This window comes from Blastococcus sp. TF02-09 (assembly GCF_003319105.1).
GTDB lineage: Bacteria > Actinomycetota > Actinomycetes > Mycobacteriales > Geodermatophilaceae > Blastococcus.
The window spans coordinates 1-57,671 of sequence record NZ_QOHH01000008.1 but is presented as its reverse complement, the minus strand read 5'-3'; the positions used below and the strand labels follow the sequence as shown (position 1 = coordinate 57,671).

The 57,671-nt window shown below is 73.3% G+C and carries 49 protein-coding genes (1 of these 49 running past the window's edge); 14 read left to right on the top strand and 35 right to left on the bottom strand.

Annotated elements, in window-relative coordinates; all coding sequences use genetic code 11:
- From DQ239_RS13210 to DQ239_RS13200, 3 genes are all read left to right on the top strand, one after another.
- Nucleotides 1-514: the 3' portion of an exodeoxyribonuclease III gene (locus DQ239_RS13210; protein WP_113834883.1), read on the top strand. Its footprint begins 296 nt before the window's first position; the window shows 514 of its 810 coding nt (coding positions 297-810); the start codon falls outside the window, past its left edge; the stop codon is at nt 512-514.
- 124 nt (nt 515-638) lie between these two features.
- On the top strand, nt 639-1,382 hold the full coding sequence (yaaA, locus tag DQ239_RS13205) for a peroxide stress protein YaaA (RefSeq protein WP_113834882.1): 744 nt from the start codon (nt 639-641) through the stop codon (nt 1,380-1,382).
- 125 nt (nt 1,383-1,507) lie between these two features.
- The gene (locus tag DQ239_RS13200; RefSeq protein ID WP_113834881.1) at nt 1,508-4,039 is read left to right on the top strand and encodes a SpoIIE family protein phosphatase; all 2,532 of its coding nucleotides are present in this window, start codon (nt 1,508-1,510) and stop codon (nt 4,037-4,039) included.
- 103 nt (nt 4,040-4,142) lie between these two features.
- Here DQ239_RS13200 and DQ239_RS13195 read toward each other — a convergent pair whose 3' ends face one another.
- The 3 genes from DQ239_RS13195 to DQ239_RS13185 form a co-directional block, all read right to left on the bottom strand.
- A complete protein-coding gene (locus DQ239_RS13195) occupies nt 4,143-5,816 on the bottom strand; it encodes a DEAD/DEAH box helicase (protein ID WP_113834880.1) in 1,674 nt (557 codons plus the stop codon).
- 194 nt (nt 5,817-6,010) lie between these two features.
- Nucleotides 6,011-10,981, bottom strand: coding sequence for an NAD-glutamate dehydrogenase (locus tag DQ239_RS13190; RefSeq protein ID WP_113834879.1), 4,971 nt, complete (start codon nt 10,979-10,981; stop codon nt 6,011-6,013).
- 54 nt (nt 10,982-11,035) lie between these two features.
- On the bottom strand, nt 11,036-11,407 hold the full coding sequence (locus tag DQ239_RS13185; protein WP_113834878.1) for a phage holin family protein: 372 nt from the start codon (nt 11,405-11,407) through the stop codon (nt 11,036-11,038).
- A gap of 174 nt (nt 11,408-11,581) precedes the next feature.
- On the opposite strand from DQ239_RS13185, the gene DQ239_RS13180 reads away from it, so the two are divergent.
- From DQ239_RS13180 to DQ239_RS13170, 3 genes are all read left to right on the top strand, one after another.
- Nucleotides 11,582-12,775 (top strand): ATP-binding protein, encoded by a 1,194-nt coding sequence (locus tag DQ239_RS13180; RefSeq protein ID WP_113835039.1) that lies wholly within the window; start codon nt 11,582-11,584, stop codon nt 12,773-12,775.
- Between the two features lie 91 nt (nt 12,776-12,866).
- Entirely contained in the window at nt 12,867-13,616 is a 750-nt protein-coding gene (locus tag DQ239_RS13175) for a ZIP family zinc transporter (protein ID WP_113834877.1), read from the top strand.
- A 71-nt stretch (nt 13,617-13,687) separates the two neighbouring features.
- On the top strand, nt 13,688-14,149 hold the full coding sequence (locus tag DQ239_RS13170; protein ID WP_113834876.1) for an ATP-binding protein: 462 nt from the start codon (nt 13,688-13,690) through the stop codon (nt 14,147-14,149).
- 85 nt (nt 14,150-14,234) lie between these two features.
- Here the strand turns inward: DQ239_RS13170 and DQ239_RS13165 are convergent, their stop codons facing one another.
- The 13 genes from DQ239_RS13165 to DQ239_RS13105 form a co-directional block, all read right to left on the bottom strand.
- Nucleotides 14,235-14,726, bottom strand: coding sequence for a hypothetical protein (locus DQ239_RS13165; protein ID WP_113834875.1), 492 nt, complete (start codon nt 14,724-14,726; stop codon nt 14,235-14,237).
- On the bottom strand, nt 14,723-15,085 hold the full coding sequence (locus tag DQ239_RS13160) for a response regulator (protein ID WP_113834874.1): 363 nt from the start codon (nt 15,083-15,085) through the stop codon (nt 14,723-14,725). Before DQ239_RS13160 ends, DQ239_RS13165 begins: the two co-directional genes overlap by 4 nt.
- A gap of 35 nt (nt 15,086-15,120) precedes the next feature.
- Nucleotides 15,121-15,624: a chemotaxis protein CheX gene (locus tag DQ239_RS13155; RefSeq protein WP_113835038.1), complete on the bottom strand. Its 504-nt coding sequence runs from the start codon at nt 15,622-15,624 to the stop codon at nt 15,121-15,123.
- 5 nt (nt 15,625-15,629) lie between these two features.
- Nucleotides 15,630-16,013, bottom strand: coding sequence for a response regulator (locus tag DQ239_RS13150; RefSeq protein ID WP_113835037.1), 384 nt, complete (start codon nt 16,011-16,013; stop codon nt 15,630-15,632).
- Nucleotides 16,013-16,837, bottom strand: a complete 825-nt coding sequence (locus DQ239_RS13145; protein WP_113834873.1) for a protein-glutamate O-methyltransferase CheR — start codon at nt 16,835-16,837, stop codon at nt 16,013-16,015. Before DQ239_RS13145 ends, DQ239_RS13150 begins: the two co-directional genes overlap by 1 nt.
- Entirely contained in the window at nt 16,834-17,958 is a 1,125-nt protein-coding gene (locus DQ239_RS13140; RefSeq protein WP_113834872.1) for a chemotaxis response regulator protein-glutamate methylesterase, read from the bottom strand. Before DQ239_RS13140 ends, DQ239_RS13145 begins: the two co-directional genes overlap by 4 nt.
- 359 nt (nt 17,959-18,317) lie before the next feature.
- Nucleotides 18,318-19,214, bottom strand: coding sequence for a hypothetical protein (locus tag DQ239_RS13135; protein WP_113834871.1), 897 nt, complete (start codon nt 19,212-19,214; stop codon nt 18,318-18,320).
- Between the two features lie 155 nt (nt 19,215-19,369).
- Nucleotides 19,370-19,822: a chemotaxis protein CheW gene (locus tag DQ239_RS13130; protein ID WP_233489177.1), complete on the bottom strand. Its 453-nt coding sequence runs from the start codon at nt 19,820-19,822 to the stop codon at nt 19,370-19,372.
- Between the two features lies 1 nt (nt 19,823).
- Nucleotides 19,824-22,232, bottom strand: a complete 2,409-nt coding sequence (locus DQ239_RS13125) for a chemotaxis protein CheA (RefSeq protein ID WP_113834870.1) — start codon at nt 22,230-22,232, stop codon at nt 19,824-19,826.
- 151 nt (nt 22,233-22,383) lie between these two features.
- On the bottom strand, nt 22,384-23,982 hold the full coding sequence (locus tag DQ239_RS13120) for a methyl-accepting chemotaxis protein (RefSeq protein ID WP_113834869.1): 1,599 nt from the start codon (nt 23,980-23,982) through the stop codon (nt 22,384-22,386).
- Between the two features lie 314 nt (nt 23,983-24,296).
- Complete coding sequence (locus DQ239_RS13115) at nt 24,297-25,856, bottom strand: methyl-accepting chemotaxis protein (protein ID WP_348519331.1); 1,560 nt, start codon at nt 25,854-25,856, stop codon at nt 24,297-24,299.
- 400 nt (nt 25,857-26,256) lie between these two features.
- Entirely contained in the window at nt 26,257-27,864 is a 1,608-nt protein-coding gene (locus DQ239_RS13110; RefSeq protein ID WP_233489174.1) for a methyl-accepting chemotaxis protein, read from the bottom strand.
- A 325-nt stretch (nt 27,865-28,189) separates the two neighbouring features.
- Entirely contained in the window at nt 28,190-29,797 is a 1,608-nt protein-coding gene (locus tag DQ239_RS13105; RefSeq protein ID WP_113835035.1) for a methyl-accepting chemotaxis protein, read from the bottom strand.
- Between the two features lie 389 nt (nt 29,798-30,186).
- Here DQ239_RS13105 and DQ239_RS13100 point away from each other — a divergent pair, with 389 nt between their 5' ends.
- Nucleotides 30,187-31,380 (top strand): PP2C family protein-serine/threonine phosphatase, encoded by a 1,194-nt coding sequence (locus DQ239_RS13100; protein ID WP_233489171.1) that lies wholly within the window; start codon nt 30,187-30,189, stop codon nt 31,378-31,380.
- Nucleotides 31,381-31,627: 247 nt separating this feature from the next.
- On the opposite strand, the gene DQ239_RS13095 is transcribed toward DQ239_RS13100, so the two are convergent.
- The 6 genes from DQ239_RS13095 to crcB all read right to left on the bottom strand — a co-directional run bounded on the left by DQ239_RS13095 (nt 31,628) and on the right by crcB (nt 38,388).
- Nucleotides 31,628-33,253: a methyl-accepting chemotaxis protein gene (locus tag DQ239_RS13095; protein ID WP_233489168.1), complete on the bottom strand. Its 1,626-nt coding sequence runs from the start codon at nt 33,251-33,253 to the stop codon at nt 31,628-31,630.
- 273 nt (nt 33,254-33,526) lie between these two features.
- Entirely contained in the window at nt 33,527-35,131 is a 1,605-nt protein-coding gene (locus DQ239_RS13090) for a methyl-accepting chemotaxis protein (RefSeq protein WP_199582980.1), read from the bottom strand.
- A gap of 313 nt (nt 35,132-35,444) precedes the next feature.
- Nucleotides 35,445-36,188: a trehalose-phosphatase gene (otsB, locus tag DQ239_RS13085; RefSeq protein ID WP_113834865.1), complete on the bottom strand. Its 744-nt coding sequence runs from the start codon at nt 36,186-36,188 to the stop codon at nt 35,445-35,447.
- A gap of 5 nt (nt 36,189-36,193) precedes the next feature.
- On the bottom strand, nt 36,194-37,615 hold the full coding sequence (locus tag DQ239_RS13080; RefSeq protein WP_113834864.1) for a trehalose-6-phosphate synthase: 1,422 nt from the start codon (nt 37,613-37,615) through the stop codon (nt 36,194-36,196).
- A gap of 30 nt (nt 37,616-37,645) precedes the next feature.
- Nucleotides 37,646-38,005 (bottom strand): CrcB family protein, encoded by a 360-nt coding sequence (locus tag DQ239_RS13075; protein WP_113834863.1) that lies wholly within the window; start codon nt 38,003-38,005, stop codon nt 37,646-37,648.
- Complete coding sequence (gene crcB / locus DQ239_RS13070) at nt 38,002-38,388, bottom strand: fluoride efflux transporter CrcB (protein ID WP_233489165.1); 387 nt, start codon at nt 38,386-38,388, stop codon at nt 38,002-38,004. The genes DQ239_RS13075 and crcB overlap by 4 nt, the downstream gene beginning before the upstream one ends.
- 90 nt (nt 38,389-38,478) lie before the next feature.
- Between crcB and DQ239_RS13065 the strand changes: the two genes are divergently transcribed.
- Nucleotides 38,479-39,564 (top strand): CaiB/BaiF CoA-transferase family protein, encoded by a 1,086-nt coding sequence (locus DQ239_RS13065; protein WP_113834862.1) that lies wholly within the window; start codon nt 38,479-38,481, stop codon nt 39,562-39,564.
- A 93-nt stretch (nt 39,565-39,657) separates the two neighbouring features.
- On the opposite strand, the gene ngg is transcribed toward DQ239_RS13065, so the two are convergent.
- From ngg to DQ239_RS13030, 7 genes are all read right to left on the bottom strand, one after another.
- Complete coding sequence (gene ngg, locus DQ239_RS13060; RefSeq protein WP_199582978.1) at nt 39,658-41,412, bottom strand: N-acetylglutaminylglutamine synthetase; 1,755 nt, start codon at nt 41,410-41,412, stop codon at nt 39,658-39,660.
- A gap of 11 nt (nt 41,413-41,423) precedes the next feature.
- On the bottom strand, nt 41,424-43,208 hold the full coding sequence (locus DQ239_RS13055; protein WP_113834860.1) for an N-acetylglutaminylglutamine amidotransferase: 1,785 nt from the start codon (nt 43,206-43,208) through the stop codon (nt 41,424-41,426).
- A 105-nt stretch (nt 43,209-43,313) separates the two neighbouring features.
- Nucleotides 43,314-44,837 carry a S8 family serine peptidase gene (locus tag DQ239_RS13050; protein ID WP_233489164.1) on the bottom strand — a complete coding sequence of 508 codons (1,524 nt, stop codon included), beginning with the start codon at nt 44,835-44,837 and terminating at the stop codon, nt 43,314-43,316.
- Nucleotides 44,838-44,893: 56 nt separating this feature from the next.
- Nucleotides 44,894-45,652: an ATP-binding cassette domain-containing protein gene (locus DQ239_RS13045; RefSeq protein WP_113834859.1), complete on the bottom strand. Its 759-nt coding sequence runs from the start codon at nt 45,650-45,652 to the stop codon at nt 44,894-44,896.
- On the bottom strand, nt 45,649-46,665 hold the full coding sequence (locus tag DQ239_RS13040; RefSeq protein ID WP_113834858.1) for an iron chelate uptake ABC transporter family permease subunit: 1,017 nt from the start codon (nt 46,663-46,665) through the stop codon (nt 45,649-45,651). The genes DQ239_RS13045 and DQ239_RS13040 overlap by 4 nt, the downstream gene beginning before the upstream one ends.
- A complete protein-coding gene (locus tag DQ239_RS13035; RefSeq protein ID WP_199582976.1) occupies nt 46,655-47,677 on the bottom strand; it encodes an iron chelate uptake ABC transporter family permease subunit in 1,023 nt (340 codons plus the stop codon). Before DQ239_RS13035 ends, DQ239_RS13040 begins: the two co-directional genes overlap by 11 nt.
- 37 nt (nt 47,678-47,714) lie before the next feature.
- Nucleotides 47,715-48,734, bottom strand: coding sequence for a siderophore ABC transporter substrate-binding protein (locus DQ239_RS13030; protein WP_199582974.1), 1,020 nt, complete (start codon nt 48,732-48,734; stop codon nt 47,715-47,717).
- Between the two features lie 129 nt (nt 48,735-48,863).
- Between DQ239_RS13030 and DQ239_RS13025 the strand changes: the two genes are divergently transcribed.
- The 3 genes from DQ239_RS13025 to DQ239_RS13015 are packed head-to-tail and all read left to right on the top strand — an operon-like array spanning nt 48,864 to nt 50,674.
- The gene (locus tag DQ239_RS13025; protein ID WP_113834857.1) at nt 48,864-49,856 is read left to right on the top strand and encodes an aldo/keto reductase; all 993 of its coding nucleotides are present in this window, start codon (nt 48,864-48,866) and stop codon (nt 49,854-49,856) included.
- Between the two features lie 25 nt (nt 49,857-49,881).
- Complete coding sequence (locus DQ239_RS13020; protein WP_113834856.1) at nt 49,882-50,244, top strand: hypothetical protein; 363 nt, start codon at nt 49,882-49,884, stop codon at nt 50,242-50,244.
- Entirely contained in the window at nt 50,237-50,674 is a 438-nt protein-coding gene (locus DQ239_RS13015) for a hypothetical protein (protein WP_233489162.1), read from the top strand. The genes DQ239_RS13020 and DQ239_RS13015 overlap by 8 nt, the downstream gene beginning before the upstream one ends.
- A gap of 2 nt (nt 50,675-50,676) precedes the next feature.
- On the opposite strand, the gene DQ239_RS13010 is transcribed toward DQ239_RS13015, so the two are convergent.
- From DQ239_RS13010 to DQ239_RS13000, 3 genes are all read right to left on the bottom strand, one after another.
- The gene (locus DQ239_RS13010; protein WP_113834855.1) at nt 50,677-51,420 is read right to left on the bottom strand and encodes a hypothetical protein; all 744 of its coding nucleotides are present in this window, start codon (nt 51,418-51,420) and stop codon (nt 50,677-50,679) included.
- 89 nt (nt 51,421-51,509) lie between these two features.
- Complete coding sequence (locus tag DQ239_RS13005; protein WP_233489160.1) at nt 51,510-52,025, bottom strand: flavin reductase family protein; 516 nt, start codon at nt 52,023-52,025, stop codon at nt 51,510-51,512.
- Entirely contained in the window at nt 52,022-52,957 is a 936-nt protein-coding gene (locus tag DQ239_RS13000) for a hydroxymethylglutaryl-CoA lyase (RefSeq protein WP_113834854.1), read from the bottom strand. The genes DQ239_RS13005 and DQ239_RS13000 overlap by 4 nt, the downstream gene beginning before the upstream one ends.
- Before the next feature lie 143 nt (nt 52,958-53,100).
- On the opposite strand from DQ239_RS13000, the gene DQ239_RS12995 reads away from it, so the two are divergent.
- The 3 genes from DQ239_RS12995 to DQ239_RS12985 all read left to right on the top strand — a co-directional run bounded on the left by DQ239_RS12995 (nt 53,101) and on the right by DQ239_RS12985 (nt 55,937).
- A complete protein-coding gene (locus tag DQ239_RS12995) occupies nt 53,101-54,009 on the top strand; it encodes a diguanylate cyclase (protein WP_113834853.1) in 909 nt (302 codons plus the stop codon).
- A gap of 90 nt (nt 54,010-54,099) precedes the next feature.
- Nucleotides 54,100-55,089, top strand: coding sequence for an ATP-binding cassette domain-containing protein (locus DQ239_RS12990; protein ID WP_113834852.1), 990 nt, complete (start codon nt 54,100-54,102; stop codon nt 55,087-55,089).
- Nucleotides 55,086-55,937, top strand: a complete 852-nt coding sequence (locus DQ239_RS12985) for an ABC transporter permease (protein ID WP_113834851.1) — start codon at nt 55,086-55,088, stop codon at nt 55,935-55,937. The genes DQ239_RS12990 and DQ239_RS12985 overlap by 4 nt, the downstream gene beginning before the upstream one ends.
- Before the next feature lie 31 nt (nt 55,938-55,968).
- On the opposite strand, the gene DQ239_RS12980 is transcribed toward DQ239_RS12985, so the two are convergent.
- The 3 genes from DQ239_RS12980 to DQ239_RS12970 are packed head-to-tail and all read right to left on the bottom strand — an operon-like array spanning nt 55,969 to nt 57,570.
- The gene (locus DQ239_RS12980; protein ID WP_113834850.1) at nt 55,969-56,376 is read right to left on the bottom strand and encodes a VOC family protein; all 408 of its coding nucleotides are present in this window, start codon (nt 56,374-56,376) and stop codon (nt 55,969-55,971) included.
- Nucleotides 56,373-57,224 (bottom strand): helix-turn-helix domain-containing protein, encoded by an 852-nt coding sequence (locus DQ239_RS12975; RefSeq protein ID WP_113834849.1) that lies wholly within the window; start codon nt 57,222-57,224, stop codon nt 56,373-56,375. Before DQ239_RS12975 ends, DQ239_RS12980 begins: the two co-directional genes overlap by 4 nt.
- A 25-nt stretch (nt 57,225-57,249) precedes the next feature.
- Nucleotides 57,250-57,570, bottom strand: a complete 321-nt coding sequence (locus DQ239_RS12970) for a hypothetical protein (RefSeq protein WP_199582972.1) — start codon at nt 57,568-57,570, stop codon at nt 57,250-57,252.
- Nucleotides 57,571-57,671 lie beyond the last annotated feature (101 nt).

Genomic DNA, 57,671 nt, shown 5'->3' with positions numbered 1-57,671 from the left:
CGCGCTCGGTGCCACGTGCGGCGGCGTGCGGGTGTGGAGCCTCTACGTGCCCAACGGCCGCACGCTCGCCGATCCGCACCTGCAGTACAAGCTGGAGTGGCTGGAGGCCCTCCGGGTGACGGCGGGCGGCTGGCTGGCGGCCGAGCCGGAGGCGCCGATCGCGCTCGTCGGCGACTGGAACATCGCCCCGCAGGACGACGACGTCTGGGACATGTCGGTCTTCGCCCACTCCACCCACGTCTCGCCGCCCGAGCGCGCCGCCTTCCAGGGGGTCGTGGACGCGGGCTTCGCCGACGTGGTGCGACCACTGGCCCCCGGCCCCGGCGTCTACACGTACTGGGACTACACGCAGCTGCGCTTCCCGCGCCGCGAGGGCATGCGGATCGACTTCGTCCTCGGCTCCCCCGCGTTCGCCGGCCGGGTGACCGGCGCGCTGATCGACCGCGAGGAGCGCAAAGGCAAGGGCGCCAGCGACCACGCCCCGGTGATCGTCGACCTCGCCGACCGACCCTGACCCCCGCTTTTCCGCGGAAAAGCGCGCCGCTTTTCCGCGGAAAAGCAGCCGGGCAAGGAGTTCGCCCGGGCGCACGCCTGGCGGCGGGGCTTCCCCGGCCTGTGACGACGTAGCGTGGTCCCTCGTGCTCGTGCTGCTGCCGCCGTCGGAGACCAAGCACCCCGGTGGGGACGGCGAGCCGCTCGACCTCGCCGCGCTGAGCGCTCCCGAGCTCACCGGCGTCCGCACCGAGCTGGCCGAGGCCCTGGTGAAGCTCGCCGACGACGTCCCGGCGGCCCGCGCCGCGCTGGGCGTCTCCGTGGCCCAGGACGACGAGATCGCGCGCAACGCCGCGCTGTGGACCGCGCCCACGCTGCCCGCCGTCGAGCGGTACACCGGCGTGCTCTACGACGCCCTCGACGTCCGCTCGATGACCCGGGCCCGGCGCGCGCGGGCCGACGCGCGCCTCGTCGTCGGCTCGGCGCTCTTCGGCCTGGTGCGCGCGCACGACCGCATCCCGGCCTACCGGCTCTCGGCCGGGTCGGCGCTGCCGGGGCTGCCGACGCTGCGCACGCTCTGGCGGCCGGCGCTGTCCCCCGTGCTCGCGGCGCTGCCCGGACTGGTCGTCGACCTCCGCAGCGGCTCGTACGCGGCGCTGGCCCCGCTGCCCGGCGCCGTCACGGTGCAGGTGCTCAGCGAGCGGCCCGACGGCACGCGGGCCGTCGTGAGCCACTTCAACAAGGCCCACAAGGGCAGGCTGGCGCGCCTGCTGGCCACGACGACCGCCGATCCGGAGGACGTCGTGGGGCTCCGGCGGCTGCTGAGACGGGCGGGGTTGCACGTGGAACATGACGGCGGCACCGCCCTCACACTCGTCGTGCCGACGTGATGTGCGTCGGTTCGGTTGCACGCTACTGACCCGGCGTGACATAACAGACACGACGAGGGACGGGCTCGAACCAGGTGGCCCGACGCCCTGCGCGACCCCCGGCGAGGCCGGGCAGAAGGGCTTCGGTGAACGACTCCGGGAACCGGACGACCGTTGGCGACGACACTGTCGACGACGCGCCGGCCGAGCAGTTGCGCGGCGACCGGGAACGGGTGGAGATCGCCGGCCGGCTGCTGCTGCGCAACCCCTCGGACAGCCTCGACCGGCTGGCCGACCTGGCCGCCCGCCTGCTGGGCGCGAGCACGGGCCAAGTGTCGCTGCTCACCGACGTGCAGGTCGTGGCGGCGCGCGCCGGCGCGCTCGCCGACCCGGTGGGCACGGAGACCCCGCTCGAGAACTCGTTCTGCGCGGTGAGCGCAGCCGCCACCGCTCCGCTCGTCGTGAGCGACGCGCAGGCCGACGCGCGGGTCAGCGCCACCTTCCCCGCTGCCAGCGGGCAGATCGGCTCCTACCTCGGCACCCCGCTCGTCACCACGGAGGGCGAGGTGGTCGGCGTCCTGTGCGTCTACGACGCCGAGCCCAGGGAGTGGTCGGCCGAGGACCTGGCGACCCTGCAGCGGCTGTCCAGTTCGGTCATGACCGAGCTGGAGCTCTCCGCGCTGGTGCGCGAGTACGAGGGCGACCAGCTCCGCTGGGGCCTGGCGACCGACGCCGCGAAGATCGGCACGTTCGACTGGGACCTCACGAGCGGCCGGTTGACTTGGGACGACCGGCTGATCGCCATGTTCGGCTACGACACCGAGGGCTTCGACGAGAGCATCGAGGCCTTCAACGACCGGCTGCACCCCGACGACCTGCCGAGGGTCACCGAGGCGCTGCAGACCTGCATCGACACCGGCGGGAGCTACGAGGCGCTGTACCGCATCGTGCTGCCGACCGGCGAGACCCGGTGGATCGAGGCTCGGGGTCGCGCGCTCCGCGAGCCCGACGGGACGACCACCCGCGTCCTCGGCGCGGCGTTCGACACCACCGACCAGCGGGACGCCGGGATGCGGGTCACCCGCGTGCTCGAGGCGATGCCCGCCGGCTTCTACAGCCTGGACCGCGACTGGCGGTTCACCCACGTCAATGCCGAGGCCAAGCGGCTCCTCGGCCGAGGCCACGAGGAACTGCTCGGCCAGGTGATCTGGGAGGCCTTCCCCGCCACGGTGGGCAGCGTCTTCGAGGAGGGTTACCGCAGCGCCGTGCGGTCCGGCGGGCCGGTGCAGTTCGACGCGTACTACCCCGCCCCGCTCAACGGCTGGTACGAGGTGCGCGCCTGGCCGACGCCCGACGGCCTGTCGGTCTACTTCCTGGAGGTCACCCAGCGGCGGCTCGCCCAGGAGCGGGCCGAGCGGTCGACCCGCCAGCTGGCGATCCTGGCGCAGGTCAGCGCCGAGCTGGCCGGCACCCTGGACACCGCGGTCGCCACTGCCCGGCTGCCGCGGCTGGTCGTTCCCGCGCTGGCCGACTTCTGCATGGTCACGATCATCGGCGAGGACGGCGTCCCCCGGGACGTGGGCAGCTGGCACCCCGACCCGGCCGCCCGGTCGCTGCTCGAGCGCTACCGCGAGGTCCGGCTGGAGGCGATGCCCCTGACCGGACCGATCGCCCGCGCCCTGAACACCGGCAAGGCGGCCACCTTCAGCGGCACGGACGTGGTCGATCTGCTGCCCGACGGCCCGGCCCGCGAGCTGCTGACCCTGCTCGCGCCCGAGACGGAGGTAGCGCTCCCGCTGCGCGCCCGCGGGCGGACGGTGGGCCTGCTGACGCTGTTCTACGCCCCGGGCCACGCCCCGAGCGCGGACGACGTCACCGTCGCGCAGGAGGTGGCCGACCGGGCGGGCCTGGCCCTGGACAACGCCCGGCTCTTCAGCGCCCAGCAGCAGCTGGCCGAGGGCCTGCAGCGCAGCATGCTCACCGACCCGCCGACACCCGACCACGCGGAGATCGCCGTCCGCTACCTACCGGCGGCCGAGGCGGCCCGTGTCGGCGGTGACTGGTACGACGCGTTCCTGCAGGCGTCGGGCACCACGATGCTGGTCATCGGCGACGTCGTCGGCCACGACACCGAGGCGGCCGCCGCGATGGGCCAGCTGCGCTCGCTGCTCCGCGGCATCGCCACCTACAGCGACGCCCCGCCGGTCGAGGTACTGCGTGGCCTCGACGCCTCCATGGCCACCCTCGGGGTGGGCACGTTGGCCACCGCGGCGGTCGCCCGCTTCGAGCAGACGCCGGAGGAGGTGGGGCGCGGGGTCACCCGGATGCGGTGGGCCAACGCCGGGCACCTGCCCCCGCTGGTCGTCAACGCCGACGGCAGCGTCGCCGAGCTGGCCCCGTGGGTCGGCGACCTGATGCTCGGCGTGGACGCCACCGCGGAGCGGCACGAGTCGGTGATCACCCTCGACCGCGGCTCCACCGTGCTGCTCTACACCGACGGTCTGGTCGAGCGCCGCGACGCCGACCTCGACCAGGGCCTGCTGCGGCTGCGGACCGCCCTCACCGAGCTGGCCGGGCTGCCGCTGGACGACCTGCTCGACGAGATCATCGAGCGGCTGGTCCAGGGCCGGCCCGACGACGACGTCGCCCTGGTCGCCGTCCGCCTGTACCCCGAGTAGAAGGACCCCGCGGCCGGCCCAGACGGATCCGGCGCCCGCTCACCAGGCCCCGTCCAGAGGCTCGGCCCGAGCCTGCGAGGGCTGAGGAGGACGGGGTCCTTCTTCAGGGGGTCCTTTGGTTGTCGCGGCGGACGGTCGCCTTGCGGCCCTTGATCATGGTGGCCCGGAGCGAGCTGATGACCTCGTTCGCGGCGGGCTCCGGCACCTCCACCAGCGCGAACCGCTGGTGGATCTCGATCGCGCCGATGTCGCGGCCGGTCAGCCCGGTCTCGCCGGTGATGGCGCCGACCAGGTCGCCCGGGCGGATCCCCGCCTCCCGGCCCAGGCCGACGAACACCCGCGCCGTCGGCCCGCCCGGGGTCCGGCGGGCCGGACGCTCGCCGCGCGCACCGGCCGGGCCCCGGCCGGCGTCGCGGTCGGTGCGGAAGCGGACCTGCGGGATCTCCTCGTCGTCGTCGACGCCCCCGGCCGCCTCGTGGGCGAGCTTGACCGCGGCCAGCGCCACCTCCATGAGGTCGAACTCGTCGGCCAGCGTCTCGACCACGACCCGGAAGCGGTCCAGCTCGTCGCCGAGCAGGCTCTCGCGCAGCGCGGCGCGGGTCAGGTCCAGCCGGCGGGCGCGCAGGTCGGCCACCGTGGGCACGGTCTGCACCGCGATCGTCGCGCCGGCGACCTTCTCGATGGTCTTGAGCTGCCGGTGCTCGCGCGGCTCGGCGAGGGTGATGGCGACGCCCTCGCGCCCGGCCCGGCCCACCCGGCCGATGCGGTGCACGTAGGACTCCGGTGCCGAGGGGACGTCGTAGTTGACGACGTGGGTGAGCTGCTCGATGTCCAGGCCGCGGGCGGCGACGTCGGTGGCGACCAGCAGGTCCGCCGTCCCCGCGCGGAGCCGGCCCATGACCTTGTCGCGCTGCTCCTGGCTCATGCCGCCGTGCAGCGGCTCGGCGCGGTAGCCGCGGCCGTTGAGGGTCTCGGTGAGGGTGTCGACCTCCTCGCGGGTGCGGCAGAAGACGATGGCGGCCGTGGGCGCCTCGATGTCCAGGATGCGGCCGAGGGCGGCCGGCTTCGCCGCGCGGGGGACGACGTAGGCGGTCTGCCGGACCCGCGGCGAGGAGCCGGCCGCGGCCTGCTCGCGCGCGATGGTGATCCGGGCGGGGTCGCGCAGGTGGCGCCGGGCGAGCGCGTCCAGCCGGCGCGGCATGGTGGCCGAGAAGAGGACCGTCTGCCGCTGCTCGGGCGTGGCGTCGAGGATGGCCTCGAGGTCCTCGGCGAAGCCCATGTCGAGCATCTCGTCGGCCTCGTCGAGGATCACCGTGGCGACCTCGTCCAGCCGCAGGCTCCCCCGGTTCAGCAGGTCCAGCGCCCGGCCGGGCGTGGCGACCACGACGTCGACCCCCGCGTCCAGCGAGCGGAGCTGCCGGACGATCGGGGCGCCGCCGTACACCGGCAGCACCCGGGCGCCGAGGTCCTTGCCGTAGCGGTGGAACGCCTCGGAGACCTGCACCGCCAGCTCGCGGGTCGGCACCAGCACCAGCGCGACGGGGGCGCGGTCGCTGCGGTGCGCCTCGAGGCGCTGCAGCACGGGGAGCGAGAAGGCGGCCGTCTTGCCGGTGCCCGTCGCGGCCTGGCCGAGCACGTCGCGGCCCTCCGCCACCAGCGGGATCGCCTCGAGCTGGATGGGGGTGGGCTCCTCGTAGCCAAGGGTGGTCAGCGCCTGGAGGAGCTCGGGGCGGAGGCCCAGGTCGGCGAAGGTGGGACCGTCCGGATCGCTGTTCATCGCCGCCCATCGTCCTCTGCCCACCGGAGCGGTTCCCTCTGGCCCCCTCTACCGCTCTCTAGCAGCAGAGCTAGACGGCCTGAGACGATGCCATGGAGCCGCCCGCCCTCGCCGAACCATGCGATGTCGTGGCCATCGACGGTCGATGGCCCCGAGTTCGCATGGTTAGGCGGAAAGGGCAGCCCCATACCGCCTCAGACGGGGCGGGGAAGGCGGCGCGCCTCGCGACGGCGGCGCAGCCCGCGCAGGGTGCGGACCGCGACCAGCAGCTCGGCCGGCTCCTGGCGGTCACCCCCGGCGATGTCGGCGAGCTGCGCGGCGGCCCTCCCCTGCGCCGCGTCCCAGGTGTCGGCCCAGGTCGCGACCAGCGCGTGCGGGTCCTCGTCGTCCCGGCTGCGCAGGCCGAGCACGTCCTCGGTGAGGGAGGCCTGCTCGAGGGCCAGGTCGTCGCGCAGGGAGGCCCGGGCCATGGACGGCCAGCGCCGGTCGCGCGGCAGGGCGATGACCAGCTCCCGCAGCGGCACCAGGCCGAGCCGCTCGGACAGGCACTGCAGCACGCGGCCGGCCAGCTCCACGGGCGCACCGGTGCGTTCCGCGACGACGGCCAGGTCGAGGGCGGCGGGCATCAGCGGGGCGGCGGCGATCTCGTCGGCCAGCTCGCCGGGCACCCCGGCGTCGCGCAGCCGGCCGGCCCGCGCGGCGTAGGCCTCGGCCTCGGCACCCAGCAACCAGCCCGGCAGCCCGGCGCGGACGGTCGCGGCCGCGGGACCGAACCGGTCCGTCACGGCACCCAGGGGCAGCGGCGGCTCCGCGGTCACGTCCCGCTGACGCAGCAGCCAGCGCGCGCCGCGCTCGGCCAGCCGGGTCGCCTCCCCGCGCAGCTCCACCTGGACGGCGGCGGGCACCCGGTTGTCCAGCGGCCGGACGGCGTCCCACATCCGGTCGACGTCGAAGACCGCGCGCGCGACGGCGTGCGCGCGCACCACGGTCGCCGGCGGCACCCCGCTCTCCTCCGCGAGCCGGTACAGGCCGGTCACCCCGGCGACGTTGACCGCGCGGTTGGTCAGCGCGGTCGCCACGATCTCGCGGCGCAGCGGGTGGGCGGCGACGTCCTCGGGGAAGCGCTCGCGCAGCGCCCGGGGGAAGTAGTCGACCAGCAGCCGGTCCAGCGCGGGGTCGTCGGGCAGCGAGGAGCCCAGCACGGCGGCGTCGGTGTCCAGCTTGGCGTAGGCCAGGAGCACGGAGAGCTCGGGGCTGGTCAGCCCCTGGCCGTCCCGGCGCCGCTCCCCCAGCTGCCGGTCGTCGGGCAGCGCCTCCACCGCCCGCTGCAGCCGACCGGAGCGCTCCAGCGCCCGCAGAAAGCGCTGGTGGGCGTCCAGGAGGCTGCGCGCCGAGGCGGTCTCGGCGGCCAGCCTCGCGTTCTGGGCGTGGTTGTCGGTGAGGACGGCGGCGGCGACCTCCTCGGTCATCTCCTCCAGCAGCGCCGCGCGGTGCTCGGCGTCCAGCGCACCGCGGGCGACCACCCTGTTCAGCGCGATCTTGATGTTGACCTCGTGGTCGGAGGTGTCGACGCCCGCGGAGTTGTCGATGGCGTCGGTGTTCACCCGCCCGCCGGCCAGCGCGTACTCGATCCGGCCGCGCTGGGTCAGCCCGAGGTCGCCGCCCTCGCCCACGACCCGCACCCGCAGCTGGCCGCCGTCCACCCGGACCGCGTCGTTGGCCTTGTCCCCCACGTCGGCGGCGCTCTCGACCGCCGCCTTCACGTAGGTGCCGATGCCGCCGTTGAACAGCAGGTCGGCCGGGGCCAGCAGGATCGCGCGGATCAGCTCCTCCGGGCTCAGCGCGCTGATGCCCTCGGCCAGACCCAGCGCCTCCCGCATCTGCGCGGAGACCGGCACCGACTTCGCCGTCCGCGGCCACACCCCTCCCCCGGCGCTGATCAGCGCGGGGTCGTAGTCCGCCCACGAGGAGCGCGGCAGGTCGAACAGCCGCCGGCGCTCGGCGAACGACGTCGCCGCGTCGGGCGAGGGGTCGACGAAGACGTGCCGGTGGTCGAAGGCCGCCAGCAGCCGGATGTGCTCGGACAGCAGCATGCCGTTGCCGAACACGTCGCCGGACATGTCGCCGACGCCGACGACGGTGAAGTCCTGCCGCTGCACGTCGAGGTCGAGCTCGCGGAAGTGGCGGGTCACCGACTCCCAGGCGCCGCGGGCGGTGATGCCCATGGCCTTGTGGTCGTAGCCGACCGAGCCGCCGGAGGCGAAGGCGTCGCCCAGCCAGTAGCCGCGCTCGACCGCGATCGAGTTGGCCAGGTCCGAGAAGGTCGCCGTCCCCTTGTCGGCGGCGACCACCAGGTAGCTGTCGTCGCCGTCGTGCCGGACGACGCGCTCGGCGGGGACGACGGCGCCGTCGACCAGATTGTCGGTGAGCGACAGCAGCGCGCCGATGAAGATCTTGTAGCAGGCCTGACCCTCGGCCAGCTGCGCCTCGCGGGAGGGGTCGGCGGGCGGCCGATTGACCACGAACCCGCCCTTGGCGCCGGTCGGCACGATGACGGTGTTCTTCACCATCTGCGCCTTGACCAGGCCGAGGACCTCGGTGCGGAGGTCCTCGCGGTGGTCGGACCAGCGCAGCCCACCGCGGGCGACGGCGCCGAAGCGCAGGTGGATGCCCATCACCCGCGGGGAGCTCACCCACACCTCGCGGGCCGGGCGCGGCTCGGGCAGGTCGGGCACCGACGCCGGGTCGAGCTTGAGCGCCAGCACGGGGTGGGGCGGCGCGGACATGGCGTAGTAGGTGGTGCGCTGGGTGGCGAGGATGGCGGCCAGGAGCGAGGACAGCACGCGGTCGGCGTCCAGAGACTCGACCTCGCCGATCGACCGGCGCAGCGAGCCGGCGAGCACGGCCTGCCGCTCGTCGCGGTCCCCCGTGGTCCGCGGGGAGAACCGCGCCTCGAACAGGGCGACCAGCCGCGACACGACGTCGGGATGGGCGGCCAGCGCCGACTCGACGTAGGCCTGGCTGAACGGCAGCCCGGCCTGGCGCAGCCACTGCACGTAGGCCCGCACGACGCCGACCTGCCGCCAGTTCAGCCCGGCCAGCATCACCAGCGCGCCCAGGCCGTCGTCCTCCGCGTCGCCGCGCCACACCGCGCCCAGGGCGTCGGTGAACCGCGCGGGCAGCGAGCGCAGCAGGGGGAGGTCGACCGCGGGGACGGCGACGCCGAAGTCGTAGACCCAGGACCGCGCGCCCCCGATCCGGTCGATCTCGTAGGGCCGCTCGTCGACGACGGAGACGCCCATGTTCTGCAGCAGCGGCAGCACGTCGGACAGCAGCAGCCGCTCCCCCACGCGGTAGACCGTCAGCCGGCGCTCGCCCGGGCCGGCGCCGGACGGCGTCCACAGCCGCAGCGCCAGCTGCCCGGGGGCCAGGCCCTCGAGCCGGGCCAGGTCGTCGACGGCCCGCTCCGCCGGGAAGTCGTCCTGGTAGGCGGCCGGGAAGGCGTCGGCGACGCGGGCGAACAGCTGCTCGCCGTCGGCCCCGTGCCGGGCGACCAGCGCGTCGGCGAGGTCGTCGGTCCAGCTGCGGGCGGCCGCGGCCAGCTCGGCCTGCAGCGCGTCGGGATCCACCGCCGTCGGTCCGGGGCGGCCGGTCCGGCCCGCCGGCAGGCGGACGACGAAGTGCAGCCGGGCCAGCACCGACTCGGTCGACCGGGCGGTGTACTCGATGCTCGTGCCGCCCAGCCGCTCCAGCAGCAGCTGCTGCATGCGGGTGCGTACCTCGGTCGTGTACCGGTCGCGCGGCAGGTAGACCACGGCCGACCAGAACCGGCCGGTCGGGTCCTGGCGCAGGAACAGCCGGGTCTGCCGCCGCTCCTGCAGGTGCAGGACGGCGTCGGCGACCGGCAGCAGCTCGTCGGTGCCGACCTGGAGCAGCTCGTCCCGGGGATAGGTCTCCAGGACCTCGAGCAGCTCCTTGCCGGTGTGGCTGTCGGCGGGCACGCCGGAGCGGGCGATGACCTCCGCGGCCCGCCGCCGCACGAGGGGCACGTCGAGCACGCTGGCCGAGGAGGCCGACGACGGGAACAGACCGACGAAGCGGTGCTGCCGGTACCCGTCGCCGCGCGGCAGCGTCACGGCGACCAGGTCGAGCCAGGCCCGCCGGTGCACCGACGAGCGCGCGTCGGCCTTCGTGACGGTGAGCAGGTGTCGGCCGGGGACCTGCGCGGCCTCCGGGGGCGAGGCGGGCCCGCGCTGGTCGGTGTCGCTGCGCAGCACGCCCAGCCCGCTGCCGGGCACGGGCCGGACGCCCGGGGCCTCCTCCCCCGTGGCGATGTCGACGTCGCGGGCGCCGAGGAGGACGAGGTTGCCGTCGGCCAGCCAGCGCAGCAGCGCCGCCGCCTCCGCCGGGTCGTCGGCGGGATCCGCGCCGGCCGGCGGGGCGGCGTCGCCGGCCTGCGCCTCCAGCGCTCCGGCGAGGTCGAGCAACCGGGCGCGCAGCCGCGGTCCGTCCTCGTCGACGGCGCGGACGTCGTCGAGCACGGTGCGCAGGCCCGTGACCAGGTCGGCGGTCGCCTCGTCGTCCAGCGGCCCGTCGAGCACGACCGCCATCCAGGACTCGGCGAGCGCGTCGGCGCCGCAGCCGTCGGGGTCGCCGCTGTCGCAGAACGCCAGGAGCCGGCCGCGGACGTCGCGGCGCACCACGAGCACCGGATGCACGACGTGCGCGATCCCGACGCCCTGCCGGACCACCTCGGCGGTGACGGAGTCGACCAGGTGCGGCATGTCGTCGGTGGCCAGCCGGATGACGGGGATGCCGGCCTCGGTCCGGTGGACGTCCACCAGCGCGGCGCCCGGGGGCCGGGTGCCGGCGGCGGTCACGTGCCCCAGGACGAGGTCGGCCAGCTCGCGCGGCTCGCGGCCGAGCACCTCGGCGGCGGGCTCGCTCCCGTAGTAGCGCCGCATCAGCGCCGGCAGGTCCTCCGCGGTGCAGCCCGCCGGGTACCGGGCGTCGGGGCCCAGGTCGTCGACGGCGGCCCGCGCCGCCTTCTCCAGGAGGCGGCGCTTCTCGTCGCGGGCCGCTTCCAGGGCGGCGAGCTCGGTCAGCGAGCCGGTCGCGGTGCCGCCGTCCGGAATGCCCGGGACGACGCCGGTGGGGCTCGGCATGCGCGCGACGCTACTGCTCGGGGTGAGCTGGAGCGCGGCGACGCGGCGGTCCGCTCAGTTGTCCAGCACCTGGTCGGCCGCCCACCCGGCGAGCGCGAGGATGAGCCCGCCGAGCACCGCGGTGCCGAAGCCGTCGATGGTGAGCCGGTCGGTGAGGGCGGCGGTCAGGCCGAGCAGCGCGGCGTTCACCACCAGCAGGAACAGGCCCAGGGTGAGCACCACGAACGGCAGCGACAGCAGCCTCAGCACCGGTCCGACGATCGCGTTGACCACGCCGAAGATGAGCCCGATCCACAGGTAGGTGCCGTACTCCCCCAGCGGCCCGTCGGGGTTCGGCACGATGTCCAGGCCCGGGAGCACGTCGAAGTAGGTCAGCGCGTAGAGGACCGCGCCGAGGACGGCCACCTTGAAGGCGAACCTGATCACGCCGCCGACGCTAGCGCCCGGGCGAACCTGACCGGGGGATCTCGGCGTGACTAGGGCCGTCTAGCGCTGGTCCGAGACAGCGCGAGACGGACCTCGACGGCGCGGCGCGACACGCGATAGATCGTTCTACGGATGTCTAGGGCGACCGCTAGACGACGGCATACCGTGCTCGACATGGATCCGGTGCGGAACCCCTACGCCCCCGGCGCCGGCCAGCGCCCGCCCGAGCTCGCCGGCCGGGACACCGAGCTGTCCGCGTTCGACGTGGTGCTCGAGCGGATCGCGCACGGCCGCCCCGAACGCTCGCTGGTGCTGACCGGGCTGCGCGGCGTCGGCAAGACGGTGCTGCTCAACCAGCTGCGCTCGGCGGCCATCTCCCGCGGCTGGGGCACCGGCAAGATCGAGGCCCGCCCCGACCAGTCGCTGCGCCGGCCGGTCTCCTCGGCCCTGCACATGGCGCTGCGCGAGCTCGGCCCCCGGCACGGGGACCAGGAGTCCGTGGCCGAGGTGCTCGGCGTGGTCAAGGCCTTCGCCTCGCGGGTGAACCCGGCCGACGCCAAGGTGCGCGACCGCTGGCAGGCCGGCATCGACGTCCCGGCCGCCGTGGGCCGGGCCGACTCCGGGGACATGGAGATCGACCTGGTCGAGCTGCTCAGCGACGCCGCCGGGGTGGCCGCCGACATCGGCAGCGGGATCGCGCTGTTCATCGACGAGATGCAGGACGTGCAGCCCGACGACGTCTCCGCCATCTGCGCCGCCTGCCACGAGCTGTCCCAGCAGGGCGCGCCACTGATCGTCGTCGGGGCGGGCCTGCCCCACCTGCCCGCCGTGCTCTCGGCCTCGAAGAGCTACTCGGAGCGGTTGTTCCGCTACCTGCGCATCGACCGACTGGAGCGCGACGCGGCCGACCGCGCGCTGATCGCCCCGGCCGAGCGCGAGGGTGTGGAGTTCGCCCCCGGCGCCCTCGACGCCCTGTACGAGGCGGCCGACGGGTACCCCTACTTCGTCCAGGCCTACGGCAAGGTCACCTGGGACGTCGCCGCCTCCTCCCCCATCACCGCCGACGACGTCGCCATGGCCGCACCGGTCGCCGAGACCGAGCTGGCCGTCGGCTTCTTCGGCTCCCGCTACGACCGCGCCACCCCCGCCGAGCGGGAGTACATGCGCGCCATGGCGGAACTCGGCGGCCCGCAGGGCGCGGCCGTGGCGACGTCGGAGGTCGCCGTCTCGCTGGGCCGCAAGCCGGCGTCGCTCTCCCCCGCGCGGGACTCGCTGATCAAGAAGGGGCTCGTGTACTCCGCCGAGCGCGGCCAGATCGCCTTCACCGTGCCGCACTTCGGCCGCTACCTGCTGCGCCACCCCGACTGAAGGAGGACCCCCGGAAGGACCTCCTGCCCTCGCGGTAGGTCCCTGCAGGAGGCCGGGTTGGGGAACCCTTCCGCCGGGAAGGCACCGGCTCGTGCCGGAATGGGTGGACGCGGGGCTGTGGGGGCTGCTGGGCGGGGCGGCCCTGGTGGTCGGGGCGGCGGTGGCCTGGTTCGTCCGGGTGCCGCAGGCCGTCGTGGCCGGTGTCATGGCGTTCGGGTCGGGCGTGCTGGTCTCCGCCGTCGCCTTCGACCTGATGGAGGAGGCCGCGGAGACCGGTGGCCTGGGCCCGACCGCGATCGGCTTCCTCGGCGGGGCGGTGGCCTACCTGGGCGCCAACGCCGCCCTGGCCCGGCACGGCGCCCGCCACCGCAAGCGGTCGCAGGGCCAGCAGCCCTCGGAGGAGGAGCAGTCGGGCAGCGGGGCGGCCATCGCGGTCGGGGCGCTCCTGGACGGCGTTCCCGAGTCCGTCGTCCTGGGGATCGGCCTGCTGGGTGGCGGCGGGGTGAGCCTGCCGGTGCTGGCCGCGGTCGTCATCTCCAACGTGCCCGAGGGGCTGTCGAGCGCGGCGGGCATGAAGCGCAGCGGGCGCTCGGCGCGCTACGTCTTCGGCGTCTGGGGCGGCATCGCGCTGGCCAGCGGGCTGTCCGCGCTCGTGGGCTACGCCGCCCTGGGCTCGGCGTCACCGGAGGTCATCGCGGTGATCACCGCGCTCGCGGCCGGCGCGATCCTCACCATGATCGCCGACACCATGATCCCGGAGGCCTTCGATCACACCCGGACCTGGACCGGGCTGATCACCTCCCTGGGCTTCCTCGTCGCCTTCGCGATCGAGCTGGCCTGAACGGCCCGTTTCCGTTCCGCCGTTCGGGGAAACCCTGCGGATGTCCAGCAGAGGGCAACCGAGGAGGAGCCATGGGGCGTCGACTGTCGTGGCCGTTGAAGCCGTTGCCGGACGGTCGCGGCGAGGTGTGGCGCTGGGACCTCCGGGCACTGCGCGAGCTGCCCGCCGCCCGAGCCGGCCTGCGGGCCAGGCTCGGTTCGGCCGGTGTTCCGCCGGAGGACGACGACGAGTCCGGCCAGCAGCTGGTGATGGCCTTCGACGAGCTCGCCTCGAACGCGCTGCGGCACGGGGAGTCCCCGGTGGTCGCGACGGTCATCGCGGGCACCGGGGGCTGGTTGCTCGATGTCAGCGACCGCGCCCCCGAGGCGATGCCGGCGCCGGCCGTCGGCCGCGATCCCGCACTGGGCGGCATGGGGCTGCACCTGGTGGCGAAACTGTCCGTCGCGCACGGCTGGTACGTCGACGCGGGCACCAAGCACGTGTGGGCCTGCATGCCCAGCGAGGCGGCCCACCAGGAGCCCGTGCCGGCCTGACCCCGGACATGCGCCCGGGGCGGCGGGAACCTGGGTTCCGGCGCCGCCCCGGGGCGTCTGTGGTGTCGTCCGGAGGACGACGGTGTCAGGGCAGGACGAGGCTGAGGGCGCCCTTGCCGTAGGTGGGGATCTCGATGGCGAGGTCCACCCGGTTGAACGCGGCGAGCATGCCGGCCAGGTCACCCGGCAGCTCCTCGCCCGGAGCGTAGAGCTTGTGCAGCTTCGAGTGCGGTGCGCCCTCGGCGTTGAACAACGCCGCGAGCACGTTGACCACCTCGTGCAGCGCCTCGAGCTGCATGCCGGTCAGCTCGCCGTCCTCCTCGACGGCGTCCTGGCAGCCGCCGGGAGGCAGCAGGGCCAGCGCGCCCCCGGTGTAGGCCGACGCACCCAGGTCCATCAGGCACAGGGCGTTGACCGCCATCTGCGGGTCGACGTACACGGCCACGGAGACGGGGCGGTCCGGGGTCGGGGTGACCGGGGCTCCCGGGTTGACGGTGACGGGCTTGCCCACCAGGCCGGTGAGCATGTCGCGGACGTCCTTGGCCGCGGGCAGCGGCACGGTGCCGGCGGCGGTCATGCGATCACCCCGCTCAGCGCCTCGCTGAAGGTGTCCTCGTTGAACGGCTTGGCGATGAGGAACAGGGCGCCGGCGTTGGCCGCCTTCTCCCGCATCTCCGGGGACCCCTCCGAGGTCACGAACCCGAAGGGCACGCTGGAGCCGGACGAGCGCAGCGCCTGCAGGCACTCGATCCCGGTCATGTTCGGCATGTTCCAGTCCGACAGCACCAGGTCCGGCGTCTCCGACCCGACCTTGGCCAGCGCGTCGGCGCCGTCCTCGGCCTCGACGATCTCGTGGCCGTCGAACCCCGCCTGGCGGAGGGTGCGGATGACGATCTGCCGCATGACGCGGCTGTCGTCGGCGATCAGGATCTTCACAGCGGTACCTCGTTCTTCTGGCAGTCGGTGCTGGGTCAGTGGGCGGGGAGCGGCGGGAGCGCGCCCTGCACGGAGATGGAGATGGGCTGGCCGCGCCACAGCAGATCGGCCCGGCAGACGTCCTCGGGGTTGCGGACGGCGGGCGCCTCCCCGACGTCGGGCAGGCTCAGGCCCGAGGATCCGGGCAGCGCGGCCTTGACGTTGCCGCCGACCACGTTGGCGATCTCGCCGAACGCGTCGGCGACGTCCTCGTCCTCGAGCACCTCGGGGGAGTGCTCGCGCAGCAACGCGCGGGTGAGCTCCTCCGCGGTGCGGCGGCCGGTGGTGAGGACGACGCTGCCGGTCCAGGGCCCGACGACGTCCACCCAGCTGGACACCGGGTCGGTGACGGGCTCACCCGGCAGCGGGACGAGCAGCTCCTCCTCACCGACCAGGGAGATCCACGCCTCCTGGGCGACCGACTCCACGGTCGTCTCGTCGATCAGCTCCGTGATGAGCGGACGGGCCTCACCGGTGCGACGGCGCTCGCCGGTGTCCATCGCGGTCACAGGACCACCTCCTGGGGGAGCAGGCCGAGCAGCGCGAGCTTGTCGCGGATGGCGTCGGCCGTGAACGGCTTGATCACGTACTCGTGGGCGCCGGCGGCCAGGGCGCGGACGATCTGGGTGTGCTCGCTCTCCGAGGTCACCATCATGATCGTCATCGAGCGCCAGGCCGGGTTGGAGCGGACGGCGGAGACGTACTGCAGCCCGTCCATCACCGGCATGTTCCAGTCCACGCAGACCAGCTCGGGGAGCCAGCCGCCCTCCAGGACGTCCAAGCCCTCCCGGCCGTGGCCGGCCTGCTGGGTCTCGTAGCCGAGGCCCTCCAGGATTCCCGAGACGATCCGGCGCATCGCGCGGGAGTCGTCGATCACCAGAGCACGCATCACTTCCCCTTCGACGGGCGGTAGGCGGAGCTGCGGCCGACGACGACCCGCTCCCAGGAGTCGTCCACCCCGAGCGTGGTCTCCGCCGCGCCCAGGAACAGCCAGCCGTCGGGGCGCATGACGTCGCGCACCCGGCGGAGGATCGCCTGCTTCGTGGGCAGGTCGAAGTAGATGAGGACGTTGCGCAGGTAGACCACGTCGAACGGGCCCATCCGCGGCAGCGGCGCGGCGAGGTTGCACTCCGAGGCGGTGACCATGCGGCGCAGCTGGGGAGTGACCTCCCACTCGGTGCCGGCCCGCACGAAGTGCCGCACGAGCATCGGCGCGGGCAGGCCGCGGTTGACCTCGAGCTGGCTGAACCGCCCGGCGCGGGTGCGCTCGACCATCTCCCGCGAGATGTCGGTGGCGGTGATCGAGACCCGCGACGCGGCGCTGGGCAGGGCGTCCTCGAGCAGCATGGCGATCGTGTAGGCCTCCTGCCCGCTCGAGCAGGCCGCCGACCAGATCTGCAGCCGCTCGCTCGGGCCGCGGGCCGCCAGCAGCGACGGCAGCACCGTGGACGTGAGCGCCGTGAAGGGGTCGCCGTCGCGGAACCACGAGGTCTCGTTCGTGGTCAGGGCCTCGACGATCGCGCGGGTGCTGTCCGGGCTGGGGCGGGTGCGCACGCTCTCCACGAACTGGGAGACGTCGGCGAGCCCGGCCCGGCGGGCGATCGGCAGCAGCCGGGCCTCCACCAGGTACTCCTTGCCGGGCTGGAGCACGATGGCGCTCTCGCGGTGCACCAGCTGGCGCACCCAGTCGAAGCTGGTCGTGGTCAGGGTCATCGGATCCCTCCGGTCAGGGCGGTCGCACCGGCGACGGCGGGGAGGCGGGTGGGGACGACACCGGAGAGGTGCCGCTGGATGGCGTCGGCGATGCGGTCGAGGGGCAGGATCTCGTCGGCGAAGCCGGCTTGGCTGACCGCACCCGGCATGCCCCAGACGACCGAGGTGGCCTGGTCCTGGGCCAGCACGCTGCCGCCATGGGCGCGGATCTCGCCGGACCCGTTGCGCCCGTCGGCGCCCATGCCGGTGAGGACGACTCCCAGGACGGCGCCGTCGTAGGCGGCCACGGCCGAGCGGAACAGCGGGTCGACGGCGGGGCGGCAGAAGTTCTCGGGCGGGCCCTGGTGCAGGGCGGTGGTGTGGTGGGAGCCACGGCCGGGGCGCACCACCAGGTGGTGATCGCCGGGGGCCAGGTGGACGGTGCCGGGCTGCAGCGGGGTGCCGTCGCCCGCCTCGACCACGCGCAGCGCCGAGAGCCGGTCGAGGCGCTGGGCGAACTGGCGGGTGAACACGGGGGGCATGTGCTGGACCAGCAGGATCGGCACGGGCAGCGAGGCCGGCAGCTGGGGCACGAGCTTGGACAGCGCCTCGGGCCCCCCGGTCGAGGACCCGATGACGAGCACGGCGGGCTTCTTGTTCGGGGCGCTGCGCGGCGCCGCGGGGCGCGGCGGGGCGACGGGCGCGGCCGCGCGGACGGGGCCGGTGGTGACCGGGCGGCCGGTGAGCGCCTTGATCTTGGGGATGAGCTGCTCGCGGACACTCTCCATCGACTGCGCGACGCTGCCGACGTTGGCCGGCTTGGTGACGTAGTCGTTCGCGCCGGCGGAGAGGGCGTCCAGGGTCGCCGTGGCGCCCCGCTCGGTGAGCGTGCTGAAGATGATGATCGGGATGCGCGAGCGGTTCGCCCGGATGGCGCGGACCGCCTCGATGCCGTTCATCTCCGGCATCTCGATGTCCATCGTCACCAGGTCGGGCTTGAGCTGCTCGAGCTTGCTCAGGGCCACCTTGCCGTTGACGGCGGTACCCACGACTTCGATGTCCCGGTCCTCGGACAGCACGTCGGTCACGATCTTGCGGACGACGACCGAGTCGTCGACCACCATCACCCGGATCGGGTTCACGTGCGTCCTCCTGGGTTCCTGCCGGAATGCAGCCCGACAGGCTGTTCACCGCAGTATCGGCACCGCTTCCCGACTTCTTGACCGGGATCGGTTGTGTGCATTGCAAACGATTCCCGGGCTCGTCCCGGCGTCTCATCCGCACCAGAAGCATCGGCAGTCACAGCCGTTTCGGAAAGGGGACGGACGGAACCGTTACGCAATTCCCCGGTCACCGCATCAATGGCCGTCGAAAAGGCATGTCGGCGCCTTGTCGACATCGCGGGGCGGTGACCGGGCGCCATTCCCGGAGGGCGCCGCGGACCTGCGCGTTCAGCCGCCGGCGGTGCTCGCGCCGGCCGGTCGGCGACGCCCGCGGAGGCTCAGGCGGAGCGGGTGAGCGGTGCGCGGAGGACGGTCAGCGCACCCTCGCCGAGCAGGTCGCCCATGGCGATGCCCTGCACGCAGCCGGCCACGGCGTTCCAGGCGCCGGCCGCGCCGTCGTGCCGGTCGAACCCGCCGTCGAGAAAGGCCTGGACGGCGTGCAGCTGGGCGGTGGCCAGGACGCGGGTGCGCCCCGACACGTGGGCCGCCCAGGAGGCCTCGTGCATGGCCGTCGCCCACGGCCGCCGTTCGGCGCGGCCCTCGTCGACCGCGGCCCGCCAGCGCGCCCGGCCGGCGTCGTCGAGGCCGCGCAGCACGTCGAGGAAGGCGGCGAGCTCGACGCCCGCGGCGCCCAGGTCGAGGGTCTCGGGACCGGCGACGGGGGCGGTGTCGGCCACCCGGTCGAAGGAGGCGGTGAGCTCGCGTCGCACGAGCGGGGGGAGCACACCGGCGGCCCAGTAGCCGATGGCGGCGTCGGCCAGCACGTCGGCGGCCTCGGCGAGCAGGTCGGGGGCCAGCAGGCCGGCGGCCGGGTGCTCGCCGCCCAGCACGTCCTCGCGCAGCAGCCGCTCCAGGGTGGGTGCGTCGCCGATGGTGCCCTGCTCGAGCTGCTGCACCAGGACGGCGGCCCGGTCACCGGCGGCGTCCGCACCGGTGGCGGCGCTGCGCACGTGCGGCACGGCGACGGCCAGCTCGCGCGCCCGGCGGGACCGGACGGCCACGACGAGCCGCTGGTCGCGCTCCAGGCCACGGGCGGGGTGGGCGGCGGCCAGCCGGGCCAGCGCGCCGTCGTCGGCCTGGAGGGCGCTCAGGAGCACGCCTGCGACGGCACGGCCCGCGGGCAGCCGGACGAGGTCGAACCCGAGCGTGGCGGCGCTCACCAGCGTGTACGGCACGGCAGCGCCTCCAGGACAGGGGATCGGACACCCCCATGCTGGCGGCAACGGCTGCGGAACGCCACGCGGCCGTCACCCCATGGCAGGAGCCTGCCGGGATGACGGCCGCGTGTTCAGGCGGTCTGTGTTATGGACCGACTGCGCAGCGTGACTGGCTACGCGCTCACCGCCTTCTGCACGTCCAGCGCCAGCAGCAGCTGGCCGTCGAGCTTGTAGGCGCCGCGGATCAGGTCGCGCGCCTGGCCCTCGAGCGTGTCCGGCGGCGCCTCGAAGTCGGCGGCGTCCACGTCGACGACGTCGGCGATCGAGTCCACCAGCAGGCTCACCGCCTCGCCGTCCAGGCGGACGACGATGACGACGGCGTCGGTGCCCTCGGGCCGGGCCGGGCGGCCGAGCCGCTCGCGCAGCTCGATGGCGGTGACCACCTGGCCGCGCAGGTTGATCAGGCCGGCCACCGCGCTGGGGGCGAGGGGCACGCGGGTGAGCTGCTGGCTGCGCAGTACCTCCTGGACGTGCTCGACCTCGACGCCGTACAGGTCGCCGTCGAGGCGGAAGGTGGCCAGCTGCCCGCTGGTGGCCGAGGCCATCGCGTAGTCGGTCGCGGTCACGTCAGACCTCCAGGAAGGAGCCGGGGACGCCGGCGGGCGTCGCGTGGTCGTGGGGAGCGGGGGAGGTGGGGTGGGCCGAGTAGAACGCCGGGTCCGCGGCGAGGATGGCGGCGCGGACGTCGAGCAGCTCGGTGACCCGGTCGCCGAGGACGGCCGAGCCGAGCAGGCCCAGGTCGTCGATGTCGCTGCGGATCGCCGCCTCGCCGTCGACGATGTCGAGGATCTCCTCGACCGCGATGGCGACGCTGCGGCCGTGGTCGGAGTAGACGATGACCTCGAGGACGTCGCGGTCGCTCTCGCCGTAGGCGCCCAGGTGCCGGTCCAGGCGGACGATCGGCAGGATCGCGCCGCGGTACTGCACCACCTCGCGGTTGCCCACCTTCTCGACGGTCTCGGTCTTCACCTGCTCGAGGCGGGTGACGGTGTCGAGGGGGATGGCGACGCGCCGCCCGCCACCGATGGAGGCCAGCAGCATCCGCTGCCGCTCGGTCTCGGCCGCGGCCGCCTGGCTCACCGAGGCCCGCGACTCCTGCCGATCGGCGGTCTCGGTGCGCAGGGCGCGCCGAGCCAGGGCCTGCACGTCGAGGATGAGGGCCACGGTGCCGTCACCGAGGACGGTGGCGCCGGAGTACAGGCCGATCGCCTTGAGCTGCCCCCCGACCGCCTTCACGACGATCTCCTCGGTGTTGATCACCCGGTCGACCACCAGGCCGAAGCGGCGGCCCTCGGAGCGGAGCACCGCGATGACCACGTGCCCGTCGTGCCGCTCGGAGGTCAGCCCGAGGACGTCGGTGAGCCGGACGAGGGGGAGCAGCTCGCCGCGCAGCCGGTAGACCTGCGCGCCACCGACCTCCTCGACGGCGTTGGCGGCCTTCTCGGCGTCCAGGCTGACCAGCTCCTGCAGGCTGATCTGCGGGATGGCGTAGCGGTCGCTCGCGCACTCCACGGTCAGCGCCGGGACGATCGCCAGCGTCAGCGGGATGCGGAGCCGGCAGACGGTGCCCACGCCCGGGTCGGACTCGACCTCGATGGTGCCGCCGATGGCCTCGATGTTGGTCTTGACCACGTCCATGCCCACGCCGCGGCCGGAGACGTTGGTGACCGCGGCGGCGGTGGAGAAGCCGGGGAGGAAGATCAGCTGGAGGACGTCGGCCGGGCTCATCCGGGCCAGCGCGTCGGGGGTGACCAGGCCGCGCTGCACGGCCTTGGCGCCGAGCTTGGCGGGGTCGATTCCGGCGCCGTCGTCGGCCACCTCGACCACGACCTGGCCGCTCTCGTGGCGCGCCCGGAGGGTCAGCACGCCCTCGGCGGGCTTGCCGGCGGCCTTGCGCAGCTCCGGCGCCTCGATGCCGTGGTCGACGGAGTTGCGGACGAGGTGGGTCAGCGGGTCCTTGACGGCCTCGAGCAGGGTCTTGTCGAGCTCGGTCTCCCGGCCCTCCATCTCCAGGCGGATCGTCTTCTTCAGCTGGAGGCCGAGGTCCCGGACGACGCGCGGCAGCTTCGACCAGATGTGGTCGATCGGCTGCATGCGCGTCTTCATGACGCCCTCCTGCAGCTCGCTGGCGATGAGGTTGAGCCGCTGGGAGGCGCGAATCAGGTCCGTGTCGGTCTGCCGGGCGACGTTCTGCACGATCTGGTTGCGGGTGAGCACCAGCTCGCCGACGAGCAGCATCAGCTCGTCGAGCAGGTCGACGTCGACCCGGATCGTGCTGTCGGCGACGGCGCGGCGGGGCTGTCCGGTGGCGCCGTCGGCCGCGGCGACCTCGGGAGCCTCCTCGGGCAGGTTCTCGGGCACGGCGGGGGTCACGTCCTCGATGAGCTCGTCGGCGGGCACCGGCGCCGGCGCGGGGACGGCGGCCCGGGCACGGGGAGCGCGCTTGGCGGGGGCCTTCGCCGCCGCCTTGGCCGGGGCCTTGGCGGGCGTCTTGGCCTTGGCCGCAGCCTTGGCGGGGGCCTTGGCGGGGGCAGCGGCCTTCGACGGGGCGGCCGCGGCGGCCGGCGCCGGCTCGGGGGCCGCGGTGGGGGAGTCCTCCATGGCCGCGGTGACGGCGGCGACGCACGCGGACACGTCCACGTCGCCCTCGCCACCGTTGGCCTCGATGGAGGTGAGCAGGGCGCGGACGGTGTCGACCATCTGCAGCAGCACGTTGGTGCGGTGCGGCGTCAGGGCCAGCTCGCCGTCGCGCAGCCGCGAGAGCATGTTCTCGCCGACGTGCGTGACCTCCTCGAGCCGGTTGAAGGCCAGGAAGCCGCTGGTGCCCTTGATGGTGTGGATCGTCCGGAAGATGCTGGACAGCCGCTCCCGGGAGTCCGGCTCCTGCTCGAGCGCCACCAGGTCGGAGTCCAGCTGGTCGAGGTTCTCGTGGCTCTCCACCAGGAACTCTTCGACGATGTCGTCGAGACCGTCCACCGTTGCCTTCTCTCTCGCGTTGCGGACCGGACTGAGCGGTCCGATGGGGTCATCGGCGGGCCCGCCGGCGGAGTCAAGGTGAATCCGCCGGCGGCACCCGCCTGTCGTGTTATCGGCACCCGGCGGTCGGGAACGACCCCGCCGGGCTGGATCAGTAGGTGAAGGCCCCGACGGTGGTGCGGAGCCCGGCGGCCATCCGGGACAGCTCCCCGGCGGCGGCCTGGGTGCGGGCCAGCGCCTGGGTCGTGGCCCCCGCGGCGGCGGAGACGCCGGTGATGTTCGTGGCGATCTCCGTCGTCCCGCTGGCGGCCTCCTGGACCGAGCGCGACATCTCGTTGGTCGTGGCCGTCTGCTCCTCCACCGCGCTGGCGATGGTGGTCTGGCGGTCAGAGATCTGCGCGACGATCGCCGAGATCTCCTCGATCGCGCCGACCGCGGCACCGGTGTCCTTCTGGATCGCCTCCACCCGGCGGGCGATGTCCTCGGTCGCCTTGGCCGTCTCCTGCGCCAGCTCCTTGACCTCGTTGGCCACGACGGCGAAGCCCTTGCCCGCCTCGCCGGCGCGGGCGGCCTCGATGGTCGCGTTGAGCGCCAGCAGGTTCGTCTGCTCCGCGATGCTCGTGATCACCTTCACCACGTTGCCGATCTCCGCGCTGGACTCGCCGAGCTTGGCCACCGTCGCGGTCGTCGTCTCCGCCGCCGTCACCGCACGGGCGGCCACCTCGCTGGCCTCCGCTGCGTTCGACGCGATCTCCCGGATGGAGGCGCCCATCTGCTCCGCGCCCGCGGCCACGGTCTGCACGTTCCGCGAGACCTCCTCGGCCGCGGAGGAGACGACGCCGGACTGCGCGGAGGTCTCCTGCGCCGACGCCGAGATCTGCGTGCCCGACGCCTCCAGCTCACCCGACGAGGCGGCCACGGCGTCCGCGGACGCCACCACCGAGGCCATCATCTGCCGTAGGCTCTCGCGGGCGGAGTCCAGCGCGGCCGCCGTGCGGCCCAGCTCGTCCTGCTGGTCGACGCCGGTGGGCCGGGTCAGGTCGCCCTCGGCCAGGCGCTCGGCCACCCCCTGCACCTTCGCCAGCGTGGTCCGGATGCCGCGGGCGACGAGGTACCCGACGGCCAGCGCCAGCACACTGGAGAGCGCGAGCAGGACGACGAGCACGGTCGTGGCGCGCTCCTCGGTCGACGTGATGTCCGCCGCCGCGGCCCGCCCGTCGGCCAGCTCCGAGTCCAGGAGGGCCGCGATGTCCCGGTCGATGGCCCCCTGGGTCACCGCGAGCTCCGACTGCAGACCGGCGAGGGAAGCCATGTCACCGGAGGTGAAGGCGGCGACCAGGTCCTCGAGGATCACCCCGTTCTGCTCGATCTCGCCCTCCAGCTGGTCGAGGATCTCCCGCTGGGACGGCGTCGGCGAGGTCTCCGACCGGTACCGCTCGCCCGCGTCGCTGAGGGCCGCCAGTGCCGCGCTCTGCTTCTCGGCGGGGGTGGCCTCACCCGGCGTCGCCGCCTGCAGGAGGCCCAGCGCCTGCTGCAGCTGCGCCTGGGTGAACTGGTAGCGCATCTCCGCGATCTCGGCCAGGCCCCGGGTGTTCTCCTGGTAGCTCCGCTCGGCCTGCTCGGCGCCGCTCGACAGCGCGTTCAACGCGACCGCGCCGACGACCGCGCCCCCGACCACCGACGTGGCCACGGCAGCGATGATCTTGCGGGCGATGGGCGTGTTGCGGGTCAGACGACCCAGGGCTCTCATGGTGGTGACGTCCTCGGTTCTTCTCTCGTGCATCCCGCGGACGGATCGGCGGGAATTCGGGCGGGCAGCTGGGCCGGAATGCGTGCGGTCCGGAATGGCGACGCAGCTCCGGTGACGCAGACATTAGGGCACTGACCAGTCCGGTGGTGTCGCTTTCAAACACCCTGTCGCGACATTTCCGGAATTGGTCGGTCAGCGCCTTTCGGGTGTCGACATGGCGCCATTTCCGCTGACCGTCACCGATCGGCCCGCAGCACGACGAGGGGGTGGCGGCCGCAGTGGCCGCCACCCCCTCGCGGTGGGTCAGGTGTCGATCAGTACGTGAACCTCCCGACGGTGGTGCGCAGGTCGGCGGCCATCCGGGAGAGCTCGTCGACGGCGGTCCGGGTCTGGGTCAGCGCCTGCGTGGTGGAGTCGGCCGCCGTCGAGACGCCGGTGATGTTCTCCGCGATCTGCGTGGTGCCACCGGCCGCTTCCTGCACCGAGCGGCTCATCTCGTTCGTGGTGGCCGTCTGCTCCTCCACCGCACTGGCGATGGTGGTCTGCCGGTCGGAGATCTGCGCAACGATGTCCGAGATCTCCCCGATCGCGGCCACCGCCGCGGTCGTGTCACCCTGGATGGCCTGCACCCGGCGGGCGATGTCCTCGGTCGCCTTCGCCGTCTCCTGGGCCAGCTCCTTGACCTCGTTGGCCACGACGGCGAAGCCCTTGCCGGCCTCACCGGCGCGGGCCGCCTCGATGGTGGCGTTGAGCGCCAGCAGGTTGGTCTGCTCGGCGATGCTGGTGATCACCTTGACCACGTTGCCGATCTCCGCACTGGACTCCCCCAGCTTGGCCACCGTCGCCGTCGTCGTCTCCGCCGCCGACACCGCCCGCGCAGCCACCTCGCTGGCCTCCGCGGCATTGGTCGCGATCTCCCGGATCGACGCGCCCATCTGCTCCGCGCCCGCAGCCACCGTCTGCACGCTCTGCGACACCTCCTCGGCCGCACCCGACACCACACCGGACTGCGCCGCGGTCTCCTCGGCCGAGGCCGAGATCTGCGCCGAGGACGCGCTCAGCTCCTCCGACGACGCGGCCACGGCGTCCGCCGAGGAGGCGACCGAGCCGATGACCGACCGCAGGTGGAGGACGGCCGCGTCGAGCGAGGCGCTCATCTGGCCCATCTCGCACCGCGTGCCCCAGGCACTGGCCTGCGTCAGGTCACCCTGCGCAAGGGCATCGGCGACGTCCTTGAGGCACTGCACGCCCTTGGCCAGACCCCACGCGACGAACAGGCCGGTGCCCACGGCGGCGAGGATGCCGCCGACCAGCAGGACGATCATGGTCGTCCGCGCATCGCCGGCGTCGTCTACGGCGGCCTGGGCGGCAGCCTCCGCCGCGCGGTTCTCCTGGTCGCGCAGGTCGGAGAGACTCTCCGAGATCTCGGTCAGCAGCAGGTTGGAGCTGTTGGCCTCGGTCCAGCCGGCGTCGTCTCCTGCCAGCGCGAGGGGTGCGAGGGTCGAGTCCAGGAACGACTGCCAGGTGTCCAGCCGCTCCGCCGCGTCGTCGATCACTGCCTGCTTCTCCGCGGTGATCCCGGTCGTCGTGTAGGACGCCTCATCCGCGTGGTAGCGCTCGACCACGGCGGGGACCTTGTCCAGTTCCTCCTGCGCCTGAGCCGGGTCGATGGCCAGTGCCGCATTCCGAGACGTGACGCGGAGGGTCTGGACGTCGTCGATCATCTGCGCGATGGAGACGGCGCTGACGATGTTGTCGTGGTACAGGTCGTCGGCCGTCTGCGCGGCCGTGTTCAGAGCCAGGCTGCCCACCACACCGGTGGCGGCAGCGGCGGTCGCCGCCACGCCGACCGCGACGAGGACTTTGGTCTTCACCCCGAAGTCCGCCCACCAGTTCAACAGCCGAGACCTCGAGAATTGAGGCGTCTCAGGCGCGTCGGACACTGCCATGGAATTCTCCTCGCTGGGAACCGTGCGGATCCCCGACGGTCCGCGGCATGGTCGATCCTCCGCTTTCCGGACGCTCCGGTACGCCTATCCAGGTTCGTGTCGGAGTTGTCTCGAAAATGAATCACCAGCCTTCTCGTCAATGCCCATTTGTCGACTCGGCCGACGTATTCCCCGTTTCGCTCCTCAGCACGACCGGGCCGACAAGGGCGAGGGTGGTCCGGGTGGACATGACGAAACGGGGTGGCCGCCAGAGTTCGGCGACCACCCCGTCCAAGGTCTAGATCGGCCCTCCCGCAGCGGCCCGCGGGGTCATGAGGGCCCCTCCTCAGTAGGTGAACCTCCCGACGGTGGTGCGCAGGTCGGCGGCCATCCGGGAGAGCTCGTCGACGGCGGTGCGGGTCTGGGTCAGCGCCTGCGTGGTGGAGTCGGCGGCGCCGGACACGTTGGAGATGTTGGCCGCGATCTGGCCGGCTCCGTCGGCGGCCTCCTGCACCGAGCGCGACATCTCGTTCGTGGTGGCGGTCTGCTCCTCCACCGCGCTGGCAATGGTGGTCTGGCGGTCGGAGATCTGCGCGACGATGGACGAGATCTCCTCGATCGCGCCGACCGCGGCCCCGGTGTCCTTCTGGATCGCCTCGACCCGGCGGGCGATGTCCTCGGTCGCCTTGGCCGTCTCCTGCGCGAGCTCCTTGACCTCGTTCGCGACCACGGCGAAGCCCTTGCCCGCCTCGCCGGCCCGCGCGGCCTCGATGGTCGCGTTGAGCGCCAGCAGGTTGGTCTGCTCGGCGATGCTGGTGATCACCTTGACCACGTTGCCGATCTCCGCGCTCGACTCACCGAGCTTGGCGACCGTCGCCGTCGTCGTCTCCGCGGCGGTGACGGCCCGGGCCGCGACGTCCGACGCCTCGGCGGCGTTCGACGCGATCTCCCGGATCGAGGCACCCATCTGCTCGGCTCCGGCGGCCACGGTCTGCACGTTGCGGCTCACCTCGTCAGCGGCGCCGGCCACCACCCCGGACTGGGCGGAGGTCTCCTGCGCGGAGGCCGAGATCTGCGCCGACGACGCCGACAGCTCCTCCGAGGACGCGGCGACCGCGTCGGCGGACGCCACGACCGAGCCCATCACCTGGCGGAGGCTCTCCTGCGCCACGTCGAGCGAGGCGGCCATGCGGCCGATCTCGTCGGACTGCACGATGCCGGTCCGGCGGGTCAGGTCGCCCTCGGCCAGCCCCTGCACGACGGTCTGCACCGCGGACAGGTTGCGGCGGATGCGGCGGGCGACGAGCAGGCCGATGACCGTGGCGATGACCGTGCCGACGGCGACCAGCGCCAACAACCAGATCCGCGAGCGGTCGTTGGTCGCGGAGACGTCTGCCGCCGAGGCACGCGCCTCGGCGATCTCGGAGTCGACGAGCTCGGTGATCCCCGTGCGCAGCGCGTCCTGGAACTCCTGCGACTCGGCGTAGGCGGGTGCGGCCGTCGCCAGGTCGCCGGCGGTGAACGCCTCGGTCACCACGGCGAACGCCTCGCTCCACCCGCGGTAGTTCTCGAGCACCTGCCCGGACAGCTCCTCCTGGGCCGGGGTCGGCGCGGTGGTGGCGTACTCCTCGGCCGCGGCCAGGAACGCCGCGCTGCTCTCCTGCGCGCCCGCGGTCCACTCCTCCCTGTTCTCCGCGCTGACACCCGGCAGCATGAGCGCGGTCTGGTTCAGCTGGATGGTCAGCTGCTGCGCCCGCATCTCCTCGGCCTGCACCAGGGCCTGGGTGCTCTCCCGGTAGCTCGCGTCGAACTCGCCGGCCGCCTGGTCCAGGGCGACCGCCCCGACGGTGCCGACCGCGATCGCCGTGACGACGGCCACCGCTACCGACGTCTGGATCTTGCGCGACACCGACACATTCGCCAGTGAGCGCCGCGCACCACCGTTCTTCGCCACCGCACACATCCATTTCGCAGTCAGGGGGCCGGCCGGTCCATTCCCGGCGGCGGGTCGCCGCACAACTCCGGCGACGGGCCGAAACATAAGCCGCCGAGAATGGCTGGGGAAGCAGGTGCACGTGTGTGTCGTGGGACTCGTGCGACACGATTCGACAACGAAGTCGACATTCCATGCAGCCATTTCTGATGACCGTCCAGGAATTGTCGACATGAGTATTTGCGAGGAAGCCGGCCGCACCCCACGACGCAGGACGGCCCCGCGACCGGGATGGTCGCGGGGCCGTCGTGCCGAACGTGGTCCCGTCCGAGGAGGACGGGTCCGGTCAGTAGCTGAACCGGCCCACCGTGCTGCGCAGGTCGGCGGCCATCCGGGAGAGCTCGTCGACGGCGGTCCGGGTCTGGGTCAGCGCCTGCGTGGTGGACTCCGCGGCGGTGGAGACGCCGCTGATGTTCTCCGCGATCTGGGTGGTGCCACCCGCCGCTTCCTGCACCGAGCGGCTCATCTCGTTCGTGGTGGCGGTCTGCTCCTCCACCGCGCTGGCGATGGTGGTCTGCCGGTCGGAGATCTGCGCGACGATCGTCGAGATCTCCTCGATCGCGGCCACCGCGGCGGTGGTGTCGCCCTGGATGGACTGGACGCGGCGGGCGATGTCCTCGGTGGCCTTCGCCGTCTCCTGGGCCAGCTCCTTGACCTCGTTGGCCACGACGGCGAAGCCCTTACCGGCCTCGCCGGCCCGCGCCGCCTCGATGGTGGCGTTGAGCGCGAGCAGGTTCGTCTGCTCCGCGATCGAGGTGATCACCTTGACGACGTTGCCGATCTCCGCGCTCGACTCGCCGAGCTTCGCCACCGTCGCCGTCGTCGCCTCGGCGGCCGTCACCGCACGGGCCGCCACCTGGCTGGCCTCCGCGGCGTTGGTGGCGATCTCGCGGATCGACGCGCCCATCTCCTCCGCGCCGGCGGCCACGGTCTGCACGCTCTGCGAGACCTCTTCCGCCGCGCTCGACACCACACCGGACTGGGCGGAGGTCTCCTCCGCCGAGGCCGAGATCTGGGCCGAGGACGCCGACAGCTCCTCCGACGACGCCGCCACCGCATCCGCGGAGGAGACGACCGACGACAGCACCTCGCGCAGCGACTCCTGCGCCTCGACGAGGGAGGCGGCCATGCGCCCGAGCTCGTCCTTGGAGCTGACCGCCGGAACGGCGGTCAGATCGCCGGCGGCCAGCGCCCTGAGGGAGGTCTCGACCGCGCCTGCGGTGCGCGTGATCTGCCTGATGACCAGGTAGCCAAGCGCTCCCGCGAGCGCCACACCGACTCCCAGCACCGACCACAGGAGGACGACGGCGAAGCTCGCGGCGTGCTCGCCCTCGGCGGCCTCCTCGGCGGCGACTGCGTTCTTCCGGTCGGTCGCGGCCTCGAGCTCGTCGAGCACGGCGACCACGGCCTCCCGGACCGGCCCCACCGCTGCGGACTCGGCGGCCGCCAGGTCACCGCGGTCCGCGGCCGACACCAGCGTGGTCTGCACCGTGGCGTAGTAGTTGTCCACCAGGCCCACGAGCCGTGCGTAGTTCTCCGGCGTCGAGGCGTGCTGCTCGTAGTCGGCCAGCTGCTGGTTCAGCACCTCCTTGCGCTCCGCCAGCTCGGCGGTGAGCTCCGTGCGCGTCTCGGGGGCGGAGAACGTGTACGTGAGGTAGCGAGCGCGGTCCCCCTGCAGCGAGCGCTGGATGTCGGCCAGCGACGCCAGCGGGAGGACCTCCTCCTGGTACAGCCGCTCCTCTCCGTCTGCGAGGTGGTTGATCTGCCCGACCGCGACGGTGGTCAGCCCGATCGCGACCGCACCCAGCAGGCCGAGGGCGGCTCCGATCTTGACCGCGACCGGGCGGTCGGCGAACCAACCGGTCTTTCGGGTCAGAGCCTTGTTCGAGGACATCGTGTTCTCCAATGGAAGTGGCCGGGACGGTGAGCCTGACCGGATCACGGGCCACGTCGCCCATTCTGCCTGTCGCCTTCGGTCGGCTAGGCGGTCAAGGTAGAGCCACTCCAACGAGGGACACATCGCTTGCTGGTCGTGTCTCACGGGTCGAGAGAAATCGACGAGCGAGCGCCTGTCCCGAGTCGACTTGGCTGCATTTCTTGGTCGGTATGCAATACGGGATCGACGCCGTCGCGACGCCGCCGGACGCGACGCCCGGACCACCGGGTGATCCGCGGGCGGCGAGCTCGACAAGTGCTCTGTCGGTCCGACTTCTGCGCCTACCGCCCGACCGGGGCCGAGCACTGGCTTCCGCCACCTCGGGTGGGCGGTTTACGCTGTATCCGATGACAGGCGGCGAAGCTCCGCGTACCCGACGTAGCGTCCTCGAGCGGCTCGTCTCGTCGTGGCGAGGCGCACATCGGCGCCTCGTGCGTGCCTCACTGGTCGCCTTGCTGCTCGTCGGCGTGTTCATCGCACTCCGCTTCATTCAGCAGCCGGGACTCGCGGTGTCCATGTACGGCCTGGTCCCGGTCCTCCGGGGAGTCACGTGGTTCGGCTTGGTGGGCGGGCTGGTGACCGCTACCGGCGCGACGGCCGCATTCGTGCTCGATGCGCTGCTCAGCGGCGGCACCGCGCTGACTGGTGGCGATCTCCTGTTCGCGACCCTCAACAGAGCAGTCGTCTTCTACGGAATGGCCCTGCTGATGACTCACTCGCTGCGGCGCCAGCGCACTCTCACCCTGAAGTTGCACGCTCAGGAGAGGGAGCTCTCGGAGGTCGCGTCTCTCCGGCGGGCGCTCACGCCATCGGAGATCGAACCGCGACCTCATCTGCACTTCGCAGCGGCCTTCACACCGGCTGACAGCGAACTGGCCGGCGACTTCTACCTCGTGACAGAGGGGCCGGGCGGCAGCACGACCGTGGTCGTCGGCGATGTCGTCGGACACGGCCTGGAGGCCGCTCGGCAGGCCGCGTTCGTCCGTGCGACGCTGGCCACCTTCGCCCGCTACACCAGCGACCCTCTCCAACTGCTACGGCTGGCCGACGCCGCATTGCGCGAACAGAGCCAGGCCACTGAACGCTTCGTCACGGCGATCTGCATGAACATCAGCGCGCCACCGAGATGCGTCATCACCTGGGCAGCAGCCGGCCACGATCGCCCGTGGTGCCTCGACAGCGGCGACTCCCTCGAAGGTGGACGGGTCGGCGCTCCACTGGGCATCGGCGCGGAGACACTCGGCGGGGAGGCACTCGGCATGGAGACCGGACAGGGCCTTCTCGAGCCGGGGGCCGGCGTGCTGCTCTTCACGGACGGGCTCACCGAAGGGCGAGCCGTTCGGAGCCGTCGGTCCCGACCACTGGAGCTCTTCGGCGAGGAGCGAGCACGCGCGGTCGTGCGCCAGCACCGTGGAGCACCTGCCGATCAGGTGCTCGACGCGTTGGTGGGCGCGGTCGCCGACTTCGCTGGCGGCCCGCTGGCCGATGATCTGTGCCTGATCGCCTTCCGCACTCGGCCGGTGGCGACGCCGGTCAGCTGAACGACGAGGCGCCGACCTGCCGAACTCGTCGGGTCCAGCAGCCCGCGGAGAGACGAGGAAGCGCACGGCCTCCATGGCCGTGCGCTCCCGTCCGTCCACCCGTGAATTCTTCGGCGTACCCAGGCCCGTAGCGATAACGGTCTCGATGTCGACGCCGGCCGGGATTGTTCTCGCCATTGCCGGGATGGCGACGGGGCGGCAGCCGGGTGATCCGACTGCCGCCCCGTGCGAGCGGTGAGCGACGTGCTCAGTAGGTGAACCTCCCGACGGTGGTGCGCAGGTCGGCGGCCATGCGGGACAGCTCGTCGACCGCGGTACGCGTCTGGCCCAGCGCCTGCGTGGTGGACTCCGCGGCGGTGGAGACGCCGGTGATGTTCTCCGCGATCTGACCCGAGCCCGCGGCCGCCTCCTGCACCGAGCGCGACATCTCGCTCGTCGTCGCCGTCTGCTCCTCCACCGCGCTGGCGATGGTGGTCTGCCGGTCGGAGATCTGGCTGACGATCGCGCTGATCTCCTCGATCGCGGTCACCGCCGCACCGGTGTCGCCCTGGATGCTCTGCACCCGGCGGGCGATGTCCTCGGTCGCCTTGGCCGTCTCCTGGGCCAGCTCCTTGACCTCGTTGGCGACGACGGCGAAGCCCTTACCGGCCTCGCCGGCCCGTGCCGCCTCGATCGTGGCGTTGAGCGCCAGCAGATTCGTCTGCTCGGCGATGCTCGTGATCACCTTCACCACGTTGCCGATCTCCGCACTCGACTCGCCCAGCTTCGCCACCGTCGCCGTCGTCGTCTCCGCGGCGGTGACGGCCCGGGCCGCGACCTGCGACGCCTCGGCGGCGTTCGAGGCGATCTCGCGGATGGAGGCACCCATCTCCTCCGCACCGGCGGCGACGGTCTGCACGTTCCGGGAGACCTCCTCGGCGGCACCGGCGACCACACCGGACTGCGCCGACGTCTCCCCCGCCGACGCGGCGATCTGCGCCGACGACGCCGACAGCTCCTCCGACGACGCGGCGACCGCATCCGCCGAGGCGACCACCGACGACAGCACCCCCCGCAGGCTCTGCTGCATCGCGGACAGCGAGGCGGCCATCTCGCCGATCTCGTCGTGCCGGTCCACCCCGGACGCGACGGTCAGGTCACCGCGACCGGCCGCGTCCAGCGAGGCCTGCACCCGCCGGAGGGGCCGCACGACGGAGCGCGAGACCGCCGCGACGGCGAGGATCGCGGCCAGCAGGACCGCCATCCCGCCCACGACGCTCAGCAGCAGCGTCGCCCGCCGCTGGGCGTCCTCCTGCTCGGCGACCAGCCCGGCCCGGCGCTCCTCCGCCGACGCCTGCACCCGGTCGGCGATGTCGAGGATGACGCCGTAGCCCTCGCCGGCGTCCCCGCCGTTGATGCTCTCGACCGCCGCGCGGTAGCCCTGGTCGGACCCGTCGGCGACCCAGCTCACCACCTCGTCGTCCATGGCGAAGTAGTGGTCCCACGCGGGCTGGAGCTCGCTCCAGGCCTCCTGCTCGTCGGCGTCCATCACCGAGGTGTCCACCCCGGCCAGCCACTCGTAGACGGCGTTCTTGCTCTCGAGCATGCCGGAGCGGTTGTAGGCGTCCGGCGCCAGCCCGACCGCGGGGCCGAACGCGGCGACGTCGGCCATGACGAGGCCCTGCCAGCCGCTCACGTCGGCGATCTGGAAGCGCGCGCTCTCTGCCTCCTGGACCACGCTGTCGGCGGCGCCGAGGTCGTGGGCGAGGTCGCGCTGCTCGCCGACGGCGGCCAGACCGGCGCCGGCGCTGACGACCACCAGGGCCCCCACGGCCCCGAAGGCCAGACCGAGCCGCCGGCCGACGCACATGTTGGAGAGGGAGAACGTGCTCATGTCGAAATTGCTCCTGAGGTGCGGTTGTCCGGCACGACCCCCTTTCTCAGGAGTCCCATCCGTGCTGGAGCGAACGGTAGGCGGGCACGGACGCCATTCGAAGAGCGGGGCGTCGCGTGTCGGAACATGCCGTTTCGGATTGTTCGTCACTGCACCGGGAATGGCGTTTTGTCGACTTCCTGAGAGATGACGGTCGGCCGGGATGAGAATGCCGCGGGCCGAGTGGCGACCGCGGAGGTCACCACCCGGCCCGGCCGGGGACGTGCGAGCGGGTCAATAGGTGAACCGGCCCACCGTGGTGCGCAGATCGGCCGCCATGCGCGACAGCTCGTCGACGGCGGTGCGGGTCTGGGTCAGCGCCTGCGTGGTCGACTCCGCGGCCGACGAGACCCCGGTGATGTTCGTGGCGATCTCGCCGGTCCCGTTGGCTGCCTCCTGGACCGAGCGGGACATCTCGCTGGTCGTGGCGGTCTGCTCCTCCACGGCGCTGGCGATGGTGGTCTGCCGGTCGGAGATCTGCGCGACGATCGTGGAGATCTCGTCGATGGCGGAGACGGCCGCGGTGGTGTCGCCCTGGATCGCCAACACGCGCTGGGCGATGTCCTCCGTGGCCTTCGCGGTCTCCTGCGCCAGTTCCTTGACCTCGTTGGCGACGACGGCGAAGCCCTTGCCCGCCTCGCCGGCCCGCGCCGCCTCGATGGTGGCGTTGAGCGCCAGCAGGTTGGTCTGCTCCGCGATGCTGGTGATCACCTTCACGACGTTGCCGATCTCGATCGAGGACTCGCCCAGCTTGTCGACGGTGGCCTTGGTGGTCGCGGCCGCGGCGACGGCCCGGCTGGCGACCTCGCTGGCCTCCGCCGCGTTCGACGCGATCTCCCGGATGGAGGCGCCCATCTGCTCGGCACCGGCGGCGACGGTCTCGACGCTGCGGGACACCTCCTCGGCGGCCGCGGCGACGACCCCGCCCTGGGCCGAGGTCTCCTCGGCGGAGGCCGAGATCTGCGCGGAGTTGGCGCTCAGCTCCTCCGAGGAGGAGGCGACGGCGCGCGCCGACGAGGCGACACCGGCCATGACCACGCGCAGGTTCTCCTGCGCGGCGTCGAGCGCGGCGGCCATCTGGCCGACCTCGTCCCGCGCGGTGATGCCGGTGGCGACGGTGAGGTCGCCGTCGGCGAGCGCCTGCAGCGAGCGCTTGACGGCCTGGACCGGCCGGGTCACCGAGCGCATCGTCATCCGGGCGATCACCAGGACGACCCCCAGGCCGACGACGGCGACGACCAGGCTCACCTGCTGCGAGAGGGCGATGGCGTCGTCCAGCCGCACCTGGGCGCGGGTGCTCTCGGCGGCGAGAGCGTCCTTCGCCTCGCTGACGGCACCGTCGGACAGGTCGTTGGCGGCCTGGATCTCCTCCCAGCGGAGCCGCATGGCCACCGGGTCGGCCACCGCGAGGTCCACGAAGGCGGAGATCGCCGTGGTGTAGGCGCCGAAGGCGTCGGACAACCCGCTCACCGCCTCGGCGGCGACACCCTCGAGGGGGACCGTGGCCAGCTCGGCCAGCATCGCTTCGGGGGTGGCGATGTCGTCGGCGAGCTCCGGCAGCTGGTCGGCCGGGTTCTCCCGGGTGATGGTCTTGAAGCCGTCCACCTTCAGCTCGCTGGCACGGGTGTCGAGCTGCAGCACGAGCACCTCGGCCTCGCCGAGGTTCTGGAGCGCGGCGTTCGCGTCCCGGACCGAGGCGGTGCCGACCAGCACGGCGGTCAGCAGCCCGCCGAAGGCGAGGACGACGACGCCGATGAGGACGCCGAACTTGACCGCCAGCGGGCGGTTGGCGAACCAGCCGGTGCGGGGGGCGGTGAGGGGAGCGGGGGTGGATGCCACGGGGACTCCGGAGGAAGGGAAGTGGCCCGGACGACCGAGCAGGACGACGGAAGTGTTGTGGCTCCACCATGGAAAAGGTCCGCACCTGTTTCCGGAACGGCACAAACGTGATGTGTGGACGGGGTCACCCCGCGCACACGACCCGCTTGTCGACACCGCGGCCGGTACGACTCGTCCACCATTCCGCGGGACGCCGGCGAATGCGCAGGTCGCCTGTGTCCGGGACGCGGAATTGTCGATTCCGGGAACAGGTCACCGGGCACCCGGGACGAAAGTCACGACGGCGACGGAACCGACACGTCGCGACCGGACCTCAGGAGAGCAGGTCGGCCAGGTGCTCCAGGAGGGCCCGGACGGCGGGCGGATCGGCCACCCGGTACGCGGCCGCGGTCTCGCCCGCACCGACCTTCACGCCGACGTCGTCCCCGTCGAGCACGCGGAAGACGTCCTCGTCGGTGACGTCGTCGCCGAGGTAGAGCACGCCCCGCGCGCCGATCTCGCCCGCGAGGCGGCGCACCGCCGACCCCTTGTCGGCATCGGTGACCGCCACCTCGAACACGTCCTTGCCCGGCTTCATCGTCAGTGACGGATCGACCGCCGCACGGGAACGCTCGAGCAAGGCCGCGGCCGCCGGACGGTCCGGGACCTGCCGCACGTGCACCGCCACGCTCGCCGGCTTGATCTCCAGGCGCGCCCCCGGCGTGCCGGCGACGAGCGGCTCCAGCCGGGCGACGAGTGCATCCCGCCGGCCGGCGAGGTCACCGGTCAGCGGGCCGCCGAACTCCGCGCCGTGGCTGCCGATCCAGCGCAGGTTCCCGGTGAACCCACTGGTGGCCTGCAGGTCGGCCAGGCCGCGCCCGCTCACCAGCGCGACCGTCACCCCGGGGACGGCGGCGAGCCGCCCCAGCACCTCGGCGACCCCCGGCTCGGGCGACGCCTCCGACGGCACGTCGGTCAGCGGGGCGAGCACGCCGTCGTAGTCGCTGGCGACCAGCAGCGGCCCCCGCAGGACCAGCGCGGCGAGCGCCGCACCCAGGTCGGCGGGCGGTGCACCCATCCCGGCTACCCGGAGGCCTGGTCGTTCAGCGCGCTGAAGAACGAGCCGGCCCAGTGGTCCAGGTCGTTCTTGGCCAGGTGGCGGCGCATCGCACGCATCCGCTTGGCGCCCTCGGCGGGATCCATGCGCAGGGCGCGCAGCAGCTGGCTCTTGACCCCGGCGATGTCGTGCGGGTTGACCAGGAAGGCCTGCTTGAGCTCGGCGGCGGCGCCCGCGAACTCCGACAGCACGAGGGCCCCACCGAGATCGCCGCGGGCGGCGACGTACTCCTTGGCCACCAGGTTCATCCCGTCGCGGTACGGCGTCACGAGCATGACGTCGGCGGCCCGGTACAGCGCCGCCAGCTCCTCGCGCGGGACCGACTGGTTGATGTACTGGACGGCAGGGCCACCCAGCGAGCCGAAGACGCCGTTGATGTGGCCGACCTGCTGCTCGATGGTCTCCCGCATGTGCACGTAGTGCTCCACGCGCTCGCGGCTGGGGGTGGCGACCTGCACGAACACGGTGGACGGGGCCTCGACGACGCCGTCCTCCAGCAGCTCCTGGAAGGCGTTGAGCCGGACCCCGATGCCCTTGGTGTAGTCCAGCCGGTCGACGCCGAGGATGATCTTGTCGGGGTCGCCCAGCTCCTTGCGGATCTCCGCGGCCCGCGCGACCACCTCGGGGGAGTCGGCCAGCTGGTCGAAGGCCGCGGTGTCGATCGAGATGGGGAAGGCGCGGGCGGTCACCGTCCGCCCGTCGTACTGGATGACGTCCTTGCGGGTGGGCAGGTCGTGCAGCCGGCGGGCCAGCTGCACGAAGTTGCTCGCGGCGCTGGGCAGCTGGAAGCCGACCAGGTCCGCGCCGAGCAGCCCCTCGACGATCGCCGAGCGCCAGGGCAGCTGGGTGAACAGCTCGTACGGCGGGAACGGGATGTGCAGGAAGAAGCCGATGGTCAGGTCCGGGCGGCGCTGGCGCAGCATCGCCGGCACCAGCTGCAGCTGGTAGTCGTGCACCCAGACGATCGCGCCCTCGGCGGCCACCTCGGCGGCCCGGTCCGCGAACCGCTTGTTGACCTGCACGTAGGTGTCCCACCAGGTGCGGTGGTACTCGGGCTTCTCGACCACGTCGTGGTACAGCGGCCAGAGCGAGGCGTTGGACATGCCCTCGTAGTAGCGGTCCACCTCCTCCTCGCTGAGGGGGATCGGGACCAGGGACATGCCGCCGGACTCGAACGGCTCGGGCGCCTCGCCCGCGGAGCCCGACCAGCCGACCCAGGCGCCTCCGCGGCCCGCGACGAAGGGCTCGAGCGCCGTGACCAGCCCACCCGGGCTGCGCTGCCAGCGCGTCGTGCCGTCGGGGTCGGTGACCTGGTCCACCGGCAGCCGGTTGGCCACCACGACCACAGGGCTCTCGGCCCCGGTCTCGTTCTCTGTGCCACCCGTCATACCGGGACGAACCCTACCCAAGCACGCGCGTCACAGCAGGCCGGCGGCCCCGTAGGCGGTCGCGGCGGCGCCGATGCCGAGCACCACGGTGCCCCCCAGGTAGGCCGCCGCCGGCCCGCGGTCGCCCTGCTCGGCGAGCCGGACGAGCTCCGCCCCGAGCGTGGAGAAGGTCGTGAGCGCGCCGCAGAAGCCGGTGCCGAGCAGGGCCGTTCCCCAGGCGGGCACGCCGGCCAGCCCCAGCAGGAGGCCCAGCAGGGCGCTGCCGGCGACGTTGACCGCCAGGGTCCCGGCGACCGACCCGGCGCCCCGGCGGGAGACCGCCAGGCGCTCGGCGAACAGCCGCAGCGGCGCGCCGGCCATCGCGCCGAGGACCACGAGCAGCGGCGTCACGACGCAGGTTCCCCCGCGGCGCGTCGGGCGCGCAGGCCGGCCGCCGACGCGGCGACGCCGCCGGCGACCGAGGCGAGGACGTAGCCGAGCGCGGCGCCCGGGCGGCCCGCCTCGCCGAGCTGGACGGTCTCCACGGCGAAGGCCGAGTACGTCGTGTAGCCGCCGAGCACCCCGGTGGCCAGGAACGGCCGCAGCCACGCGGAGCCGGGATGCCGGGGGAGGACCAGGCCGAGCACCAGCCCCAGGGCCAGGCAGCCGGAGAGGTTGACCAGCAGGGTCGCCCAGGGCCAGGCCCCGGGATCGGAGGGGAGCGCCTCGGTCACGCCCCAGCGAGCGAGCGCGCCCAGCGCACCGCCCAGCGCCGCGGCGACGTACCCGATCACAGCCGCCCCCTGTCCGCCGCCGGTGACATCGGGCAGCATGCCATCGGCGAGGGCGCACGACGGCGTGGCCCCGGCAGCAGAGGAGAAACCGTGGGTCCGCTCTCGGGAGTGCGTGTCGTCGAGTTCGCGGGCCTGGGGCCGGGGCCCTTCTGCGGCATGCTCCTGGCCGACCTCGGCGCCGACGTCGTCCGCATCGACCGGCGCGGCGGCGGTGGTGGCCTCGGGGCGACGTCGCTGCTGGACCGCGGCAAGCGCTCCATCGCGCTGGACCTCAAGGACCCCGCCGACGTCGAGGTGGTGCGGGCGCTGGTGCGCCGCGCCGACGTCCTGCTCGAGGGCTTCCGGCCCGGCGTCATGGAGCGGCTCGGACTCGGGCCCGACGAACTGCTGGGCGAGAACCCAGCGCTGGTCTACGGCCGGATGACCGGCTGGGGGCAGACCGGTCCGCTCTCGCACAGCGCCGGGCACGACATCGGCTACATCGCGCTGACCGGCGCCCTGGGGGCCAGCGGCCGCCCGGACGAGCGCCCGGCGCCGCCGATGAACCTGCTGGGCGACTTCGGCGGCGGGGGAGTGTTCCTCGCCCTCGGCGCCCTGGCCGCGCTGCTGCACGCCCGCTCGACGGGACAGGGCCAGGTGGTGGACGCCGCGATCGTCGACGGCACCGCCGTCCTCACCACGATGATCCACGGGATGCTCTCCACCGGGGCCTGGCAGGACCGGCGCGGGGCGAACCTGCTGGACACCGGGGCGCCGTTCTACGACGTCTACCGCTGCGCCGACGGGCAGTTCCTCGCCGTCGGCGCGCTCGAGCCGCAGTTCTACGCCGCGCTGCTCCAGGGCCTGGGCGTGGCCGGCGACGAGACCTTCCCCGACCGCAACCGGCCCGACCAGTGGCCCGCCCTGCGCGAGCGGTTCACCGAGCTGTTCGCCGGCCGCACCCGCGACGAGTGGTGGCAGGTGTTCGCCGGCACCGATGCGTGCGTGGCGCCGGTCTGGTCGCTGGTCGAGGCCACCGCGGACGAGCACAACCGGGCCCGCGAGGTGTTCGTGGAGGTGGACGGCGCGGTGCAGCCCGCCGTCGCCCCCCGGTTCTCGGTCACGCCCGGCTCGGTCGGTGCGGTGCCCCGGGCCGGCCAGCACAGCGACGAGATCCGCGCCGAGCTCGGCCTCTGATCGCGTCCTCCCTCACCGCAGCGCGTCCTCCCTCACCGTGCACCGTGAGGTTGGACGCGCTGGGATCAGGTCACCTGATCCCAGCTTCAGAGCTCAGCGTCTCTGGCGGGTCTCGGGGAAGAGCAGGTCCACGAAGCGCTCGACGGTCGGCTGGGGCTCGTGGTTGGCCAGCCCCGGCCGCTCGTTGGCCTCGATGAACACGTAGTCGCGGCCCGCCACGTCGGGCACGAGGAAGTCGATGCCGGTCACCGGGATGTCCAGCGCCTCGGCGGCCCGGACGGCGGCCGCGGCGACCTCCGGGTGGAGCTGGGCGGTGACGTCCTCGATCGTCCCCCCGGTGTGCAGGTTCGCCGTCCGCCGCACCTGGATGCGCTCGCCGTTCGGGGGGACGTCGTCCATGGCGTAGCCGGCGTCGGCCACGACCTCCTCGGTCGTCGCGTCCATCGGTATCCGGGACTCCCCGCCGGTGGCCCGCTCGCGGCGCCTGCTGGTCGCGCGGATGAGGTCGCTGACCGGCAGCCGCCCGTCGCCGATGACCTCGGCGGGACGGCGGACGGCGGCGGCGACCACCGCCCGGTCGATGACCAGCACCCGCAGGTCCTGCCCGGGCACGAGCTCCTCGACCAGGACGTCGGGGCAGAACTGCAACGCCAGGTCGACCGCGCGCTGCAGTGCGGCCTCGTCCTGCACGCCCACGGTGATGCCGCGGCCCTGCTCCCCGCGGGCGGGCTTGACCACTACGGAGCCGACCTCGGCCACCAGCGCCAGCGCGTCGTCCAGCTCGCCCGCGCCGGCCCGCACGCCCCGGGCGACCCGCACCCCGGCACGCTCCATGATCCGGCGGGTGACGCGCTTGTCGTCGCAGCGGCTCATGGCCACGGCCGTGGTGAACTCCGACAGCGACTCGCGGGTGACGACCGTCCGACCCCCGACCGACAGCCGCATCTCGCCCCACTCCGCGTCGGTCACCTCCACGCGGATGCCCCGCCGCAGCGCCTCCTCGGCGATGATCAGGGCGTAGGGGTTGAGCTCCGCGAGGCCCGGCGGGCGGGCGGCGAACAGCGGCGTGTTGATCGGGTTCTTCCGCTTCACGCACACGGCGGACACGCGGGAGAATCCGAGCTTGCGGTACAGCCGGATGGCGCCCTGGTTGTCGTGCATCACCGAGAGGTCGAGATAGGCCCGGCCCCGGCCGACGTAGCGCTCGGCGAGCACCCGTACCAGCGCCTCGCCGGTGCCGGGCGGGGCGTCCTGGTTGTGCACCGCGAGGCACCAGAGGCTCGTGCCGGCTTCGGGGTCGTCGAAGGCCAGCGCGTGGTCGACTCCGGTGACCGTGCCGATGATCTTGCCGGTGCGCTGGTCCTCGGCCACCAGGTAGGTGAAGGCCCGGGTGCGGTGGTTGGCCCACATGAGGTCGGGCTCGCCGAGCACCATGCCGTTGCGGGCGTAGATCCCGTTGATCGCCTCCATGTCCGTGCGCGAGGTCGCGGTGCGCACGAAGACGTCCCGGATGAGCTCGGGCCGCGGCCGGTAGCGGTGCAGGTCCAGCCGGTAGGTGTAGCTGGGGTCGATGAACAGCTCGTCGGGCGCCAGGCCCACCAGCACGTGCGGGTCCCGCGGGTAGATGCAGATGTCCCGCTCGCCGGTCTCCTCCGCCCGCAGCGCCTGGACGATGCCGGTCAGGTCGGAGAACGTCTGGCCCATGACCAGCCGGCCCCACCCCATGTCCAGGACGACGTCGGACTGCATGCCCTGCCGCTGGTGCTCGGAGGGTTCCCGCCACGACCGGTCGGTCATGGCCGGCGTGGAGGCCGTCCGGCGCCGGTGACCGGCGAGCCGGGAGGTCATCGGGCGGTCCCTCATCCCACGTGCGTCTGGAGCCAGAGCTCGAGGAGCCCCAGCTGCCAGAGCTTGTTCCCGCGCAGCGGCGTCAGCTCGCCGTTGGGGTCGGCGAGCAGCTCGCGCACGTACTCCGGCCGGTACAGCCCCCGGTCGCGGGCGGCGTCGCTGGACAGCGCGTCGCGGACCAGGTCCAGGACCTTGCCCTCGAGGTGGGTGATCGCCGGCACCGGGAAGTAGCCCTTCGGCCGGTCGATGACCTCCGGCGGGATGATGCGGCGTCCGATGGCCTTGAGCACGCCCTTGCCGCCGTCGGCCAGCTTGAGCTCCGGCGGGCACATCGCCGCGAGCTCCACCAGGTCGTGGTCGAGGAAGGGCACCCGGGCCTCGAGGCCCCACGCCATGGACATGTTGTCCACGCGCTTGACCGGGTCGTCGACGAGCATGATCTCGCTGTCCAGGCGCAACGCGGCGTCCACGGCGGTCTCGGCGCCGGCGGCCTCCATGTGCGCCCGGACGAAGGCCAGGCTCGGGTCCGCAGGCGTGGCGTACCGGTCGGAGACGACGCCGCGCAGCTGCGCGTGGTCCCGGTCGAAGAAGGCCCGCGCGTAGGTGCGCACGGCCTCCTCGCGGCCGACACCGGCCAGCGGGGGGTACCAGTGGTAGCCGGCGAACACCTCGTCGGCGCCCTGCCCGGACTGGACGACCTTGATCGTCTGGGAGACGCGCTCGCTGAGCAGGTCGAAGGCGACGACGTCGTGGCTGACCATCGGCTCGGCCATCGCCCCGATGGCATGCCCGAGGGAGCCGGCCAGCTCGTCGGCCCCGACCCGGATGCGGTGGTGGTCGGTGCCGAAGCGCTCGGCGATGACGTCGGAGTAGGCGAACTCGTCGCCCTCGTGCCCGCCGACGGACTCGAAGCCGATCGAGTAGGTGGCCAGCCCGGTCTGCCCCTCCTGCGCCAGCAGACCGACGATGAGGCTGGAGTCCAGGCCGCCGGACAGCAGCACCCCGACCGGGATGTCCGCGACCAGCCGCCGGCGGACGGCGACCCGCAGCGCCTCCTCGATCGCGTCCTCCCAGTCGCGGGCCGTCCAGCTCGCGTGCTCGGGGCGGCGCTCGTAGGTCGCGTTCCAGTAGCGGTGCTCGGTGCTCGTCCCGTCGGCCTCGACGACGCGGACGGTGGCCGGCGGCAGCTTGCGGACGCCGTTGAGGATGGTCCGCGGCGCCGGCACGACGGCGTGCCAGGTCAGGTAGTGGTGCAGCGCGACCGGGTCGATGGAGGTGTCGACGTCGCCGCCCTTGAGCAGCGCCGGCAGGGTCGAGGCGAATCGCAGCCGCGTGCCGGGCGTCTCGGCCAGGTAGAGCGGCTTGATGCCCAGCCGGTCGCGGGCCAGCACCACCCGGCCGGTGTCCCGCTCGGCGATGACGAAGGCGAACATCCCGTGCAGGTGCGAGACGACGTCGGTGCCCCAGTGGTGGTAGCCCTTGAGGATCACCTCGGTGTCGCTGTGCGAGAAGAACCGGTAGCCGTGGCCCTCGAGCTCGGCCCGGAGCTCCTGGTAGTCGTAGATGCAACCGTTGAAGACGGCGGTCAGCCCGAGCTCGTTGTCCACCATCGGCTGGGAGCCGCAGGTGGAGAGATCGATGACCGACAGCCGGCGGTGACCGAAGGCCACCCGGCCGTTGCTCCAGGACCCCTGGCCGTCCGGCCCGCGGGGGATCAGCGCTTCCACCATGCGGGCGACAGCGGTCGTGTCCGCTGTTGAGCCGTCGAAGGTGATCTCTCCGCACAGGCCGCACATGCCCAGCGATCTAACCCGCTCGCCCGGGTTCACACCCCCCGAGGAGCAAGATCACACACAGATGTAACACGTTCCACGTGGAACACGGACGGCCGCGAGCCGGCGTCAGCCCGCCGTGAGCCGGGCGACGGCCGCGACGACGTCGACGAGGCCGGTTCCCTTGTCGAACGACGTCGTCCGGCCGCCCACCGTGGTGTACGGGGCGCCGTCGGTGAACCGGTGCGTGGTGCCCGTGAGCGCGGCCTCGACCTCGGCGGGGGTGGCCGACGGGTCGGCCTGGAACAGCTGGGCCACGATGCCGGCCACGTGCGGCGCCGCCATCGACGTCCCGCTGATGGTGTTGAAGGTGCCCACGTCCAGCAGCCCGGGGCCGTTGCGGACGTCCAAGCCGGTCGAGCAGATCGGCAGGTAGGGCCGGCAGGACGAGGTGATGGTGTCACCGGGGGCGGAGAGGTCCGGCCAGGTGGAGGCGTCGGCCGCGGCGCCCCGGGAGGAGAACTCGCTGACCACGCCGTCGCGGGTGCCGGTCTCCTGGTCGGAGTAGGAGGCGACCGAGAGGATGCCGCCGGTCGGGTCCTGTCCCGGCGGGTTGGTGAGGGAGGTGGAGCCGTCTCCGCCGTCGTTGCCGGCCGCCCACACGGTGACCACGCCGTCGGCGGCCAGCGCGCGCTGCAGCTTCACCGTGGCGGAGTTCGGGTCGAAAGCGCCACCCCCGGACGGGCCGTAGCTGTTGTTGGTCACCTTGATCGACGGGCAGACGGCGGGGGAGACCTCGGCGCCGCACGGTGCCTCGTGGTTCTCCAGCACCCAGTTGAGCGCGGAGTCGGCGCCGACGATCAGCAGCGCGGCGCCCGTGGAGATCGAGACGAGACTGGCCCCCGGAGCCGCCCCCTGCAGCGTCCCGCCGTCGGACAGCGTGGTCGGCCGGCCGGCGACGATCCCGCTCACGTGCGTGCCGTGCCCGCCGACGGAGAGCGTGTCGGTGTCGACCGCCTGCGGCACGCGGACGACGCAGTCGGGGCTGGTGCTCGCCTCCACCAGGCACAGGCTCTCGAGGTTGGCGACGATCGCGCTGCTGCCGTCGGCGTTGCGGAAGTAGGGGTGGTTGGGGTCGATGCCGGAGTCGATGACCGCGACCGAGACGCCGCTGCCGTCCAGGGCCTCGCCGTTCGCGCCGGTCAGCGTGGCCGCGGCCTCGGCCCCGCGGGTGGCGACGTTCGACGTCTCCTGCGCCATCTCGATCGGCGCGTTGCCCTCGAGGTAGGTCACCCCCGGCTGCGTCCGGGCGGACTCGATCTGCCCGGCGGTGCCCGTGGCGACGACGACGCCGATCCGCTCGAACTCGGTGACGGTGCGCATCCCGGTGGCCGCGACGGCGGCCCGGGCGGCCGCGGCGTCGACACCGTGCACCAGCACCGTGGTGCTGCCCGTCAGGCTCCCGAGCTGGGCGGCCAGGAACTCCTGGACCGGCGCCGGGGCTCCGGCACCCGCCGCGGACGGCGCGGCGGACGCGGGGGCGGCGGCCAGGGCGGCGACGACGGCCGCTCCGCTGACGGCACCGAGGAGACGGCGGGACGAGCGGCGCCTGGACCCTCCAGGCAGGACACGACGATGTGTGCTCTGTCTCAACGAGGGCCGCCGGGGCGGGTTACCGCCCAGTACGGACGGATCCGTCCGGGCCGGATTCAGCCGTAGTAGAGGGCGACGGGCCGGCCGTCGATCTCGCGGACGTCGACGTCGGTGTCGTACACGGCGGCGAGCACCTCCGGCCGCATGATTTCGCGGGCCGGGGCGTCGGCCACGACCGCGCCGTCGCGCATGGCGACGATGCGGTCCGACCAGGTCGCGGCGAAGTTGACGTCGTGCAGCACGGTGATGACCCGCTTGCCGAGCTCGTCGGCCATCCGGCGCACCAGCCGCATGATCTCGGTCATGTGCCGCAGGTCCAGGTTGTTGAGCGGCTCGTCGAGCAGCACGTACTTCGTGTCCTGCGCGAGCACCATCGCGATGAACGCCCGCTGGCGCTGCCCGCCCGAGAGCTCGTCGAGGAACCGGTGCCGGAACGGGCCGAGGTCCAGGTAGCCGATCGCGCGCTCGATGTGCTCGCGGTCCTCGACGGTGAGCCGGCCGCGCGAGTGCGGGAAGCGCCCGAACTCCACGAGGTCGTGGACGGTGAGCCGCGCGGCGACATGGTTGTCCTGGCGGAGGACGGCCAGCACCTTGGCCAGCTCGGCGGACGGCGTCCTGGTGATGTCCAGACCACCCACGGTCACCCGCCCCGCGTCGGGCCTGACCAGCCGGCCGACGAGGCTGAACAGCGTCGTCTTCCCGGCGCCGTTGGGGCCGATGAGGGCCGTGACGCCCTCCTGGCCGAAGCGGATCGACACGTCGTCGACGACGGTCTGAGCGCCGTAGCGCTTGGTGACGTTCTCGAGCGCGATCACCGCGCCCCCTTCCGGAGCACGAGGTACAGGAAGAACAGCCCGCCGGCGAAGTCGATGACCGAGGACAGCGTGCCGCCGTAGCCGAACGCCCGCTCCAGGACCAGCTGGCCGCCGACCAGGCAGACCATCCCGAGCAGCACGGCGACGGGCAGCGTCCAGGCGTGCCGGAACGTGCCGGCGTAGGTGTAGGCCAGGTTGGCCACGATCAGGCCGAAGAACAGGATCGGCCCGACCAGCGCCGTCGAGGCGGCGATCATGATCGAGACGCCGGCGAAGAGCGTCATGACGACGCGGCGGTGCTCGACGCCGAGCCCGACGGCGGCGGGCTCGCCCAGGGTCAGGACGTCGAGCGTGCGCCGCAGCGGCAGGACGAGGGCCACCCCTCCGGCCACGAGGACGGCGGTGAGCACCAGCAGCGTCTCGTCGGGGCGGGTCAGCGAGGCGAACATCGCGTCGGAGACCACCTGGAAGTCCAGCGGGTCGAGCATCCGCTGCATCCACTCGGTGAGGCTGCGGAAGAAGACGCCCAGCACGATGCCGACCAGCAGCATGAGGTGGATCGACCGCCGTCGGCCGCCGAACAGCCAGGTGAAGAGCAGGACGCTGAAGGCGACCATCACGGTGACCTGGACCAGCCACAGGGTGAGCTCGTCGACGGCCAGGAAGGCCGCGGAGCCCGAGACGAAGACGATCAGCGTCGAGATCAGCACGTAGAACGCGTCGAACCCCATGATCGAGGGGGTCAGGATGCGGTTCTGCGTGATGGTGTGGAAGACGACGGTGGACACGCCGACCGCCGTCGAGACGACGAGCATCGCGGCCACCGCGCGGCTGCGGATCTCCAGCGCGAAGGCCAGCGAGCCGGGCACGTCGGTGAACAGGTAGACCGCGACCAGGACCGCGACGACGGCGCCGAGCAGGCCCACCCGGACGTCGGGCCGGGCCCACGCGGCGGCGAGCTGCGCGCGCCGGCCCGGTGCGGCCGGCGCGGGGGGAGCGACCTCAGTGAGCACGGCTCCCCCTCCGGAGCAGCAGCCAGAGGAAGAGCACCGCGCCGACGGCCCCGACGATCACCGACAGCGGGATCTCGTAGGGCATGCGCACGACGCGGGCGAGCAGGTCGCAGGCGAGGATGAGGACCGCGCCCAGCCCCGCCACCCACGGGATGGCGCGCCGCACGTTGTCCCCGATGATCAGGCTGACGACGTTCGGCACGACCAGCCCGAGGAAGGGCACGATCCCGGCGGTGACGAGCACCGCCGCGGTGATCACCGCGACGATGACCATGCCGACGGCCACGACCCGCCGGTGGTCCAGCCCCAGGTTGGTCGCGAACTCCTCGCCCATGCCGATCACGCTGAAGCGGTCCGCGGCCACCCAGGCGACGACGACCATCAGCCCGGCGATCCAGAGGAACTCGTAGCGGCCCTGCATGACCGTCGCGAAGCTGCCCTGCGACCACTGCTGCAGGGACTGGAGCAGGTCCAGCCGGTACGCGACGAAGGTCGTGACCGCGGCCACGACGCCGCCGAGCATGATGCCGACGAGCGGGACGAGCACCAGCTGCCGCACGGGGACGACGCGGACGACCCGCAGGAACACCCAGGTGCCGAGCAGCCCGAAGGCCGCGGCGACCCCCATCTTCCCGAGGACGGCCATGCCCGGGAAGAAGACCATCGTGACGAGGGCACCGAGGGTCGCGAACTCGGTCACCCCGGTCGTGCTGGGCTCCACGAACTTGTTGCGCACGAGCATCTGCAGGATCAGCCCCGCGATGCCCAGCGAGGCGCCGACCAGGACCACCGCGACCGTGCGCGGGATCCGGCTGGCCACGAGCAGGAAGGCCGCGTCGCCGTCGGCACCGCCGCGCAGGACGCTCACCGGCGACACGTCGGAGACCCCGACGAACAGGCTGGTGACCGCGAGCACCGCCAGCAGCACGCCGACGAGCACCCCCACCCAGGTGCGGCGGGTCGGCCGCGGGAGGGCAGGGGTGCTCGTCAGTGGTCGGTCGAGCGCCGTCACGGTGGTCAGCGACGGCGGTCCGCCGGGATCGTCCGCGTCATGCGGCGATCTGCAGGACGTCGTCGATCATGATCTGCGTGGTGTCGAGGCCGCCGAAGACGACGTACCAGGCGACCGGGTCGAGGTAGACGATCTGGTCGTTCTCCGCGGCCGTCGTCTGCGCGACGATGTCGTTGTCCAGCACCGCCTCCGCGGACTGCGCACCCGCCTCGCCCGTGGCGGCGTCGCGGTCGACGACCCACAGGTAGTCGGGGTCGGTCTCGAGGAGGAACTCGAAGGAGACCGGCTCGCCGTGGGTCGCGGACTGGATGTCGTCGACGGCGGGCCGGACGCCGAACGCGTCGTAGATCAGGCCGCCGCGGGCACCGCGGGCGTCGGAGTCCGGGCCGGCCGGCGCCATGGCGCTCAGCTCGCCACCGGAGACCATCAGGCCCAGCCCGGTGCCGGCCTCCGCCGCGACGGCGCGCGCCTCCTCGATGCCCTCCTCGACCGCGGCGACGGCGTCGGCCGCCTCGTCCTCGGCGCCGAGGACCTCGCCCAAGAACGTGGCGTTCCGCTCGAGGGTCTCGGTGTACGTGCCGCGCAGGCTGAGGTCGACCGTCGGCGCGATCTCGCTGAGGTCGTCGTACAGCGCCGAGGAGCGGCCGCCGATGACGATCAGGTCGGGCTGCCGCGACTCGATCTCCACCAGGTCGGCCTCGAACAGCGTGCCCGCGCTGAAGGCGTCGTCGGCGAGGTACTTCTCGAGGTAGTCGGGCACCGAGTCCAGCGGGGCGCCCGCGACCTCGCCGCCCAGGGCACCGATCGTGTCCAGGCTGGCCATGTCGAAGACGACAATGTTCTCCGGGTCCTTCGGCACCTCGACCGTGGTCTCCTCGAGCTCCGGCTCCGCGTCCTCCTCGCCGGCGTTGAGGTTGCGGTCCCAGCTGAAGGAGACGGTCTCGGCCGGATCGCCCCCGCCGGTGGTCCCGGCGTCGGCGTCCCCGCCGCAGGCGGAGAGCGCCAGGACGGCGGCCAGGGGGAAGGCGAGGGCCGGGAGGGGCCGGGCTGCGCGCATCGTGTTCCTTCGAGCGGTGAGGATAGGTTGGCCTAACTAAGTCGGCCCTAACCTGCCATACCGGCGTCGGAACCCTGCGACCGGGCCACCGTCCGGTTGAGCCCCGCGGACGTAGGGCAGGAGCGGCGCATGCAGACACGCACACTCGGCTCACTGTCCGTCCCGGCCCAGGGTCTGGGCTGCATGGGGATGAGCGAGTTCTACGGCACCGCCGACCAGGCCGAGGCGGAGCGGACCATTCACCGCGCCCTCGACCTCGGCATCACCTTCCTCGACACCGCCGACATGTACGGCCCGTTCACCAACGAGCGCCTGGTCGGACAGGCCATCGCGGGCCGCCGCGACGAGGTCGTGCTGGCCACCAAGTTCGGCAACGAGCGCGCGGAGGACGGCGACTTCCTCGGCATCAACGGCAAGCCGGAGTACGTCCACCGGGCGTGCGACGCGTCCCTGCAGCGGCTCGGCGTCGACGTCATCGACCTCTACTACCAGCACCGGGTCGACACCACGGTGCCCGTCGAGGACACCTGGGGAGCGCTGCGCGAGCTGGTCGAGGCGGGCAAGATCCGCCACGCCGGCATCTCCGAGGCCGCCCCCGACACCATCCGCCGGGCGCACGCCGTGCAGCCGGTGACGGCGGTGCAGACGGAGTACTCGCTGTGGACCCGCGACCCCGAGGACGACGGCGTGCTGGCCACCTGCGCGGAGCTCGGCATCGGCTTCGTCGCCTACTCCCCGATCGGTCGCGGCTTCCTGTCCGGCCAGATCCGCAGCATCGACGACCTGGCGCCGGACGACTTCCGCCGGCGCAACCCGCGGTTCCAGGGCGAGGCGTTCGCGCAGAACCTCGCGCTGGTCGACCGGGTGCGCGAGATCGCCGACGAGAAGGGCGTGACGGCGTCCCAGCTCGCGCTGGCCTGGGTGATGGCGCAGAGCGGCCGCGACGGGAACCCGGACGTCGTGCCCATCCCGGGGACCAAGCGCGTCGCGTACCTGGAGGAGAACGCCGCCGCCGCGGACATCTCGCTGAGCGACGAGGACCTCGCCCGCATCGACGCGGCCGCCCCGGCCGGTGCCGCCGTGGGGAACCGCTACCCGGACATGTCCTCCATGCACCGCTGATCACCGGGCAGGCGAGGATGGCGGGGTGATCCTCGCCCTCGTCGTCGCGGCGACCGTCGTCGCCGCGCTGCTCGTCGTCGCCGGGCTGGCCTCGACGCTGGCCCGGCGGCGGATCGGGCTGGTCCACCTCGCGCTGGCCGGCGTCCTCGAGGCGGTGCTGCTGGTGCAGGCCGCGCTCGCCCTGGCGGGGATGGACGGGGACACCCCCGCCGATGCGCCGACGTTCCTCGGCTACCTGTCCGGCGTGGTGCTCATCCCGGTCGCGGGGGTGCTGTGGGCGCGGAGCGAGGTCACCCGCTGGGCCGGCAGCGTGCTGGCGGTGGCGGGCGCGTCCGTGGGCGTCATGGTCTGGCGCCTGCTCGAGCTGTGGGAGGCGACGGGTGCCTGACGAGCGCACGCTGGGGGCGCCGGCCGATCCGGGACCGGGGGGCTCCGGTGCCGCCCGGGTGCTGGTGGCGCTCTACGCCGTGTTCGCCCTGGCGGCGGGGTCGCGGGCCGGCGTCCAGCTGGCCACCCGGTTCGACGAGGCGCCGCTGGCCTACCTGCTGTCGGCGCTGGCCGCGGTGGTCTACCTGGTCGCCACCGTGGCCCTGGCCCGCGGCCCCGCGGGGCGGCGGGTCGCGCTGGTCGCCATCACCGTCGAGTTGGTCGGCGTGCTCGTCGTCGGCACGCTGTCGCTCGCCGACGCGGCGGCCTTCCCCGACGAGACGGTGTGGTCGGGCTACGGCCGCGGCTACCTCTACGTCCCGCTGGTGCTGCCGGTGCTGGGCCTGAGCGTGCTGCTGCGCCGGCGGAGCGACCGGCCGGCGCAGCGCTGAGCTCAGAAGTCCCCGCCCCCGAAGTCGCCGCCGCCGAAGTCGCCGCCGCCGAAGTCGCCGCCGCCGAAGTCGCCGCCGCCGTCGCCGTAGTCGCCGTAGTCGCCGCCGAAGTCCCCTGCGCCGTCCTGGTAGCCCTCGGCGTAGGCCTCCTCGTCCCCGCCGCCGAACAGCCCGCCGTCGCCCAGACCGGTGTCGAACAGCGCGTCGGCGACGGCGGTGCCGATGACCAGGCCGCCGATGGTGCCGAGCAGGCTGCCGCCGATCATGCCGCCCATGCCCATGCCGCCGCCGTAACCGGGCCCGTAGCCGCCGCGGCCGTAGCCGGGCCCGTAGCCGGGGCCGTATCCGCTGCCGTAGCCCGGCCCGTAGCCGCCCAGCGCGCGCTCCAGCGTGCCCGGCTGCCGCATCTCCGCGCGGGTGGCCACCCGCGCGAGGGTGTCGGCGTCGTCGGTGCGCGGCCGCTCACCGGCCGGCACCGCCGCGGCCAGCTGCGCGAGCACCTGCTGCCGCTGGTCGGCGGTGAGCTGCGCGAACGCCTCGGCGTGGGCCTGCTCGATCTGCTCCGGCGGAGCGGTGCGCAGCAGGTATCGGTAGCGGGCGACGGCCTGCTCGTCCGGCAGCGGCTGGCCGTCGGGCTGCCGGGCGTAGCGGCCCGGGCCCTGGTAGCCCTGCCCCTGGTACGCCTGGCCGTAGCCGGTGGTGTGCTGCTGGCGGGAGCGGCCGAAGAGCCGGTCGAGCAGTCCCATGGTGTGCCTCCTCGTGACCCCGGGTTCGTGCCCGCGAGAGGGGATCCCCACACCACGGCCCCGTCCAGAGGCTCGCGCGAGGTCCTCCCTCAGCCCTCCTCGCGGTGCAGCAGCCCGTAGGAGCCGCGGTGGAACAGCAGCGGCCGCCGGTCGGCCGACGCGCCGAGGTCGAGCACCCGCGCCACCACGATGGTGTGGTCGCCGCCGTCGTACTCGGCCCAGAGCTCGCCGTCGATCCAGGCGACGACGTCGTCGAGGACCGGGGAGCCGTGCGGGCTCGGCGTCCAGCGCACGCCGGCGAACTTGTCGGCGCCCGAGCGGGCGAAGTTCTGCGACACCGAGTCCTGGCCCTCGGCGAGCACGTTGATGCAGAACCGGCCGATGGTCCGCAGCCGGGCCCAGGTGCGGGACGTGCGGGCGGGTGCGAAGGCGACCAGCGGTGGGTCCAGCGACAGCGAGCTGAACGACTGGCAGGTGAAGCCGATCGGACCGTCGTCGGTGTCCGCGGTGAGCACGGTGACGCCCGAGGCGAAGTGGCCGAGCACGTCCCGCATCACCAGCGGGTCGACGATACGCTGCGGGTCCCCGGAACCCGGCACGCTCACCGGGCGTCCAGGGCGCGCGGCACGGATCGGCCGCCGGCCCGGTACAGCGAGCTGGGCAGCTCGTGGCCCACGGCCCGCTCCGTGGCGCCGGCCGCGACGAGCAGCGCGTCGAGGTCCAGCCCCGTGCGGACGCCCGAGTCCTCCAGCATGTAGACGAGCTCCTCGGTGGCGATGTTGCCGCTGGCCCCCGGCGCGAAGGGGCAGCCCCCGAGGCCGCCGATGGAGGCGTCGAGCTGGGTGACCCCCGCCTGCACCGCCGCCAGCGCGTTGGCCTGGCCGGTGCCGCGGGTGTCGTGGAAGTGCACGCCCAGCGGGACGCCCGGGCAGGCGCGGCGGACGGCGTCGAGCAGCTGGACCACGCGCAGCGGCGTCGTCGTCCCGATGGTGTCGCCCAGGCACAGCTGGTCGGCACCCGCGGTGACGGCGGCGCGGGCCACGTCGACCGTGCGGGCGATCGGGGTGCGCCCGTCGAAGGGGCAGTCCCAGGCCGTGGCGATGATGACCTCCAGCGAGCCGCCGGCGCCGTGGGCCAGGGCCGCGATCTCGCCGACGGCGCCGACGGCCTCCGCGGTCGAGCGGCCGGCGTTGGCGCGGCTGTGCCCGTCGGCCGCGGAGACGACGTACTCCAGGTCGGCCACCCCGGCGTCCACGGCGCGGACGGCGCCGCGCGGGTTGGCCACCAGGGCCGACCAGTGCACGCCGGGCCAACGGGAGAGCTCCGCGGCGACCTGGTCGGCGTCGGCCAGGGCGGGCACGGCCTTGGAGGAGACGAACGACGTCGCCTCGATCCGGCGGACGCCGGTGGCGACGAGCGCCTCGAGCATCTCCAGCTTGGCCGCGAGCGGCACCGGCGCCTCGAGCTGCAGGCCGTCGCGCATGCCCACCTCGCGGACGTCGACCTCCGCGGGCAGCACCAGGTCGAACTCGATCACGACCGCCTCCTGTCTCACTCACCGTGCATCCTGCACCCGTCCGGGGTCCCCCGATGAGGCGACCCGGAACGGTTCCGTGACGCCCTCCGCGCCGTTCGTCGGTGCCGTCGCGCAAAATGAGCCCAGGCGACGGAGGTGGGGATGTGATCGAGGTGGTGGACGAGCTCCCCTCTGCCGACCGCGCCTCCGTGTTCGCGCACGCGCCCACGGGCGTCGCGCTGACCACGCCCGACGGCGTCCTGATCGACGTGAACGGCGTCCTGGCCGAGCTGCTCGGCGTCCCCGAGGACGAGCTGCGGGGTCGTTCGCTGTTCGACCTGACCCACCCGGGCGACCTCACCACGGCCCGCACCGCGTGCGCCGAGCTGCGGGTCCACCCGGAGACGGCGATGCGGCAGGAGTGCCGGCTCGTCCGCGCCGACGGCACCCCGGTCCCGGTGCAGATCGCCACCTCGTGGGTCGAGCCGGCGGGGTCCGACGGGGAGCCGCACCTGGTCATGATCATCGAGGACATCTCCGAGCGGAAGGCGCTCGAGGCGCAGCTGGTCCACCGCTCGCTGCACGACCCGCTCACCGGGCTGCCCAACCGGTCGCTGTTCCAGGACCGGCTCTGGCACGCCCTGGAGCGCGGTCAGCGCGACGGCACGCCGACCTGCGTCCTGATCATGGACCTGGACGGCTTCAAGGCGATCAACGACGAACTCGGCCACCCGATGGGCGACCTCGTGCTGATCGCCTTCGCCGACCGGCTGCGCTCGGTGCTGCGGGCCAGCGACACCGCCGCCCGCCTGGGCGGGGACGAGTTCAGCATCGTGTGCGAGAACACCGACCGTCCCGACGCCGAGGTGCTGGCGGGCCGGCTGCGGGCGGCGGTGACCGCCCCGCTCGAGCTCGACGGCCAGGAGGCCTCGATCGGCATCAGCATCGGCATCGGCTCGGCGCCCGGTGGCGAGGTGCCCGCCGAGGTGCACGAGCGGGTCATCCGGTCCGCCGACGACGCGATGTACGCCGACAAGGCCCGGCGCCGGCGCGCGCGCTCGCGCCCTCGCTGAACCGTCGTCCCCACGTGAGGGGGCCGGACTGCGTCCGCGCTGCGCGAAAACCGCTCCGGAATCGTCGGTGAGGCAGCTCACACTGGGGCCATGAGCACCACCGCCGCCGTCGAGGCCATCGACCTGGTCAAGCACTTCGGGGACACGCACGCCGTCGACGGCGTGAGCTTCGTGGTCCCGGAGGGCACCGTCCTCGGGCTGCTGGGGCCCAACGGGGCCGGGAAGACCACGCTGGTGCGGATGCTGACCACGCTCAGCGTGCCCACGAGCGGCACCGGGCGCGTGGCCGGGCACGACATCGTCCGCGAGCCGATCCAGGTCCGCCGCAGCATGGGCCTGACCGGCCAGGCCGCGACGGTCGACGAGCTGCTCACCGGCCGGGAGAACCTCAAGCTGATCGGCGCGCTCTACGGCCTGCCGCGGGGCTACGTCCGCGAGGCCACCGAGCGGCTGTTCGACCGGTTCGACCTCTCCTACGCCGCCGACCGGCAGGCGAAGACCTACTCGGGCGGCATGCGCCGGCGCCTCGACCTGGCCGTCAGCCTGCTGGCCGCGCCCCCGATCCTCTTCCTCGACGAGCCGACGACGGGGCTCGATCCGCACAGCAGGTCCGGGCTGTGGGCGGTGCTGCGCGAGCTCGTCGACGAGGGCACCACCCTGGTGCTGACGACGCAGTACCTGGAGGAGGCCGACCACCTGGCCGACGAGATCGTCGTCGTCGACAAGGGCAAGGTCATCGCCGCCGGCACCCCGACCCAGCTCAAGGACCAGGCCGGCCGGGCCAGCGTGGTGGTCACGCTGACGCACGCCGCCGACGTCGACGCCGCCGCCGACCTCCTGCGCTCGCACGCGCCGGAGGTGCACGTCGAGCGGGGCAGCCGCCGGCTCACCGCGCAGGCCGGGGGGCTGGGCGACATGACGCGGATCGCCGCGGTGTTCGAGGCCAGCGGCATCGAGCTCGACGACCTCGGGCTGGCCCGCCCCAGCCTGGACGACGTCTTCCTGCACCTCACCGGGCGCCGGGCCGAGCCGGGCGCCGACGAAGAGTCCGAGCCCACCCCCGAGGGAGCCACCCCGTGACCGCCGTCCGGAGCCAGACCGCAGCCCTGTCCCCCGCGGAGCGGCCGGCGATCTCGCCGCCGTCCCTGCTGCGGGCGTCGTCGACGATCGTCTGGCGCAACCTCCTCCACATCCGCCGGATGCCGGAGATGCTGCTCGACGTCACCGTGCAGTCGGTGATGTTCGTGCTGCTGTTCGCGTACGTCTTCGGCGGCGCGATCGCGGTCGAGGGCTCCAACTACCGGGAGTTCCTGCTGCCCGGGATCATGGTGCAGACGATGGTGTTCTCCGCCGCCGTCGTCGCCACGGGCCTCACCAGCGACCTGCAGAAGGGCTTCGTCGACCGGTTCAAGTCCCTGCCGGTGCCCCGGCCCGCAGTGCTGGTGGGGCGCAGCATCTCCAGCCTCATCCACTCCAGCATCGGCATCGCCGTGATGGCGGTGACCGGCCTGCTCATCGGCTGGCGGATCCGCAACGGCGTCGTCGACGGCGTGCTGGGCTTCCTGCTCCTGCTGCTGTTCGGGTTCGCGCTCATCTGGCTCGGCATCTGGGTCGGCTCGCTGATGCGCACCGTGGAGGCCGTCCAGGGCTTCATGTTCACGGTCATGTTCCCGCTGACCTTCGTCGCGAACACCTTCGTCCCGACCGAGAGCATGCCGGCGTGGCTGCGGGCGATCTCCGAGTGGAACCCGGTGTCGGCCATGACCCAGGCGTGCCGCGAGCTGTGGGGCAACGGACCGGCCGCACCGGCGGACGCCGCCTGGCCGCTGCAGCACGCGGTCGCGATGTCGATCGGCTGGTCGGTGCTGCTGACCGCGATCTTCGCGCCCCTCGCGGTGGCGGCCTTCCGGCGCCGGTCGCGCGACTGATCCCGCGACCGGCCCGGACCGACTGGGCGGCTCAGCCGGGCCGGCGAGGCTCGCCCGTGTAGGTCCCGAACGACCAGAGATTGCCCTCGGGGTCGCGGGCGGAGAACTCCTTCGATCCGTAGTCGGTGGTGCTCAGCTCCCGGACGATCGTCGCCCCGGCGCTCACCGCGCGGGCGTGGACGGCGCTCGGGTCGGCGGCCACCACGTAGCAGGCGGCGGTGCCGGGCACGGCGGGCCACGCGTCGTCGGCGTCGGCGCGGACGGAGCCGAGCATCACCCCGCCGCCCTCGGGCCAGGAGAGCTGGGCGTGCGCGACGAGGTCCCCCTCGCCGTACACGGCGGTCTCCTCGAAGCCGAAGGCGTCGACGAGGAAGCGGATGAGGGCCCGGGCATCGCGGGCACGGAAGGCGGGCCAGACGGTGGGCTGCGGAGAGGTCATGCCTCGGAGAGTGCCGCCGTGAGGGCACGGGTGTCTTGGACGAATCCGAACTCGGCCGCCAGCCAGCGGGTCGGCGGCAGGCTCGACAGGGCCCGCCACTCGCGCGTCAGGTGCGCCTGGTCGGCGAAGCCGGTGGCGGCGGCCAGCCCCGCCAGGTCCAGCGGCCGCCCCGCGACCGCCCGGACGGCGAGCTCCCGCCGCGCCCGGTCGAACCGGACGACCCGGGCCGCCTCCTTGGGCGCCAGCCCCGTCTCGGCGCGGAACCGCTCCTCCAGGTGCCGGGACGACCAGCCGATCCGCGCCGCCACGGCGGCGACGGGCAGCCGCCCCCCGGACGCCGTCGTCAACCGCCAGGCCTCGGCGACCTCCGCGCGGGGCGCGTCCTCGCGCAGCCGCCCGAGCAGCACCTCCTCCAGGACGGCGAAGCGCGCGGCCCAGCCCGCGGCTGCCCGCACCCGCTCCACCAGCTCGACGCCGGCCGGCCCCAGGACGTCCTCCACGGGGGCGTCCAGCGAGGCGAGGACGCCCGCGGGGCAGCCCAGCAGCGCGCGGGCGCCGGCGGGGGTCAGCGACAGCTGGATCCCCGCCTGCCGACCCGGGTGGGCGATGCGCGCCGGCCGCGTGTGCAGCCCGCCGACGAGCCCGTCGTAGCGCCCCGGGGCCTGGGTGGGGTCGGGGTGCGCGGCCATCTCCAGCGGCTCGTCGAACGGCACGACGAACGTGAGGAAGGGCGAGGGCAGCCCGAGGTGCTCGCCGGGTGCCATGCCCTCGTGCCGGTAGCCGACCGCCGCGGCCACGAACGGCCGCAGCCGCGGGTGCACGCGGTGCACCACCGACTCCTGCAGCACGGTCCGCAGGATGCCAGCGCGCGGCTCAGGGCTCCAGGGCTGCGGGCACGGCCGGCGTTCCTGCCTCCTCGAGAGCCAGGGCGACGGCCTCGAACTCGGCGAGTGCGGCGGTGAGGTCGTCGACGATCTCCCGGGCGATGACCTCAGGAGCCGGCAGGTCGTCCAGGTCCTCCAGGGACGCGTCCTTCAGCCAGGTGATGTCGAGGTTGGCCTTGTCGCGCTTCATGAGCTCGTCGTAGGAGAAGGAACGGAACCGCTCGCCCTCCACCCGCTCGGTGCGCGGACGCCCGGGCGCGTACGACTCGACGAACTCGTCTAGGTGTACTGCTCGGACAGGTTGGTGCACTGCGTGGTGATGGTCAGATCTTGATGTGAGGAGGGACCTCCGGGTTCTGTGTGGGAGCCGCCAAGCACCCAACAGACCCCCAGGAGGTCCCTCGTGGTCCA

What these genes read in the sequence shown, in the direction of transcription:
- DQ239_RS13195 (WP_113834880.1), bottom strand. Translation starts at nt 5,816, where the DNA reads ATGAACAGCGATCCGGACGGTCCCACCTTCGCCGACCTGGGCCTCCGC.
- DQ239_RS13190 (WP_113834879.1), bottom strand. Translation starts at nt 10,981, where the DNA reads ATGCCGAGCCCCACCGGCGTCGTCCCGGGCATTCCGGACGGCGGCACC.
- DQ239_RS13180 (WP_113835039.1), top strand. Translation starts at nt 11,582, where the DNA reads ATGGATCCGGTGCGGAACCCCTACGCCCCCGGCGCCGGCCAGCGCCCG.
- DQ239_RS13170 (WP_113834876.1), top strand. Translation starts at nt 13,688, where the DNA reads ATGGGGCGTCGACTGTCGTGGCCGTTGAAGCCGTTGCCGGACGGTCGC.
- DQ239_RS13165 (WP_113834875.1), bottom strand. Translation starts at nt 14,726, where the DNA reads ATGACCGCCGCCGGCACCGTGCCGCTGCCCGCGGCCAAGGACGTCCGC.
- DQ239_RS13155 (WP_113835038.1), bottom strand. Translation starts at nt 15,624, where the DNA reads ATGGACACCGGCGAGCGCCGTCGCACCGGTGAGGCCCGTCCGCTCATC.
- DQ239_RS13150 (WP_113835037.1), bottom strand. Translation starts at nt 16,013, where the DNA reads ATGCGTGCTCTGGTGATCGACGACTCCCGCGCGATGCGCCGGATCGTC.
- DQ239_RS13145 (WP_113834873.1), bottom strand. Translation starts at nt 16,837, where the DNA reads ATGACCCTGACCACGACCAGCTTCGACTGGGTGCGCCAGCTGGTGCAC.
- DQ239_RS13120 (WP_113834869.1), bottom strand. Translation starts at nt 23,982, where the DNA reads ATGAGAGCCCTGGGTCGTCTGACCCGCAACACGCCCATCGCCCGCAAG.
- DQ239_RS13105 (WP_113835035.1), bottom strand. Translation starts at nt 29,797, where the DNA reads ATGTCCTCGAACAAGGCTCTGACCCGAAAGACCGGTTGGTTCGCCGAC.
- DQ239_RS13100 (WP_233489171.1), top strand. Translation starts at nt 30,187, where the DNA reads ATGACAGGCGGCGAAGCTCCGCGTACCCGACGTAGCGTCCTCGAGCGG.
- DQ239_RS13095 (WP_233489168.1), bottom strand. Translation starts at nt 33,253, where the DNA reads ATGAGCACGTTCTCCCTCTCCAACATGTGCGTCGGCCGGCGGCTCGGT.
- otsB (WP_113834865.1), bottom strand. Translation starts at nt 36,188, where the DNA reads ATGGGTGCACCGCCCGCCGACCTGGGTGCGGCGCTCGCCGCGCTGGTC.
- DQ239_RS13080 (WP_113834864.1), bottom strand. Translation starts at nt 37,615, where the DNA reads ATGACGGGTGGCACAGAGAACGAGACCGGGGCCGAGAGCCCTGTGGTC.
- ngg (WP_199582978.1), bottom strand. Translation starts at nt 41,412, where the DNA reads ATGACCTCCCGGCTCGCCGGTCACCGGCGCCGGACGGCCTCCACGCCG.
- DQ239_RS13055 (WP_113834860.1), bottom strand. Translation starts at nt 43,208, where the DNA reads ATGTGCGGCCTGTGCGGAGAGATCACCTTCGACGGCTCAACAGCGGAC.
- DQ239_RS13030 (WP_199582974.1), bottom strand. Translation starts at nt 48,734, where the DNA reads ATGCGCGCAGCCCGGCCCCTCCCGGCCCTCGCCTTCCCCCTGGCCGCC.
- DQ239_RS13025 (WP_113834857.1), top strand. Translation starts at nt 48,864, where the DNA reads ATGCAGACACGCACACTCGGCTCACTGTCCGTCCCGGCCCAGGGTCTG.
- DQ239_RS13010 (WP_113834855.1), bottom strand. Translation starts at nt 51,420, where the DNA reads ATGGGACTGCTCGACCGGCTCTTCGGCCGCTCCCGCCAGCAGCACACC.
- DQ239_RS12990 (WP_113834852.1), top strand. Translation starts at nt 54,100, where the DNA reads ATGAGCACCACCGCCGCCGTCGAGGCCATCGACCTGGTCAAGCACTTC.
- DQ239_RS12980 (WP_113834850.1), bottom strand. Translation starts at nt 56,376, where the DNA reads ATGACCTCTCCGCAGCCCACCGTCTGGCCCGCCTTCCGTGCCCGCGAT.